The sequence below is a fragment of the Ruegeria alba genome (assembly GCF_022321465.1).
Taxonomy (GTDB): domain Bacteria; phylum Pseudomonadota; class Alphaproteobacteria; order Rhodobacterales; family Rhodobacteraceae; genus Ruegeria_B; species Ruegeria_B alba.
This window is the reverse complement of record NZ_JAKOEM010000008.1, coordinates 111,971-154,623: the sequence shown is the minus strand read 5'-3', so window position 1 is coordinate 154,623 and position 42,653 is coordinate 111,971. Positions and strand designations below refer to the sequence as shown.

45 protein-coding genes and 1 pseudogene (1 of these 46 cut by a window edge) are annotated in these 42,653 nt (G+C 62.9%); 18 read left to right on the top strand and 28 right to left on the bottom strand.

Annotation, left to right across the window (positions count from 1 at the left end; all coding sequences use genetic code 11):
* Positions 1-93: pseudogene (locus MB818_RS11470) on the top strand (bifunctional methylenetetrahydrofolate dehydrogenase/methenyltetrahydrofolate cyclohydrolase); the annotation flags it as partial.
* A gap of 325 nt (positions 94-418) precedes the next feature.
* A complete protein-coding gene (locus MB818_RS22065; RefSeq protein ID WP_238905151.1) occupies positions 419-1,096 on the top strand; it encodes a LytTR family DNA-binding domain-containing protein in 678 nt (225 codons plus the stop codon).
* Between the two features lie 8 nt (positions 1,097-1,104).
* Here the strand turns inward: MB818_RS22065 and pdeM are convergent, their stop codons facing one another.
* The 16 genes from pdeM to MB818_RS11385 all read right to left on the bottom strand — a co-directional run bounded on the left by pdeM (position 1,105) and on the right by MB818_RS11385 (position 17,176).
* On the bottom strand, positions 1,105-1,767 hold the full coding sequence (pdeM, locus tag MB818_RS11460; protein WP_238905149.1) for a ligase-associated DNA damage response endonuclease PdeM: 663 nt from the start codon (positions 1,765-1,767) through the stop codon (positions 1,105-1,107).
* 41 nt (positions 1,768-1,808) lie between these two features.
* The gene (locus MB818_RS11455; RefSeq protein WP_238905147.1) at positions 1,809-4,217 is read right to left on the bottom strand and encodes a ligase-associated DNA damage response DEXH box helicase; all 2,409 of its coding nucleotides are present in this window, start codon (positions 4,215-4,217) and stop codon (positions 1,809-1,811) included.
* An 81-nt stretch (positions 4,218-4,298) separates the two neighbouring features.
* On the bottom strand, positions 4,299-5,108 hold the full coding sequence (locus tag MB818_RS11450) for an NAD(P)-dependent oxidoreductase (RefSeq protein ID WP_255700095.1): 810 nt from the start codon (positions 5,106-5,108) through the stop codon (positions 4,299-4,301).
* Entirely contained in the window at positions 5,105-6,412 is a 1,308-nt protein-coding gene (locus tag MB818_RS11445; RefSeq protein WP_234165896.1) for a DUF8689 domain-containing protein, read from the bottom strand. The genes MB818_RS11450 and MB818_RS11445 overlap by 4 nt, the downstream gene beginning before the upstream one ends.
* Before the next feature lie 118 nt (positions 6,413-6,530).
* Positions 6,531-7,076, bottom strand: a complete 546-nt coding sequence (locus MB818_RS11440; RefSeq protein WP_234139603.1) for a prepilin peptidase — start codon at positions 7,074-7,076, stop codon at positions 6,531-6,533.
* A gap of 4 nt (positions 7,077-7,080) precedes the next feature.
* Positions 7,081-7,929 carry a tetratricopeptide repeat protein gene (locus MB818_RS11435; RefSeq protein ID WP_238905142.1) on the bottom strand — a complete coding sequence of 283 codons (849 nt, stop codon included), beginning with the start codon at positions 7,927-7,929 and terminating at the stop codon, positions 7,081-7,083.
* Between the two features lie 29 nt (positions 7,930-7,958).
* Positions 7,959-8,549, bottom strand: coding sequence for a tetratricopeptide repeat protein (locus MB818_RS11430; protein WP_234216877.1), 591 nt, complete (start codon positions 8,547-8,549; stop codon positions 7,959-7,961).
* Between the two features lie 4 nt (positions 8,550-8,553).
* On the bottom strand, positions 8,554-9,534 hold the full coding sequence (locus tag MB818_RS11425; protein WP_234139606.1) for a type II secretion system F family protein: 981 nt from the start codon (positions 9,532-9,534) through the stop codon (positions 8,554-8,556).
* A gap of 10 nt (positions 9,535-9,544) precedes the next feature.
* The gene (locus MB818_RS11420) at positions 9,545-10,513 is read right to left on the bottom strand and encodes a type II secretion system F family protein (protein WP_234139607.1); all 969 of its coding nucleotides are present in this window, start codon (positions 10,511-10,513) and stop codon (positions 9,545-9,547) included.
* Positions 10,514-10,524: 11 nt separating this feature from the next.
* Positions 10,525-11,964, bottom strand: a complete 1,440-nt coding sequence (locus MB818_RS11415; RefSeq protein WP_234139608.1) for a TadA family conjugal transfer-associated ATPase — start codon at positions 11,962-11,964, stop codon at positions 10,525-10,527.
* Positions 11,965-11,988: 24 nt separating this feature from the next.
* Positions 11,989-13,227, bottom strand: a complete 1,239-nt coding sequence (locus MB818_RS11410) for a CpaE/TadZ family protein (RefSeq protein WP_238905141.1) — start codon at positions 13,225-13,227, stop codon at positions 11,989-11,991.
* Between the two features lie 183 nt (positions 13,228-13,410).
* Positions 13,411-14,037 (bottom strand): OmpA family protein, encoded by a 627-nt coding sequence (locus MB818_RS11405; protein WP_234139610.1) that lies wholly within the window; start codon positions 14,035-14,037, stop codon positions 13,411-13,413.
* A 16-nt stretch (positions 14,038-14,053) separates the two neighbouring features.
* On the bottom strand, positions 14,054-15,460 hold the full coding sequence (locus tag MB818_RS11400; RefSeq protein ID WP_234139744.1) for a type II and III secretion system protein family protein: 1,407 nt from the start codon (positions 15,458-15,460) through the stop codon (positions 14,054-14,056).
* Positions 15,461-15,653: 193 nt separating this feature from the next.
* Positions 15,654-16,520: a Flp pilus assembly protein CpaB gene (gene cpaB / locus MB818_RS11395; RefSeq protein WP_234139611.1), complete on the bottom strand. Its 867-nt coding sequence runs from the start codon at positions 16,518-16,520 to the stop codon at positions 15,654-15,656.
* Between the two features lie 189 nt (positions 16,521-16,709).
* Entirely contained in the window at positions 16,710-16,898 is a 189-nt protein-coding gene (locus tag MB818_RS11390) for a hypothetical protein (protein ID WP_234139612.1), read from the bottom strand.
* A gap of 89 nt (positions 16,899-16,987) precedes the next feature.
* A complete protein-coding gene (locus MB818_RS11385) occupies positions 16,988-17,176 on the bottom strand; it encodes a hypothetical protein (RefSeq protein WP_234139613.1) in 189 nt (62 codons plus the stop codon).
* 70 nt (positions 17,177-17,246) lie between these two features.
* Between MB818_RS11385 and MB818_RS11380 the strand changes: the two genes are divergently transcribed.
* Together MB818_RS11380 and MB818_RS11375 are read left to right on the top strand one after the other, a co-directional pair.
* A complete protein-coding gene (locus tag MB818_RS11380; protein ID WP_234139614.1) occupies positions 17,247-17,498 on the top strand; it encodes a hypothetical protein in 252 nt (83 codons plus the stop codon).
* Between the two features lie 33 nt (positions 17,499-17,531).
* Positions 17,532-18,377 (top strand): lytic transglycosylase domain-containing protein, encoded by an 846-nt coding sequence (locus tag MB818_RS11375; RefSeq protein ID WP_234177806.1) that lies wholly within the window; start codon positions 17,532-17,534, stop codon positions 18,375-18,377.
* A gap of 52 nt (positions 18,378-18,429) precedes the next feature.
* On the opposite strand, the gene MB818_RS11370 is transcribed toward MB818_RS11375, so the two are convergent.
* From MB818_RS11370 to MB818_RS11360, 3 genes are all read right to left on the bottom strand, one after another.
* Entirely contained in the window at positions 18,430-19,056 is a 627-nt protein-coding gene (locus tag MB818_RS11370) for a 3-oxoacid CoA-transferase subunit B (protein WP_234139616.1), read from the bottom strand.
* Positions 19,057-19,059: 3 nt separating this feature from the next.
* Complete coding sequence (locus tag MB818_RS11365) at positions 19,060-19,764, bottom strand: CoA transferase subunit A (RefSeq protein WP_234139617.1); 705 nt, start codon at positions 19,762-19,764, stop codon at positions 19,060-19,062.
* 132 nt (positions 19,765-19,896) lie between these two features.
* Positions 19,897-20,322, bottom strand: coding sequence for a VOC family protein (locus MB818_RS11360; RefSeq protein WP_234139618.1), 426 nt, complete (start codon positions 20,320-20,322; stop codon positions 19,897-19,899).
* Positions 20,323-20,389: 67 nt separating this feature from the next.
* On the opposite strand from MB818_RS11360, the gene MB818_RS11355 reads away from it, so the two are divergent.
* Positions 20,390-20,971 (top strand): TetR/AcrR family transcriptional regulator, encoded by a 582-nt coding sequence (locus MB818_RS11355; protein WP_238905139.1) that lies wholly within the window; start codon positions 20,390-20,392, stop codon positions 20,969-20,971.
* Between the two features lie 20 nt (positions 20,972-20,991).
* Here MB818_RS11355 and topA read toward each other — a convergent pair whose 3' ends face one another.
* From topA to tldD, 3 genes are all read right to left on the bottom strand, one after another.
* The gene (gene topA / locus MB818_RS11350; protein WP_234139620.1) at positions 20,992-23,631 is read right to left on the bottom strand and encodes a type I DNA topoisomerase; all 2,640 of its coding nucleotides are present in this window, start codon (positions 23,629-23,631) and stop codon (positions 20,992-20,994) included.
* Positions 23,632-23,795: 164 nt separating this feature from the next.
* Complete coding sequence (gene dprA, locus MB818_RS11345) at positions 23,796-24,944, bottom strand: DNA-processing protein DprA (RefSeq protein WP_234163400.1); 1,149 nt, start codon at positions 24,942-24,944, stop codon at positions 23,796-23,798.
* 224 nt (positions 24,945-25,168) lie between these two features.
* The gene (tldD, locus tag MB818_RS11340) at positions 25,169-26,590 is read right to left on the bottom strand and encodes a metalloprotease TldD (protein WP_234184237.1); all 1,422 of its coding nucleotides are present in this window, start codon (positions 26,588-26,590) and stop codon (positions 25,169-25,171) included.
* A 177-nt stretch (positions 26,591-26,767) separates the two neighbouring features.
* Here tldD and coxB point away from each other — a divergent pair, with 177 nt between their 5' ends.
* The 11 genes from coxB to MB818_RS11285 all read left to right on the top strand — a co-directional run bounded on the left by coxB (position 26,768) and on the right by MB818_RS11285 (position 36,694).
* Positions 26,768-27,604: a cytochrome c oxidase subunit II gene (coxB, locus tag MB818_RS11335; RefSeq protein WP_234139623.1), complete on the top strand. Its 837-nt coding sequence runs from the start codon at positions 26,768-26,770 to the stop codon at positions 27,602-27,604.
* A gap of 87 nt (positions 27,605-27,691) precedes the next feature.
* Entirely contained in the window at positions 27,692-28,648 is a 957-nt protein-coding gene (gene cyoE, locus MB818_RS11330) for a heme o synthase (RefSeq protein ID WP_234177802.1), read from the top strand.
* Positions 28,645-28,812, top strand: a complete 168-nt coding sequence (locus tag MB818_RS11325; protein WP_234139625.1) for a cytochrome c oxidase system small membrane protein — start codon at positions 28,645-28,647, stop codon at positions 28,810-28,812. The genes cyoE and MB818_RS11325 overlap by 4 nt, the downstream gene beginning before the upstream one ends.
* Positions 28,812-29,387, top strand: coding sequence for a cytochrome c oxidase assembly protein (locus MB818_RS11320; RefSeq protein WP_234139626.1), 576 nt, complete (start codon positions 28,812-28,814; stop codon positions 29,385-29,387). Before MB818_RS11325 ends, MB818_RS11320 begins: the two co-directional genes overlap by 1 nt.
* A 22-nt stretch (positions 29,388-29,409) precedes the next feature.
* Positions 29,410-30,225: a cytochrome c oxidase subunit 3 gene (locus MB818_RS11315; RefSeq protein WP_234139627.1), complete on the top strand. Its 816-nt coding sequence runs from the start codon at positions 29,410-29,412 to the stop codon at positions 30,223-30,225.
* Positions 30,226-30,408: 183 nt separating this feature from the next.
* Positions 30,409-31,080, top strand: coding sequence for an SURF1 family protein (locus tag MB818_RS11310; RefSeq protein ID WP_238905137.1), 672 nt, complete (start codon positions 30,409-30,411; stop codon positions 31,078-31,080).
* Positions 31,081-31,085: 5 nt separating this feature from the next.
* Entirely contained in the window at positions 31,086-32,477 is a 1,392-nt protein-coding gene (gene thrC / locus MB818_RS11305) for a threonine synthase (RefSeq protein ID WP_238905135.1), read from the top strand.
* Complete coding sequence (locus MB818_RS11300) at positions 32,474-33,736, top strand: M16 family metallopeptidase (protein ID WP_238905133.1); 1,263 nt, start codon at positions 32,474-32,476, stop codon at positions 33,734-33,736. The genes thrC and MB818_RS11300 overlap by 4 nt, the downstream gene beginning before the upstream one ends.
* Entirely contained in the window at positions 33,736-34,320 is a 585-nt protein-coding gene (locus MB818_RS11295) for a GNAT family N-acetyltransferase (protein WP_234139631.1), read from the top strand. The genes MB818_RS11300 and MB818_RS11295 overlap by 1 nt, the downstream gene beginning before the upstream one ends.
* Positions 34,321-34,424: 104 nt before the next feature.
* On the top strand, positions 34,425-35,243 hold the full coding sequence (locus MB818_RS11290) for an MBL fold metallo-hydrolase (RefSeq protein ID WP_238905131.1): 819 nt from the start codon (positions 34,425-34,427) through the stop codon (positions 35,241-35,243).
* A gap of 38 nt (positions 35,244-35,281) precedes the next feature.
* Positions 35,282-36,694: an FAD-binding oxidoreductase gene (locus MB818_RS11285; RefSeq protein WP_238905130.1), complete on the top strand. Its 1,413-nt coding sequence runs from the start codon at positions 35,282-35,284 to the stop codon at positions 36,692-36,694.
* A 69-nt stretch (positions 36,695-36,763) separates the two neighbouring features.
* Here MB818_RS11285 and MB818_RS11280 read toward each other — a convergent pair whose 3' ends face one another.
* A complete protein-coding gene (locus tag MB818_RS11280) occupies positions 36,764-37,303 on the bottom strand; it encodes an adenine phosphoribosyltransferase (RefSeq protein ID WP_234139634.1) in 540 nt (179 codons plus the stop codon).
* 324 nt (positions 37,304-37,627) lie between these two features.
* Between MB818_RS11280 and MB818_RS11275 the strand changes: the two genes are divergently transcribed.
* Positions 37,628-37,801, top strand: coding sequence for a hypothetical protein (locus MB818_RS11275; RefSeq protein WP_234139635.1), 174 nt, complete (start codon positions 37,628-37,630; stop codon positions 37,799-37,801).
* On the opposite strand, the gene MB818_RS11270 is transcribed toward MB818_RS11275, so the two are convergent.
* The 3 genes from MB818_RS11270 to MB818_RS11260 form a co-directional block, all read right to left on the bottom strand.
* The gene (locus MB818_RS11270) at positions 37,798-38,427 is read right to left on the bottom strand and encodes a LysE family translocator (protein ID WP_238905129.1); all 630 of its coding nucleotides are present in this window, start codon (positions 38,425-38,427) and stop codon (positions 37,798-37,800) included. The genes MB818_RS11275 and MB818_RS11270 overlap by 4 nt on opposite strands.
* Before the next feature lie 73 nt (positions 38,428-38,500).
* On the bottom strand, positions 38,501-39,373 hold the full coding sequence (locus tag MB818_RS11265) for an S-methyl-5'-thioadenosine phosphorylase (protein WP_234216859.1): 873 nt from the start codon (positions 39,371-39,373) through the stop codon (positions 38,501-38,503).
* 76 nt (positions 39,374-39,449) lie between these two features.
* A complete protein-coding gene (locus MB818_RS11260) occupies positions 39,450-40,031 on the bottom strand; it encodes a hypothetical protein (protein WP_234165914.1) in 582 nt (193 codons plus the stop codon).
* A 160-nt stretch (positions 40,032-40,191) separates the two neighbouring features.
* Between MB818_RS11260 and MB818_RS11255 the strand changes: the two genes are divergently transcribed.
* Positions 40,192-41,826 (top strand): SulP family inorganic anion transporter, encoded by a 1,635-nt coding sequence (locus tag MB818_RS11255; protein ID WP_234139639.1) that lies wholly within the window; start codon positions 40,192-40,194, stop codon positions 41,824-41,826.
* A gap of 118 nt (positions 41,827-41,944) precedes the next feature.
* Here the strand turns inward: MB818_RS11255 and MB818_RS11250 are convergent, their stop codons facing one another.
* Both MB818_RS11250 and MB818_RS11245 read right to left on the bottom strand, forming a co-directional pair.
* A complete protein-coding gene (locus MB818_RS11250; protein ID WP_238905127.1) occupies positions 41,945-42,574 on the bottom strand; it encodes a CatB-related O-acetyltransferase in 630 nt (209 codons plus the stop codon).
* Positions 42,571-42,653 carry the end of a flavin reductase family protein gene (locus MB818_RS11245; protein ID WP_234177791.1) on the bottom strand. 526 nt of this gene lie beyond the right edge of the window, so the window shows 83 of its 609 coding nt (coding positions 527-609); its start codon lies beyond the right edge, outside the window — the gene reads right to left on this strand; the stop codon is at positions 42,571-42,573. Before MB818_RS11245 ends, MB818_RS11250 begins: the two co-directional genes overlap by 4 nt.

The window sequence follows — 42,653 nt, the reverse complement described above, 5'->3', positions numbered from 1 at the left end:
GGCCCCATGACCATCGCCTGCCTGCTCGCCAACACCCTCACAGCCTGCACACGCGCAAACAAACTCACAGAACCAAAGGGACTTACTCCGTGAGTATCCTCTGATCACGCGATGGGCCACCGGAGGCGCAAGCACCGGTGGCCCTGATGCTTCTGAGCGTCAAATGGATTTGGCGCGAAATGTGTTTTCTGCTGCACTGTTAACTTTACTGAACAACATTAAGGTGTTGCTTTCTTGCGCCGCCTGACGCCAAAGCGTCGCAGTTTGTCAAAATGGACCCTTCCCGGTATTTGTCGCAGGGGGCCAATTGCGGTATGACGGTGTTCCGCGTCAGATCAGTTCAAGCAAGTTCTTCATGATAGCCACACTGAGATCCTTTCTGAGTGCCGATAAACGGGGTCTGATCGGACCGGCCTTTGTGTTTCTATCGCTCCTGGCCAGCATCTCGGCTCCGTTCGGCGGGCACAGCATGTCCTTTGTCCAGCGGTTCCTGTTCTGGCTGCTGGTCATGGGGGTCGCGGGCGGCATCGCGCACCAGAGCCATCGTCTGGTCGAGCGGCATTTGCCCGACGCGGCGCTTTTGGGCAAGGACCTGATGATTGTCGCACTGGTCACGCTGCTCTTTACACCGGCGTTGTGGCTGTTGATCCGGCTTCTGGCGCTACCTTCTGCCGCCGCATCGCCCGACCTGTGGAGCATGGCGCGCTACGGGACTATTTTTGCCTCGGGCCTGATCATCCTGCGTCGGGGCGTCTTGTCGGGGAACGCGGTAGAGAAACCGCCGCAACCCCGGATTTACAAACGCTTGCCAGAAGGATTTTCCGAGCAGATCCTGCGGTTGACCGTCCGTGATCACAGTGTCGATGTGGTGACCGATCAGGGGGTTCACACGATCCGGTCGCGGTTCGGAGACGCCATTGACGAGATGTCTCCGATCGCTGGGCATTGTACCCACAGGTCCCATTGGGTGACCGAAGCGGCGATCGAGAGCGTCGAGCGCAGCAGGGGCAAGACCCATTTGCGCCTGACCAATGGCGATCTGATCCCGATCAGCCGCAAGTATCGCCCTGGACTGGAGGACGCGGGGATCATCTGAACCTCTGTTCAGCGTGGCATTGGCACGGCATGCGGGGTGGCGCCGGTGACAATCGCCAGCGCCTCGGGCCGCATCAGTTGGGCCAGAACCGGCGCATCGCTGCGCAACCCGCCGGTATAGGTTCCATAGGCGGGCAGCACGATCCGCGCGGTGTCGACCAGAAAGGCCGGGCGCGTCAGGTTGCGCCCGCGCAGGCGCAGCGCCGCCTTTGGGTGGTAATGGCCCGAGATCTCGCCCTGTGCGCCATCTTGCGCGATATGGCGAAACAGCAGCGGTCCATGTGTCAGTTCGCGCAGATGCGTGCCGCCAATGGCCACCGGGCCGGGGTCGTGGTTGCCCTCGATCCAGATCCAGCGCAGCCCGGCCTGGAGCGTGGCGATGCGCAGTCGCGCGGGTTCGGGCAGGGCGCGGGCGGCCTCGGCATCGTCGAAACTGTCGCCCAGGCAGATCACCGTCTCGGGCGCGGTGCGCGCCAGATCGGTGGACAGACGGTCCAGCGTATCGGTCACCTCATAGGGCGGCAACGGGGTGCCGCCGCGCCGGGCGATGCGCTCGGATTTCCCCAGATGCAAGTCCGAGACACACAAAAGCCGTCGCTCGCGCCACCAGAGCGCGCCCGAGCCAAGCGCGGTGAGCCGTTCCCCGGCAAAGGTGAATTCGTACCCGTTCATGATGTGTTCTTTGCGCGGGACGCCGGATTGCGCAAGCCCTTTCAGACGGTCAGTCCGGCATCGGCCAGCAGATGGGCACTTTCCTCGGCCAAGAGCCGCTCTTCGGCGGCGCCCTGCACCGGCACCCGGCCGACCTCCAGAAACAGCGGCGCGGCAAGTGGTGTTACCCGGTCCAGCCGCACCAGGTCGATCCGGTCGCCGACTCGGGCGATCATCTCTTCGATGCGGCCGAAATCGACCAGTCCGCGCATCGCCTCGGCCCGGGTGATCTGCATCATCAGGTGATGGGGGTCGTATTTCAGCAAGGTGTCATAGAGGATGTCCGAGCTGAAGGTCGCCTGCCGCCCGGTCTTGCGCTGGCCGCCTAGATTGCGCTCGATCAGCCCGGCGATGGTGGCCGAGGTGCGAAAGGTGCGTTTCATCACCGCGTTGCCGGCCAGCCACTGATCCAGCCCGGCGCGCAGGCTGTCGATCTCGAAGAGCGGCGCCGGGTCGGTCGTGGCCTCGAGCCCCCAGATCAGCACCGCGTAATCGGTGGCGACAAAGCCCAGCGGGTTCAGGCCCGTCTCCTCCATCCGTTTGGTCAGCAACAGGCCCAGCGTCTGCATCGCGTTGCGCCCGGCAAAGCCGTAGACGCAGAGATGCTCGCGCCCATCCTGCGGAAAGCTTTCGATCAGCAGCCGCCCGCGTTCGGGCAGACGCGAGACCTGGCGTTGCAGGGCCAGCCAGTCGGCGGTGTGGCGCGGAAGCTGCGGCCAGTCGGTCTGTGCAAAAAGGTCAAGGATACGGGCGCTGAGCTGGGTCGAGGTGGCGAATTTGGTGCCCATGAAGGTGGCGATCTTGGGCTTTTTATCGGCGCGGCGGCTGACCTCGACCACCATCTCGCGCAGGCCCTCGTAGCGCACGATCTGGCCGCCGATCAGAAAGGTGTCGCCGGGGGTGAGCGAGGCGGCGAACCCTTCCTCGATCTCACCCAGTGGCTTGCCGCCGCGATTGCGCCTAAGCCGGACCTTAAGCGTGTCGGTGTCCTGGATGGTGCCGATATTCTGGCGGATCCGCTGCGCGCTGCGCGGGTCGCGCAATTGCCATTGCCCGTCCGGGCGCTGTTGCAGGCGCTGCCAGCGGTCATAGGCGCGCAGCGCATAGCCGCCGGTGGCGCAGAACTCGAGACAGGCATCGAATTCGGATCGGGCAAGGTCGGCATAAGGCCCCGCCGAGGTCATCTCGGCAAAAAGTGCATTGGCGTCAAACGGGCCGGAGCAGGCGGCGATCAGGATATGCTGGCAGAGCACGTCGCGCGGGCCGGGGCCGCGCGGTTCGCCGTCGAGTTCATGGGCGCGCACCGCTTCGAGCGCGGCGATACATTCGACCACCTCGAACCGGTTGGCGGGCACCAGCAGCGCCTTGGAGGGCGCGTTATAGCGGTGATTGGCTCGCCCGATCCGCTGCACCAGCCGCTTGACGTTCTTGGGGGCGCCGATCTGGATCACCAGATCGACATCGCCCCAGTCGATGCCCAGATCGAGACTGCCGGTGCAGACGATTGCGCGCAGCTCGCCCCGCACCATCGCAGCCTCGACCCGCTCGCGCTGGGTCCGGTCGAGGCTGCCGTGGTGGATGCCGATGGGCAGCCCGTCGTCATTGGCCAGCCACAGGTTGTGAAAGAAGATCTCGGCCTGGGCGCGGGTGTTGTGAAAGATGAGCGTCGTCTTGTGCCGCCGGACCTGATCGAGCACGGCGGGGATGGCATAGGCCGCGCCACCGCCGGACCAGGGAGGCATTTCCTCGGTTTCCAGCATGGCGATATCGGGATCGGGGCCGGGATCGGCCAGCAGGATCTCGCAAGGGTCGGGGTGACGGGCAAGGAAGCGGGCAATGGCCTCCGGGTCCTCGACCGTGGCCGACAGCCCTACCCGGCGCAGGTCGGGGCAGAGCGTTTGCAGCCGCGCCAGCGCCAGCATCAGCTGGTCGCCGCGCTTGCTTTCGGCCAGAGCGTGGATCTCGTCGACCACCACGCGGCGCAGCCCGGCAAACATGCGCGGCGCATCCTCGTAGGAGGTCAGGAGCGCGAGGCTTTCCGGCGTGGTCAACAGGATATGGGGCGGGTCGGCGCGCTGTCGTTTCTTTTGTGTGGCGGAGGTATCACCGGTGCGATCCTCTATCCGGATGGCCAGGCCGATCTCGTCAACGGGGGTGCGCAGGTTGCGCTTGATATCGGCGGCCAGAGCCTTGAGCGGAGAGACATAGAGAGTGTGCAGGCCCTGATGCTGTCCAGTTGCCAGCTCGGCCAATGTGGGGAGAAACCCGGCCATGGTCTTGCCGCCACCGGTGGGGGCAATCAACAGGGTTGCGGGGCGGTCGGCGCGATCAAACATCGCTTGTTGATGGGGATGGACGGACCAGCCCTTGGCGGTGAACCAGTCGGTGAGGAGCGCGGGGAGCTGCGGCATGGGGTGACCTTATCACCAGCCTTGGGCAAGGGAAGGGGGCGCTGCCCCCGCCGCCCTATGGGCGACTCCCCCGAGGTATTTTCAAACAGAAGAAGGGCGCGGGCGCAGGGACCTGATCGCGGTCTGGACGCTGCGGGGCAGGGTGGTGTCGGCGCCCTGCGGCGCGGCGTCGAGAGCGCTTTCCACATCCTTGACCAGGATGCCGATCGTGTTGTCCTCGCTCAACCCGTCACGGGAGAATTCGATCTGGTCGAAATTGCTGGCAAACCAGTTCTGGCCCGAGCTGGTATGGATGAGGGCCAGCAGCGCGGCCTCGTCGAGGCCGGCGGCATCGCCCCAGTCCAGCACCAGCCGTGTCATCGCCGTATTGGCGGCGGCGAGCAGGTTGTTGAGCACCTTGGCCTGCATGCCCGAGCCATAGGGGCCCATACGGTGGAAATGGCTGCCCATCGCGTCGAAGAGCGGTTGTGCCGCATCCAGATCGGCGGGGGCGCCGCCCAGCATGAAAGAGAGCCGCGCCTCCTCGGCCGCGACCTGGGCCCCGGACATGGGGGCGTCGATCAGGGCGATATGGTCCGGCACCCTAGCCCGCAGCGCGCGCACATAGCGGGGCGACAGGGTGGAGCAGAGGATGACACAATCGAGGTGTTTTGCGTGAATGAGTTTCTGATCTGTGAACAATACCTGCTCAGTTTGCGCAATATCTCGGACGACAGAGATAAGTGTCTTCAAGCCTTGCGAAAATACTGCGATATCATCGGTAATCCCGTGATCTTTACCTGCAAAATCGCTGGGTGGTCGAATGTCGAAACCTTTCGCCGGGAACCCCGCGCGTCGCAGGGCGGCCAGCATCGGCGCACCCATGCGGCCACAGCCCGCGACCCCGATCATTTCACGATCTTCTCGTCCTTGACGAACATGTTGGCCCAGGCGCGGTCGATCAGGTCGGGGCTCATCTGATAGGGGATGCCTTCGAACTCGCAGATGGCGATCATCTGGTCGATCAGGAAGACCGGCTGATAATTGGCATAGATGTTGTCGATGGTCGGGTATTTCACCTTGAGCAGATGCACCAGCGCCTTTTCATCCAGCGGCACGCCCTTCTTGCGGGCGACCATGGCGAAGATTTTCAGGAAGTTTTCCTGGTTCGGGCCGTCGATCTTGATCTTGAAGAAGATCCGGCGCAGCGCCGCCTGGTCAAAGATCTCGTTGGGGTGAAAGTTGGTCGAGAAAATCACCAGGGTGTCAAAGGGGACTTCGAATTTCTCGCCCGATTGCAGGCCCAGAATGTCCTTGCCCTCTTCCAGCGGCACGATCCAGCGGTTGATGATCGCCTGCGGCGGTTCGGCCTGGCGGCCAAGGTCGTCGATGATGAAGATGCCGCCGGTGGATTTCAGCTGCAAGGGCGCCTGATAGGTGCGCGCAGTGGGGTTGTAGACCAGGTCGAGCATCGACAGCGACAGCTCGCCCCCGGTGATCACGGTAGGGCGTTCGCACATCACATAACGGCTGTCGAACCGGGCGCGGCGGCGCAGTTGGGTCGGGTCGTCGGGCTCCTGTTCCACGGCGGTGTGCACGATCGGGTCATAGACGGTGATGACCTGGCCGGAATACTCGATGGCGCGCGGCACATAGACATTGTCACCCAGGGCGTCGCGGATGCCGTTCGAGATCGAGGATTTGCCGTTGCCGGGCGGGCCATACATCAGGATCGAGCGGCCGGCGCTGACGGCGGGGCCGAGATGCCCCAGCAGGCTGTCGGGCAGCACCAGATGACCCATCGCGCGCACCAGTTGGTCGCGGGTGACCTGGATGTTGCGGATCGACTGGCGTTTCACCTGCTCGCGATAAACCTCGAGCGGGACCGGCATGGCGCCGAAATATTCAGACTGGCTGAGTGCGTCGAGCGCGCGCGACTTGCCCGCATCGGTCAGCTGATAGCCCATCTCGTTGCCGCTGTTGGCGTTGAGAGTCCCGGTCGCCTCGAGCAGTTTCTGGCCGCGGGACATGTCGATCAGTTCCTGCGTGACCGAAAGCGGCAGACAGATGGCCTCGGCAACTTCGCGGGCGGTTTCCACATTCTTGCGGAACACGGTCTTCAACAGAATGTCCCGCATCATGACGATGGGCAGTTGCATCTCGGCGATGCCCTTTGGTGCGGGCGGGGCGATCACGGCGGTGGGTTGCATATTCATCGGTGTGCCTGCAGTGGTTCTGGTGACATGTCTGCGGGTGTCCCGCTTGGTGCCGAAAGTGATGCAACAATGTGGCATCACAAGGGCGCCGGGGCGGTGATTGATGGGTCAGCCGCGCTTAGCTGCCCCGTGCGATACCAAGCGCCAAATAGGTGACCAGCCAGAGGCCCAGCGCCAGGCCCATGGGGAACTTCTTGCCGCTGTCCCAGCTTTTCCAGTCGGGTGCAAAGCGCCTTAGCCCGCTGTATTTGGCGATGCGGTGGGTGGCAAAGGCACCCAGTAGGCTGGCGGCGAGGATCGCCATGGCAAGGATCAGATCGGCGGTCCAGACAAAGGGCGCGGCCGCTGCCAGGAACTTGGCATCGCCCGCACCCATGGCGCCCGCTGCGTTAAACCCTATCCCGACCAGCAGGATCAGCGGCAGATGCAGCAATTGCCAGGCATAGGTGGGCAGGGCCATCGGTATCGGGCCGATACGGCCCGATGCCCATTCGCTGGTAAAGGGCGGATATGCGATCAGTCCCACCGCCACAAAAACCCCGGCCAGTGCCATGACCGCGTGGTTGCGGATCTTCAGTTCGGCCAAGTCGGTATAAGCGACATAGAGGCAGATCGGCAGCGCGAAGGGTAAAAACCACAGCGCGGCATAGGCAGGAAGGGCCATGAGATCAGCCGATCTCCAGCGCCCGGAGCGAGCGTACCGCGTCTTCGAAATGTTGCGGATGGGTGTCGATTGCCTCGCGCAGCAGTGCCTTGCCGGTAGTGACGTCGCCCTGTTTGACCGCCGACAGCGCCATGGTGTGCAGCAACTGAGCGCGCTCGATCTGGGTCATCGGGACCACGGGCAGCGTATAGTTGCGTTGGGCACTGCGGGCCAGAACCAAGTTGTTCTTGGCGGTAAAAAGGTTGTCGTCCTGACGGATAGCGTCGCCGAACAGGCGCTCAGCCTCGGCGAAATCGCCGCGGGTCAATTTGGAATAGCCCCAGTTATTCATCACGCCGGCAGGCCGGGTGGTGAGGCCAACGGCGATTTCGTAAAAGGTATCGGCGTTTTTCCATTCCTGATTGGAATCCGCCACCATCGCCTCGAGCCGGTAGCGTTTGAAGGTCTCGTGGGTGGGCGGCACTCCGTCCAGCACCTGCTCTGCCCGATCCCACTCGTTGTTGCGGATCAGCGCATCGGCCAGATCGACCGCGTCGTCCGGGATGGCGCCGTCCATCTTGACGACGCGGTTCCAGGCGGCGACGGCCTCGGTGTTGCGGTTGGCGCGGGTTAGCGACTTGGCCAGTCCACGTTGCAGGTCGACCCGGTCAGGATTGTCCTTTGCGGCACGCTGGAAGTAGTCAACCGCCTCGTTGGGGTCGGCCACGGTCAGCATCACGTCGTTCAGATTGGTTTCGTCGACGACATTCACGTCCTGAAACGCACGCTCGACGGTTTCATCCGCGTTGTCGGAACAAGCCGATAGGGTCAGGCCACCTGCCAGCATGACCGGAACCAGGATAAAGTGGCGCATTTTTGCGTCCTTCTTGCTGCTCTTGCCCTCTATGGTGTCTTGCGGATCAGGAAATCACCTTGTCCCCGCTGCACCAATTTGAATTCTTCTTTTTGTTCAATATCAATAGCAGGATTTTCAGATTTTGCGAGCGCAATCCGCAGATTGTTTCGGATTGAGTCACTTTCGCCATTGTCCAATGCATATGCCTTGCGGAACACGGCGGTCGCCTCGGCGATCTCGCCCTTTTCCATCAGTAGAACGCCCAGATTATTCCAGGCTTCGGGCCAGTCAGGGGCTTCTTCAACAGCGCGGCGCAGCATGGATTCAGACTGCCCCAGCCGCCCCAGGCCCAGATTTGCAGTGCCCAGGCCCGTAAGGATTTCCGTGGTCATTCCCTCGTCCAGCGCGGCGCGGGTAAAGGCGTCAAGCGCCAGTTCGTATTCGCCGGCGGCCATCAGGCGCTGGCCCACTTCGACACCGCTCACCGCCTGTTTGCGGTGATCCACACCGGGCGGGAAGGGGTTGTCGGGTAGTGTATTTTCGTCGCCTTTCGTGCAAGATGCCACCGTCACCGCGGTGACGATGGCCCATGCGAGCGCAGGCTTTGGCCGTCGGGCCGGCACAGCCGATGATGTCATGTCGTCATTTGCTCATGTTGCCAAGTTCCATGATACCCTTTGCCGATGGGCCAACAAGGATGATCAGCAATGGCGGAACCGTCAGCATCATTGTGGCAAGGGTCATTTTGGTTGGCAACTTGTTTGCGGCCTCTTCGGCGCGCATCACCCGCTTGTCGCGCATTTCTCCGGCGTAGACACGCAGCGCTTCGGCAATAGAGGTGCCGAATTGGGCGGACTGGATCATCACGGTGACGAAAGAGGACACATCGATCACACCGCAACGAGTACCCATATCGCGCAGTACCTTGTCCTTTTCCTTGCCCGCCTTCATTTCATGGGCGACGACTTCGAATTCGTCTGCCAGATCGGGATAAGATGCCCGTAATTCCTTGGCCACGCGGACGATGGATTGGTCCAGCGACTGGCCTGCTTCGACGCAGACAAGCAACATGTCCAGCGCATCCGGAAACGCGCGGGTGATGTTCTCCTTTCGGGTATCGACGCGACGGGTGATCCAGTAGCGCGGCAAGAAATAGGCTGCGGCACCGGGTCCGAGAACCCGCAGAAGCATCCCCTGGGCGTCCAGGTCCTTGTCCGCCTCGATGACGGTGACATAGAGCACACCCAGTAGAAGGCCCACCAGGCCCAACGCCATCTGGGCAAAGTGAAAGAAGCGAACCGCGTCCTTGGATTGATACCCGGCCTGGCGCAGCTTCAGCTGCATCGCCGACAGTTGGTCGGCATCCTGCGGTTCCAGGAAAGAGGCAAAGCGTTGCAGCTGTTCGTTGCGCCCGCTCTGACGCAGTTGATCTTTCTTCGGTTTTGCGACTGTCTTGGGGTTCATGTCCCGCTTGAGTTTTTTCAGCGGGTCCTCGGGTTGGTTCATCAGCAGTGGGACGGCCAACAGGACCATGAACAGGCCCAGCACGCCAACCACGATCAGGGGGCCGAACTCTCCCAGGTGACCTGTCAGAAAGTCGTTGATCTGGTTCAGAAATTCCATGATGTCCTCCTCAGACCTTGATATTGGTCAGCATGCGCATGACGAACAGGTTGGCGGTCAGCAACACGCCGACGACGAAACAGGCGGGGATGAACAGCGGGTGATCCATCACCCCGTCGTAATAGCCCGGGTCGTTCACCAGGATGACCATCAGCGCCACCAGCGGGAATGCTGACAGGAACTTGCCCGACCACTGCGCCTCGGCGGTGATCGCTTTGACGCGGCGGAATAGACGGAAGCGGGCGCGGATCACCTTGGCCAGGCCGGCAAGAACCTCTGCCAGGTTGCCACCCGATTGCTGCTGGATGGTCACCGCCACCGAGAGGAAGCGCAGATCCTGCATATCCAGCCGCTCGGCCATTTCCTTGAGTGCCTCGCCCACCTCGCGACCATAGGCGGCTTCGTCGGCGATGATGCCGAATTCGGTGGCGATCGGATCTTCGGATTCCTTGGCCACGATCTGGATGGCCGAGACCAGCGGATGCCCGACCCTGAGCGAGCGCACCATCAGTTCGACCGAGTCAGGGAGCTGCTCTTCGATCATGCTCAGCCGTTTCTTGGCCTTCTGGTTCACCCAGAGATAGACTGCGGCGATACCGATGGCGACCGAGATAGCGGCGCGCAGTTTGACCTCTGTCTGGGTGCCAATGCTGAGCCCGACAAAGGCGATGCCCGCCAACAGCGCCATGATCATGATCAGCTGTCGGGGGGTAAATGCGATGGCCGCTTTCTGCGCCTTTTCCGCCAGCAGCGAATAGAGCGGGATCGACTTCGACTTCATGTGCTGCTGCATCTCCTTGCGGAGCTGCTCCAGCACCTGTTCGCGGCCGGCGCCCTTGTCCAGCATCTCGAGCCGGCGGTTCACCCGGCTGTTGAGGCTGATGGATTTCCCGAAAGCGACGAGATAGAGCCCTTCGACCAGCACCAGGACCCCGACAAAGATCAGGCCGTAGATGATCGGTTCTGCACTGAGTTGCATGGTCTTGATCCTTACATCGTGGTCGGTTCATAGATCGACGGCGGCAGATCATAGCCCCACATCCGGAAGCGCTCCGAGAAATGGCTGCGCACGCCGGTGGCGGTGAAATGGCCAATGATCTTGTTGTCGGGGGTCAGGCCCACCCGCTGATAGCGGAAGATTTCCTGCATCGAGATGACGTCGCCCTCCATCCCCGTGATCTCGGTGATCGAGGTCATACGGCGGCTGCCGTCCTGAAGACGGCTGGCCTGCACGATCAGGTTGACGGCGCTGGCGATCTGGCTGCGCACGGCCTTGATCGGCATCTCGATCCCGGCCATGGCGATCATGTTCTCCAGACGGCTGACACCGTCACGGGCGCTGTTCGCGTGGATCGTGGTCATCGAACCGTCATGGCCGGTGTTCATGGCCTGGAGCATGTCGATGACTTCCTCGCCGCGGGTCTCGCCGACGATGATGCGGTCGGGGCGCATCCGAAGCGCGTTCTTCAGACAATCGCGGGGAGAAACCTCGCCCTTACCCTCGACGTTTGGCGGGCGGCTTTCCATTCGGCCCACATGGGTTTGTTGCAGCTGGAGTTCAGCAGTGTCTTCGATCGTCAGGATGCGTTCGGCATTGTCGATGAAGCTCGACAGCGCGTTCAGCGTCGTGGTTTTGCCCGAACCGGTGCCGCCCGAAACGATCACGTTCAGCCGGGTGGCGACAGCGGCCTGGAGATACGCGGCCATCTCTTCGGTAAATGCACCGAATTGAACCAGGTCGTCGATGCCCAGTTTGTCCTTCTTGAACTTCCGGATCGACACCAGCGAACCGTCAACCGCAATCGGCGGCACCATCGCGTTGAAACGCGAGCCGTCGGCCAGACGGGCGTCGACATAGGGGTTCGATTCATCGACGCGCCGGCCGACCGCGCTGACGATCTTGTCGATGATCCGAAGCAGGTGGCGTTCGTCTTTGAATGTGATGTCGGTCAGTTGCAGCTTGCCCGAACGTTCGACAAAAATCTGCTGCGGCCCGTTCACCAGGATATCGTTGACCGTATCGTCCTGAAGTAGGGTTTCCAACGGTCCCAGACCGGTGACCTCGTCATACAGCTCCTTATTGAGCTGCATGCGGTCCTCGCGGTTCAGTACCACGCCTTTGTTTTCTAGTATCTCGCTGGTGATGGCGGTAATCTCAGCGCGCAGTTCCGCCTCGGCGGCATGTTCCAGCGCCGCAAGATTAAGGTTTTCCAGAAGGTCGCGGTGCAGTTCAATCTTGAGCTCGCTCAACCGTTCCTTGCGCTTGCGGTCGCGGTCCTGCGGGGCCGCCTCTGCGGCCTGCTTCTGAGCCGGTTTGCGCAGGCTGGCCGAGGGTGCGGGCTCAGCCTTTGCGGCAGGCGCCTCGGCTTTCTTTGCGGCCAAGGCGGCCACTGGCATTGCCTTGTCGGTCTTTTTATATCTTGAAAACACGATCGACCCCCTCGTCTATGGTGTTCAGGCTGCCTTGGCGTCGCTGCGCCCCAATTCGTGCAGCGATTGTGCCAGTTTCGCGATTTCGCGGCGTAGTGGATTCTTGGGCGCCGAGGTTGCCAGCGGTAGACCGTGATCGGCGCCCTGAGTGACCTGTTTGCCACCATCGGGCAGTTGCAGGTCGATCGAGATACCAAGAGATTCCCCCATCCGTTTGACCCGGCTCTTGCCGCTGAGATCGGTGAATTTCGGCGCCTTATTCAGGGCAAAGCGCAATTTGTTGAAGGGCAGGTCCTCGGATTGCAGCGCGCGCTTCATCCGCAGAGCGTTCTGGGCCGAGCGCATGTCCAGCTCGATCATCGCGAAATAGACATGTGCGGCCTGCAGGATCGTCTCGGACCATTGCACCAGTGTCTTGGGCATGTCGACGATGACATAGTCGAAATGCGCACGGGCCATCTCGATCACCCGCTGGATGTCCTCGGGTGTCAGAATGTCAAGCGGCACCATGTCCGAGGGCGCGGTGAGCACCTGCAACTTGTCCTCGAAGCTGAGCAGGGCCTGACCGAATACCTCTTCGTCCATGCTTTCGGTTTCCGAAAGCATCTCGAACACCGCCTCGCGGCGGGGCAGATCCAAGTAGGTTGAGACCGAACCGTATTGCAGGTCGAGGTCCAGCAGGCAGACGCTGGGAGCATCCTCGCCGCCGATGCTGGCCAGTTCCCAAGCGAGGTTGACTGCCATGGTGGTAGACCCAGTACCCCCTGCCAGGCCGTGCACAACGATCAATGCCCCCTCGCGGGCAGCGCCCTTGTTCAGGCTCGCGGTGTTGTGATGGGTCTGGGCCTGCTCTGGCTCGGGCTTGTTCAGCCGGTCGATGGCTGATTGCAACTCGCGCTCGGGCAGAGGGTAGGGCACAAACTCGTCGGCCCCCTTTCGCAGCAGTTGATGCAGCGAAGCGGGGGTGACGTCCTCGGCGATCAGAATGATCTTGATGCCACGCGTCTTGGCCTGTGTGATGATTTCGCCCATCAGGACAAGGTTGTCCTCGTCATCCGAGTCAATCGCGAGGGCGATGAATTCGAGAGAGTCGGATTCCGGCTGGCTGAAGAAGGCCAGCGCCTCGGCAAAACCCAGGTCACCCCAGCTTTCGCCCATCGCGGCTTCCATGTCCTCAATCAGAAGGTCGAAGTTCTGCACGTCCCGGCTGACGGTACAGGCCAGGATCGGCGTCGTTTCGGGTTGTGGCATTGCGCTGCTCATTGCCTCTTTCCTCTTTACGGGGGCGAGGCAACGAGACGGTGTCCGGTCTGCCTTCGCCCGCGTGCGACCGGGAATCTGGTCGCACGTCACCTATTGGAAGCAATGTCGCGGGTAAGTTGGGCGAGATTTGGGCCGAAAAGAACCAATTGTAGGGAATCGGGCGACGATGCCGCCCGATTCCACTTATTGTTCGAAGGCGCTGGAAGAGGTTTCGATCTCGACCGTAGTCTTGGGCTCGGCACTCTTGATGTATTCGCGATAGACCACCTGGGCATATTTGCCGTCCAGCAGGTTCTGGTGGCCATCGACAAAGCCTGACACCTGGGTGACGGTGCGCCGGTTGCGGCGCTCGCGCTCGCTGGTGGGGACTAGAGGCTGGGTTTCACCGTAGGAGACAACCGCCTCGAGCCGCGAACGGCTGATGCCGCGGCTGGCAAAGAAGGACACGACCGCGCGCGCGCGACGCATGCCCAAGCTCTTGTTATAGCCCGAGGAACCGACCGCGTCGGTATGGCCATAAACCCGGAAGCGCACCTCGGGGAATTGCCGGATCCAATCGGCCTGCAATGTCAGCACCTGCTGAGCGGTTGCGTCCAGCTCAGCGCTGTCAAAGGCAAAATTGATCTGGGTCGGAACCTCGCGGGCAAACCGGTCCGCCAGGACCTGCGCATAGCTGCGCTCGCCGTTCATCATCTGGGTATTGTTCAGAGTCGCATTGCCGAACGTCCCAGAGTCGACCTGATAGCCGGCTTCAAGGCCGCAGGAGGCGAGTGTTCCGGTCAGCCCCAGGCATATCATCCAGTTCCGCATCGGTCCCATCCCCTGATCACTCCAAGACATAGCCATAAGAGCCGCTGAAATCCTGTCGCGCGACCTCGGAGGCAGCGCCGCTACGGGCACGCTCGGTCCGGGATGTCTTGCCGCGCAAGAACAGGTCGCTCTCGGTGGGCGGTTTGACCCGATCGGTCGGCAGCGCCAATGCCTCGCCACGAGTAGGCGAAACCAGATGGGCGGTGATGATGATCACCAGTTCCGTCTGCGAGCGCTGGTAGTTCGCACTGCGGAACAGGGCGCCAAGCACCGGTACGTCGCCGATCCAGGGTAATTGCGAGTTATTGTCAAGGAACTCGTCTTCGATCAAACCAGCAATGGCAAAGCTTTCGCCGTCCTTTAGTTCGACAGTTGTCGAGGTCTCGCGTCGCTGGAAGGCGGCAATCTCGAAGCCGTTAACCGTGATCGAGTTATTGGGGTCGAGCGACGAAACTGCTGCCAGAAGCTCCAGATTGATCAGATCGCCATCGACCACGCGGGGGATGAATGCCATCTCGACGCCGAATGGCTTGTATTCGACGGTAAAGAGCCCATCGCGCTGGGCCACCGGGATCGGATATTCGCCACCGGCAAGGAACTTGGCCTCTTGCCCGGAGAGTGCCGAAAGATTGGGCTCGGCCAGGGTGCGGACGACACCCTTGCGCTCCAGCGCCTCGAGAAGCAGTCGAACCTGTGTCGACCCCGCGCTGAAACCAAAGAGAATTGCGCCAGCATTATCGTTCAGAACCGGTATGTTGCCAGTGATGGCATTGGTCAAAGCGGGCTGGTTATTAAGTGTGTTCAGGCCGCCGATAGCGTTGCCACCGCTGACACCAAGCGAGGCGCTCAGAGATTTCGAGACCGAGCGTTGCATCTCTGCAAAGCGTACTTTCAGCATGACCTGCTGCACACCGGCGACACTCATCAGGTTCGACACTCGCTCGGGCGCGTAGCGTTCGGCTAGGTCCAGTGCTCTTTGCAGGCGTGCCGTGCTCGACGCGGTGCCCGATAGCACGATGCCGTCATTGGCGGTGCGAACCTCGATCTTTTCGTTGGGCAGGATCTGTTTCAGGCGTTCCTTGAACTCTGCTACATCGAACGAGACGCGCACATTCACGTTAGTGATCAGGCGCCCACCCGCATCAAACAGGCTGAGCGTGGTCAGGCCCGGCGATTTACCTAGGACATAAATGGTACGGTCGGAAAGTGATGAGATATCGGCGATGCCGGCATTGGCAATCGAAAGCTCGGCAAAGGGCGTTTCGCTTTCGACGACGATGGCCCGGTTCATCGGAACATCAAGGGTTTCTGCGGTCCCTTGTTTGACCACGCGCAGGTCCTGAGCCTGCGACAGGCCGGCAACTGGGCTGCACGCAATTGCGAGCCCCGTCAGGGCCGCTTTGATCAAACCTTCAATTTTCATGTGACCTGCCTTTCCGATCACGCCTCTGAGCCGGGTCTTTTTGCCCGATATTTTTATCAGTCTGCGCGACTTGGCTCTTTTTTGCAAGAATCATTGCTTTTCGGCCCCTCGTTAATGTGTGTATTGCGCAACAAGGCAAAAGGACCGCGCCCATTGGCGCGGTCCCGATTCTTGATCTGTTGAATCCGAAGCATCAATTCGTGCAGGGGATCGGGATGTCGACAACCTCGGCACCGCGGCGGGTACGGATAGTGCAAACCTTTTCCTCGGCCTTTTCCGGCACCGCCTCGAGGGCGCCGAGACCCAGCAGCATACGCTGGTCCACTTCGACCGCAGCCGCGATGGTGTCGTCGTCGGCGCCGACCAGGGCCAGGGTCAAGCGCCCTGTGGTCTGGGCCTGGGCCAGCGATGCCACCTGTTGGGGCAGGGCAGCGACAGTAACCGTGCGGGCGATATTGGCGCCGGTCACGTCACCGCCCGCGATCTGGTCGATCGCGACGATCTGGATATTGGTCTGGATCAGGCGGGTGATCTCGCCCTGCTTCCCTTCGAGCGGGCCGGTTGCGCCGGACAGGCCACCGGTCCAATAAACATCGACGCGGTCGCCCGGGCGCAGAAAGCCAGAGACGCCGCTGGTTACGTCGACCTTGATGGCAAAGGCCCGCATGCCACGCGCCAGTTGCGAAGTCAGCCCCGCATCCTCACCCGGCTTGGTGACCTTGACGGCCATGATGGCCTCATCTTTTTCCATCGCGCGCAGGACATAGCGGTTGTCCTCCTGACGCTCGGGGAACAGCATTGCGGCATCCATGAAGGTGCCTTCGGGAATGGCGTTTTCGGGCCAATTCACGGCACGCACGTCTTCTTTGGTCAGGCGTTCGCCGTAACGGAGCGGGCGCGAGGCTACATATACGGTCTTGGTGGGTACGACCTGTGCCCGCGCCTGCCGCTCGCGCGCCAATTCGTTTTGATATGCGGAGATATAGTTGCGGGCCATCATCACCGCCCCCCCGGCAAGTGCGATCCCCACGATCAGGACCAGTCCGAATACTGCTCGCATCTTGTCACCTCTCTTCCGTTTCGGTCGCCCGGCCGCGGCCTTTCTGGCCGGGCACAGGCTGTTCGAAACATATTCTGCGCTTCAAATGTGTCATTCTCTGGGTCAAAGAACGCCCCTACGGCGCCTCTAACAGACAAACTGAAACTTGTTTTACTTCGAATTTATTTCGAACCAGGCGGCGCAACCAGGTCAGAGCCCGGTATCCACGTTGACCGTGCCAATGGTGGTCGAAACTGCCGAAGATACATCGCCTGTCGGGCCATTAATCGCCGAATAAGCGATACCGGCCAGAGAGACCACAGCAGCAGTCAGAACCACCCAGTCGACCGTGACGGCGCCGTCTTCCTCTTTTGCAAAGAGCATCCAGCTATACAGCATGGCAGTGCCTCCGTCGCATTGATTTCAGATAGAAAGGGCCACGCCTTAGGTAAAGACGCGGCCCCGATCTGCTGTAATCAGCCAGGCTATTACAGGCCGGTATCCGGCGTCACGCTGCCCAGCTCGGTATTGATGGCGGTCGACAGAGTGCCGGTACCGGTCGAGATGCCGTTGTAAGCAACAGCGGCCAGAGCCACGACAGCTGCGGTCAGCACGACCCAGTCAACGGTCACTGCGCCATCTTCGTCTTTGCGGAAGTTTTTGAAGAATTTGATCATGGTTAGTCCCTCCTAAGGATCACAAGAGTTTGTCTCAACCTCGCCGTCCGTCTGAACCTGCTCTCTCTCGTTGGCTCATGTCCGTCGCGGTATGGGAGTATATTTGCCTGTGGGCCGTGGCAGGATTTGGGCCAAAACTCGGATTTCTTTGCCTGATTTTAATTTTTTTCCCGAAAACAAGCTAAGCATATGTTTTGGTTGGATAAAAAACTTAGGATTTTCTATTGCCCCGTCTGTTGGCGATGCAAAACCGCATCAAATATGGCAAAATCGCCCCAATCCGGCGGGTTTTCTGGTGTTGGTGACGGGTTTTGAGCAATAAACTCGGAAAAAAAACATATCTAGAGGCGAGCAGATGGTCCTCAGATACATAACCATGATTGCAAGCGCGGCTGTTTTTGCGGCTGCGGTCGAGTCGCGCGCGGAAAACCCCGCGCCTCTACCCGAAGTCAAGTTCAAGCGGGTGCGCGCACCCGCGCCGGGGACGCGTCCACGGGTCGATGTGCAGATCTCGGCCGAGGAGCACGCCCGTGCACCTGTTGCCGGGCGGCAGAAACCGGTCGAGGCGGAGGAGGTTGTCACCGCCGCAGCCACGCCCGTGCCCGATGCGGCGGCGCCCACCGGGCGCTATGCCTGGTTCTGGGACAAGATCTCTCCCGCGCTTGGCCCCGACCGGCCCCGCCAGTTGGAGGACATGCTGAGCGCGCTGTCCGCCGGCGGCGTGGATGCGCCGCGTCTTCAGGCCTTGCAGGACATCGCCAGGGCGCAAGGCATCACGATCCTGCGCTCGACCGTCGGAACCGAGGTATCGCCGGCGCTGGTGCTGGCGGTGATCGCGGTGGAATCGGCGGGGCGGGCCGATGCTGTCAGCGGTGCGGGCGCGCAGGGTCTCATGCAGCTGATGCCGGATACCGCGGCCCGGTTCGGGGTCATTGACAGCCTTTCGCCGGATGAGAATATCGCGGGCGGCGTGCGCTATCTGAACTGGCTGATGGAGGAGTTCGGGCGCGACCCGGTCCTGGTACTCGCCGGATACAACGCGGGCGAGGGCGCGGTGCGCAAACATGAAGGTGTGCCGCCCTATGCCGAGACCCGCGATTACGTGCCCAAGGTACTGGCCGCCTATCAGGTTGCGCGCGGGCTCTGCGCCACGCCGCCCGAACTGATCACCGACGGTTGCGTGTTCACCGCCATGCAATAGAAAAACCCGCCCCGGTTGTGGGGCGGGTTGGTGATCCCAAGAAGAGACCCGGTCAGTCGACCAGCGTCGCCTCGGTCGCGGCGCGCATTTCGGCCTCGGTCACGCCATCGGCCAGTTCGACAATCCGCAGCCCGCCCTCGACCACGTCCAGCACGCCCAGGTTGGTGATGATGCGGTCGACCACGCCCTTGCCGGTCAGCGGCAGGGTGCATTCCTTGAGCACTTTCGATTCGCCGTGCTTGTTGGTGTGATCCATCACAACCACCACGCGACCGACGCCCGCCACCAGGTCCATGGCGCCGCCCATGCCCTTGACCAGCTTGCCGGGGATCATCCAGTTGGCCAGATCGCCCTTTTCGTCCACTTCCATCGCGCCCAGGATCGCGGCGGCGATCTTGCCGCCCCGGATCATCGCAAACGAGGTGGCACTGTCGAAATAGGCGGTGCGGGCCAGTTCGGTGATGGTCTGCTTGCCGGCATTGATCAGGTCCGGGTCTTCGTCGCCCTCATAGGGAAAGGGACCCATGCCCAGCATGCCGTTTTCCGATTGCAGGGTGATGTCCTTGTCGCCCACATAGTTGGCCACCAGCGTCGGGATCCCGATGCCGAGGTTCACATACATGCCGTCTTCAAGCTCTTCTGCCGCGCGCGCGGCCATCTGATTGCGGTCCCAGGGCATGGCTCAAGCCTCCTCACGTTTGCGGGTGGTGCGCTGTTCGATGCGCTTTTCATGCTCGCCCTGAATGATGCGATGCACATAGATGCCGGGCAGGTGGATGCAATCGGGGTCCAGCTCGCCGCGCGGAACGATTTCTTCGACCTCGGCGATGCAGATCTTGCCGCAGGTGGCCGCGGGCACGTTGAAATTGCGCGCGGTCTTGCGGAACACCAGGTTGCCGGTGTCATCGGCCTTCCAGGCCTTGATGATCGACAGGTCGGCAAAGATACCCTCTTCGAGGATATAGGTCTCGCCGTTGAACTCCTTGTGCTCCTTGCCATCGGCGATGACGGTGCCGACGCCGGTCTTGGTATAGAAGCCGGGGATGCCCGCGCCACCGGCGCGCATGCGCTCGGCGAGCGTACCCTGGGGATTGAATTCCAGCTCCAGCTCGCCGCTCAGGTATTGCCGCATGAATTCGGCGTTTTCGCCCACATACGAGCTGATCATCTTCTTGACCTGCTTGGTCTGCAGCAGGATGCCGATGCCGAAATCGTCGACACCCGCGTTGTTCGAGGCAAAGGTCAGATCCTTGGCACCCGAGTCCTTGATTGCCTGCAACAGCAGTTCGGGAATGCCGCACAGGCCGAAGCCGCCCGCCGCGATCAGCATGCCGTCCCGCAGCAGACCGTCGAGCGCCTCGGTGGCGTTGGCATAGACTTTTTTCATGGAAACTCCCCCAATGACTTGGTGATTGCGCCGGTTTTGCCGCCGCGTCAGCGCGGAGTCAATGACGGGTTCCGGGGGATGGTATTTCTACGGAATGGCGCGGGCCGGGGCGGCGGAACCGCCCCGGCCGGGTCACTGGGGCAGGGCCTCAGCGCTGTATTGCGCGGCAAATTCGGCGCTGGGCGGGATCGGGGTGATGACGTCGATCAGCACGCCATTTGGGTCGGCGGTGATGAAATGGCGCTGGCCGAACGCCTCGTCCTTGAGCGGTTTCAACATCGGCAGGCCAGCCGCTGTCAGCCGGTCATATTCCGCCGCCGCGTCTGCCACCTCGAAGTTCAGGATCACGCCGCGCACCGGGCCACGGGCCTGGGCCGGGATGGTTTCGTGCTGCCCGTCCAGGATCGCCAGATTGACCGAGGGGTCGGCGCTGGATTGCAGGTGAGCGTACCAATCGGCCTCGAACGCGGTGTGGAACCCGAAATGGCTGCGATAGAAATCGGCGGTGCCCCGCACGTCGCCGGTCTGGATGACGGGGTAATACTGGGTCGTTTTCATATTGCCTTTCTCCTCAACATGCATACAGTTTGTATGTGAGTTGGAACTAAACATACAGGCTGTATGTATGCAAGATAAAAATGCACCCGTCCCCAATGCCGACCGCCGCGCCGCGATGCGGGCACGCCTGATTGCCGCTGCGCGGGCGCTGTTCGTGGACAAGGGATATGCCGAGACCTCGACACCCGAGATCGTGCGCGCCGCCGAGGTGACGCGCGGCGCGCTCTATCACCACTTCGCCGACAAGGCCGATCTGTTTCGCGCCGTGGTCGAGGCCGAGGCCGAGGCGCTGGTGCACCGGATCGACGCCGAGGCGGTCAGCGCCGGGGCAGAGGGCATGGAAGCGGGCAGCGCCGCCTTTTTCCGCGCCATGGCCGAGCCGGGTCGCGCCCGGCTGCTGCTGATCGACGGGCCGGCGGTGTTGGGGCCGGAGGAGATGAGCCAGATCGACGCCGGCGGCGGGCGCGCCTCGCTGCGCGCCGGACTCGAACTGGTGGTCAGCGGTATCGGCGAGGACGAGATGCAGGCATTGACCGAGGTGCTGTCCGCCGCCTTCGACCGCGCCGCGCTTGCGATTGCGCAAGGGGCCGACCCCGCGCCCTTTGAACGGGCGATGACACGGCTGGTAGTGGGGTTGCGCGGGCGCTGACGCCCGCGTCCGTGTCGTGGTCAGCTCTCGGTTTTCTTGGTGGTCTTCTTGCGCGGGGCGGCCTTTTTCTTGGTGCCCTTCTTGGCTGATTTCTCGGCAATCAGCGCGACCGCCATCTCCATCGTCACATCTGCCGCCTCGACATCCTTGGGCAGGGTCGCGTTGACCTTGTCCCATTTGACATAGGCGCCATAGCGGCCGTCCAGCACGTTGACCGCGCCGCCGTGTTCGGGATGTTCGCCCAACTCCTTGAGCGGTTTGGCCGCCGCCCGGCCCCGACCGCGCGGGTTGGCGCGTTTCTCGGCCAGCAGTTCGACCGCGCGGTTCATGCCGATCTCGAACACGTCGTTCGGGTCCTTGAGATTGGCATAGACCGGTTTGGCCTCATCCGGCAGCTGATGCATCAGATAGGGGCCGAACCGCCCGAAATTCGAGCTGATCATGCCACCTTCGGGGTGTTGCCCGATCTGGCGCGGCAGGCTGAGCAGCACCAGCGCTTTTTCCAGGTCCAGGTCTTCGGCCGACCAGCCGCGCGGCAGGCTGGCGCGCGGGGGTTTCTTGTTTTCTTCGCTGATCTCGCCGCGCTGGACATAGGGGCCGAACCGGCCCGCCTTGAGCCAGATCTCGTCGCCGCCATCCTCGCCCAGCAGCCGCTCGGCGCTGTCATCCGCGTCGCCGCTGATCGGGCGGGTATAGCGGCATTCGGGATAATTGCCGCAGCCAACGAACCCGCCGGTGCGCGAGGTTTTCAGATGCAGCTGGCCGGTGCCGCATTTGGGGCAGATCCGCGGGTCGGATCCATCCTCGCGCGGCGGATAGAGCTGAGGCGCCAGCGCCTCGTCCAGCTTGTCGAGCACTTCGGAGATGCGCAGCTCGGATGTTTCACTGATAGCTGCCGAGAAATCGCGCCAGAACCGGCCCAGCAGGTCCTTGTAATCGCGCGAACCCGCGCTGACGTCATCCAGCTGCTCTTCCAGATTGGCGGTGAACTCGTATCCCACATACTGGCGAAAGAAGTTCAGCAGGAAGATGGTGACGATCCGCCCCTTCTCCTCGGGGATCAGGCGGTTCTTGTCCTTGCGGACATATTCGCGGTCCTGAATCGTGGTGATGACCGAGGCATAGGTCGAGGGGCGGCCGATGCCCAGCTCTTCCATCCGCTTGACCAGCGTCGCCTCGGTATAGCGCGGCGGCGGCTGGGTGTGATGCTGCAGCGCCAGCACGGCCTCGTTCTCGGACAGAATCGCTTCCTTGGCGATCTTGGCACCCTCGGTCAGCGGGGTATCCCCCGTTGCCTTGGCGAACTGATCGGCCAGCGAGGTCTTGGCAAAGACCGCCTTTTCCCCCATCGAGATCTGCGGCAGGCGCTTGTCCTCGTCATTCTCGACATCGTCGCGCCCCTCTTCGTAGACGCGCAGGAACCCGTCGAACAAAACCACCTGGCCGGTGGCGCGCAGGCCGACCTGACCATCGGCGCTGCCGATCTCGACCGTGGTCCGCTCCAGCCGGGCGGCGGCCATCTGACAGGCGATGGTGCGTTTCCAGATCAGGTCATAGAGACGGCGCTGATCCTCGTCTTTCAGTTTCAGCGCGGCGGCATCCTTGCGCATGTCGGTGGGGCGGATGCATTCATGCGCTTCTTGTGCGTTCTTGGCCTTGTTCTTGTACATGCGCGGGCTGTCGGGCACGTATTCGGCCCCGAACCGCTCGGCAATGGCGTCGCGGGTGGCCATCACCGCCTCGGGCGCCATGTCGATGCCGTCGGTCCGCATATAGGTGATGTGCCCGGCCTCGTAGAGGCGCTGCGCCGCGCTCATGCAGTGGCGCGCGCCCATGCCGAACTTGCGGCTGGCCTCTTGTTGCAGGGTCGATGTCATGAAGGGGGCAGAGGGGTTGCGTGCCGCCGGTTTCGCCTCGACCGACTGGATGCTCAGCGCGCGGCTGGTGATCGCCTGCACCGCCAGTTCGGCCTGGGTGGCGTTGGACAGGTCCATCTTGTCGAGCTTGTTGCCCGCCAGCGTGACCAGCCGCGCCTCATAGGCCTGACCGCGCGGGGTTTCCAGCAGCGCCTTGACCGACCAGTATTCCACCGGCTTGAAAGCCTCGATCTCCATCTCGCGCTCGACGATCAGGCGCAGGCAGACCGATTGCACCCGGCCCGCGCTGCGCGCGCCGGGAAGCTTGCGCCACAGCACCGGGGACAGGTTGAAGCCCACCAGATAATCCAGCGCGCGACGGGCCAGATAGGCCTCGACCAGCGGCATGTCGACCTGGCGCGGGTTCTGCATCGCCTTGGTCACCGCGTCCTTGGTGATGGCGTTGAAGGTGACGCGGCTGACGGCGGTGCCCTTCTTGATCGAACGGCGCTTGGTCAGAGCCTCCTGCAGGTGCCAGCTGATCGCCTCGCCCTCGCGATCGGGGTCGGTGGCGAGGATCAGTTCGTTGTCCTCGGCCAGCGCGTCGGCGATCGCCTTGACATGCTTGCGGCTGTCGGCGGCAACCTCCCAGGTCATGTCGAAATCATGCTCGGGATCGACCGATCCGTCCTTGGCAGGCAGGTCGCGCACATGCCCATAAGATGCCAGAACCGTGTAGTCCGAGCCGAGATATTTGTTGATCGTTTTTGCCTTGGCAGGGGATTCTACAACAACAACAGGCATTTAAGTGGCAACCTCATTCATCGGACACGGCGCGTTCTATGGCGGGGCAACATGTGGGGTGCAAGCCCCGATTGTCAATCGGTGCTGTTTGGGCGCAGATATTCCGAGTGTCAGAGGCACATGTGGCCGGTCCGTTGCGGCCTTGGGCACATGTCGCGCAGGGGTCAGCTGACGCGCGACAGAAGCCCGCCAGCCTGACGGTTGATCCGGCCCTCAAGCTCCAGATCGACCAGCACCGGGGCGACCTCGCCCGGGCTGGCAGCCAGATCGCGGATCAGTTGATCCTCGGCCACCGGCGAGGGGCCGAGACGGTCGAGGATCTGGCTGTGCAGCGCCGCGGTCTCGCGCAGGCTGCGTTTGGGGGGCGGTGCCGGCTGTTGCATCAGGTCGCACAGATCGGGTTGCGGTTGCGGCGCTGTCAGGGCGGGCAGGGCAGCGATCACATCCTCGGCATTGCGCACCAGATGGGCGCCGTCGCGGATCAGCATGTTGCAACCGGCGGCGCGGGCGTCGAACGGGTGACCGGGCACTGCCAGCACCTCTCGCCCCTGATCCAGGGCGTCGCGCGCGGTGATCAGGCTGCCCGATTTGGCGGCGGCCTCGACCACCACCACCGCCTGGGCCAGACCCGAGATGATGCGGTTGCGGCGCGGGAAATGGCGGGCCTGCGGGGTCAGGCGCATCGGTTGTTCCGACAGGCGCAATCCCTGACGCGCGATATCACCCGCCAGATGGGTGTTCTCGGCGGGATAGATCGTGTCGACGCCACCGGCCATCACCGCGATGGTGCCGGTGGGCAGCGCGGCCAGATGCGCGGCGGTGTCGATACCGCGCGCCAGCCCCGAGACCACCACGAATCCAGCAGCACCCAGATCCTGCGCCAAAGCCCGCGCCATGCGGGTGCCCAGCGACGAGGCATTGCGGGCGCCCACCAGCGCGATCATCGGGCGGCGCAACAGGGCCGGGTCACCGAGCAGCCACAAGAGCGGCGGCGCATCCGAGATCCCGGCCAGATGAGCGGGGTAATCGGCATCGCCCAGGCACAAAAGCCGCGCTTGCGCGGCTTTTGCGGCCTTGAGCTCTGCTTCGACAACACCGGGCGGGCATATTTCATAGCCCTCGACCCCGGCGGCACGTGCCACTTCAGGCAACGCGGCCAGCGCGTTCTGCGCCGTGCCATGCTCGTGCATCAGTCGGCGAAACGTTGTCGGGCCAACTCTGCGCGAGCGCAAAAGGCGGAGCCAGGAAAACCGGTCCTCTTCCGTGGTGGGTGGGAGTGGGGGGTGATAGGAAGAAAACTGTTCCTCGGTCATCCGTTGCTCCGCCTGTTTGCAGAAACAGGTTTACGGTCCGGCCCGTTAACAGGTGGTGAATCAAGCTAAATTTTTCGCAGTTTTTTGCGGTCGGGACAGAAATCTACGCTCAACCATCTGAAATAAAAGAACTTTGATGAATGTTCCTTGGGCGAACCCGTGGGTTGCTCAGACGCAGGGAGGCGAATCGGCGGCAAAGCTGTTTACCTTGCCGCCGTCCGGTTTCACGCCGCCGAGCCGCCCACCGTCAGCCCGTCCATCAGCACCGTGGGCTGGCCCACGCCCACCGGTACCCATTGGCCGTCCTTGCCGCAGGTGCCCATGCCGGGGTCGAGTGCCATGTCATTGCCAAGCCCCCGGATGCGTTTCAGCGCAGATGGGCCGTCGCCGATCAGCGTGGCCCCCTTGACCGGGGCACCGATACGACCATTGCGCACCCGGTACGCCTCGGTGCAGGAGAACACGAACTTGCCATTGGTGATGTCGACCTGACCGCCGCCGAAGCCCACCGCCCAGATGCCGTCCTTGATCTCGGCCACCAGATCGGCCGGGTCTGCATCGCCACCCAGCATCACCGTATTGGTCATCCGTGGCATCGGCTTGTGGGCATAGCTTTGCCGCCGCCCGTTGCCGGTCGGCTCCACCCCCATCAGGCGGGCGTTCTGGCGGTCTTGCATGTACCCGGTCAGAATGCCGTCCTCGATCAGCACGGTCCGGCGCGAGGGCGTACCCTCGTCATCGACGGTGATCGAGCCGCGCCGGTCGGGCAGGGTGCCGTCATCGACCACGGTGACCCCGCGCGCGGCCACCTGCTGACCCATCAGCCCGGCAAAGGCCGAACTGCCCTTGCGGTTGAAATCGCCCTCCAGCCCATGCCCGATCGCTTCGTGCAGCAGGATACCGGGCCAGCCGGGGCCAAGCGCCACCTCCATCACCCCGGCAGGCGCCGGTTCGGCATCCAGATTGACCAAAGCGATCCTCAGCGCCTCACGCGCCTGCGCCTGCCAGGCCTCGGGCGCGATCAGCCCGTCCAGCCCGACCCGGCCACCGCCACCGGCGCTGCCACTTTCGCGCCGCCCGTCCCGCTCGACGATGACCGAGACATTCACGCGTGTCATCGGCCGCACATCGCGCAGATGCACCCCGTCGGGCCGCAGTATCTCGACCTCTTGCAGCGAGGCCATGATCGAGGCCGAGACCTGCACCACACGTGGATCCAGATCGCGGGCATAGGCGTCGATCTCGCGCAGGGTCTCGACCTTGACCGGAAAGGCGGCCGACGCGATGGGATCGTCCTCGGTATAGAGCTTGCGATTGGTGCGGGCCGGGGCACCCGCCAGGGTGCCGCCGCCATCGCCCACCGCCAGCCGCGCGGTTTCCGCCGCTCGTCTCAACGAGGGAATCGAGACATCGGTGGAATGCGCATATCCCGCCACCTCGCCCTTGACCGCCCGCAACCCGAACCCCTCGGACGCGTCGTAGGAGGCCGAGCGCAAGCGCCCGTCGTCAAAGCTGAGCGCCTCGGATTTGCGGCGCTCGACGAACAGTTCGCCATCCTCCGCCCCATCGGTGGCCGCCCGGAGAACGGCCAGTGCCTCGTCCTGCGGAAGGGCTGTTTCAAAAGGGCGAAAAGGGTCATGCGCCATGATTTGCGGCCTCGTTGTTTGATCCAGATCAAAAATAGCGTCTGTTTGACGCAAGCATTTTGCTTTATCTGCCTCCGGGAATATGATTTTTAACGCGACCAAAGACAACGGGCGGGGTGTGTTTGATTCACGAACCCCCCGGTCAGGGACGCAAAGATCAAACGATCAGGACAGAACATGAAGAACGCTTTGACGCTTTCGGCGCTTCTCGCCACCCTTTCGAGCCTGCCCGCCGCGGCGCAGGAGCTGGAGATCATCGGCAAACCGGTCGACGGCGGGATGGGCTTTCAGCCCGCCGCAACCGAGCTGGCGCGCGAGTTGCAATCGCTGGACGGCATGATTCTGGTGATCATCACCGCCATCTGCCTGTTGGTGGCGGCATTGCTGGTCTGGTGCATCGTGCGGTTCAACAGCCGCGCCAACCCGACCCCGGCGAAGTTTTCGCATTACACCCCTGTGGAAATCCTCTGGACCGTCGGGCCGATCCTGATTCTGGTTTTCATTGGCGCCTTCTCGCTGCCGGTGCTGTTCAATCAGCAGGAAATTCCCGAGGGTGAGATCAACATCAAGGTCACCGGCTACCAGTGGTACTGGGGCTATGACTACACCGACGAAGGCTTCGGCTTCGAAAGCTTCATGCTGGGCCGCGACGATCTGGAAGATCATGGCTACAGCCAGGACGAGTACCTGCTGGCGACCGATACCGCCGTTGTCGTGCCCGTGGGCAAGGTCGTCGTGATGAGCGTGACCGGCGCAGACGTGATCCATTCCTGGACCATCCCCGCATTCGGCGTGAAGCAGGACGCAGTGCCGGGCCGTCTGGCGCAGCTGTGGTTCAAGGCTGAAAAGGAAGGCATCTATTTCGGCCAGTGCTCCGAGCTTTGTGGCAAGGACCACGCCTATATGCCGATCACCGTCAAGGTGGTCAGCGAGGCGGAATACGCCAAGTGGCTGGCAAGCGCCAAGGAAGAATATGCCGGTCTGCCGACCAGCTATCAGGTCGCCTCGAACTGAACCTTTCGGGCGGGGCCTGACCCCGCCTGCCAAGACTGACCCGGGCTGCGCGCATGTCGCGCGGCTTTTGCCCCAAGGGACCACCGCATGAGCGACGCAAGCTTCAACGCCAGCACTGCCCGGGCCGCACATCGCCCGGACGAGGCCGGTTTTGGCGACTATTTCGCCCTGCTGAAACCGCGGGTCATGTCGCTTGTTGTTTTTACCGCGCTGGTCGGCCTCTTGGCCGCGCCGGTTCCGGTGCATCCCTTCATCGGGTTTTGCGCCATCCTGTTCATCGCCATCGGTGGTGGCGCCTCGGGTGCGCTGAACATGTGGTGGGATGCCGATATCGACCAGGTGATGAAGCGCACCAAAAAGCGTCCGATCCCCGCCGGCAAGGTCGAAGCGGGCGAGGCGCTGGCCGTGGGTCTGGGCCTGTCGGGCCTGTCGGTGATGATGCTGGCGCTGGCCACCAATGTGTTTGCCGGTGCCTTTCTTGCCTTCACCATCTTCTTTTATGTCGTCGTCTATACCATGTGGCTGAAGCGGACGACGCCGCAGAACATCGTGATCGGTGGTGCGGCGGGGGCCTTTCCGCCGGTGATCGGCTGGATCGCGGCCACCGGCGACATGTCGGTCGAGCCCTGGCTGATGTTCGCACTGACCTTCATGTGGACGCCGCCGCATTTCTGGGCGCTGGCCTTGTTCATGCGGTCCGACTATGACGACGCCGGGGTGCCGATGCTGACCGTGACCCATGGTCGCCGCGCGACGCGTGTTCACATCCTCGTGTATACGGTCCTGCTGGCACTTCTGGCGTTGGGCACCGCGTTCTCCGATATCGGCGGACCGATCTATCTGGCCGTCGCTCTGGTGCTGAACGCGCTGTTCCTGCTGGGGGCCATCCGTATCTGGCGCCGGGACGAGGCCGATAGCGAGGCCGACAACTTCAAGACCGAGCGGAACTTCTTCAAACTGTCGTTGCTCTACCTCTTCCTGCATTTCGGCGCCATTCTGGCCGAAGCGCTGCTGCGCCCCTATGGGCTGGGAGGCTGGGGATGAGCCTGCGTCAGACACATGAGCTGCATCAGCGCCGCTTTGGTCGCAACCTCGGCGTTGCGCTGACGCTTGCGGCGTTCATCGTCATCATTTTCGGCCTGACCGTGGTCAAGGTGACCCGTGGTGATTTCGAGCCGCCGCAGGCCAGTACCGGAGGGCAGGGCTGATGGCTTTGAAGGGACCTCAGAAAACCGTTGTGCAACTGGTCAGCGTGGTCGTGGTCATGGGCGGGCTCGCCTGGGCCTCGGTGCCGTTCTATGACTGGTTCTGCCGGGTCACCGGGTTTGGCGGCGCCACCGGCGTGGCCGAGGCCGGGTCGGACACCATCCTCGACAAGACAATCAAGGTGCGCTTCGACGCCTCGAAAGAGCGCGGCATGCCGTGGGAGTTCCGCCCCGTTCAAACCGAGATGGAGCTGCGCATCGGCGAGACCGGGCTGGCCTTTTACGAGGCCTACAACCCGACAGACCGGCCGGTGGCGGGGCAGGCGTCCTACAACGTCGCGCCCTATTCGGCGGGTGGCTATTTCGACAAGATCGCCTGTTTCTGCTTTGAAGAGCAGGTGCTGCAACCCGGCGAACGGGTGCAGATGCCGGTCAGCTTCTTTGTCGACCCCGAGATCGTCAACGACCGGGACGCGAAATATGTGCATACGATCACGCTGTCGTATACATTCTACGAAATCGATCTGCCCGAGGGCTATGCCGCTCTTGATGCAGCTACAACAACGAACACGAACTAACGCCGCAAGGTGAGGGACACTGATGGCACACGCTAAGAACCACGATTATCACATTCTGCCCCCGTCGATCTGGCCGCTGGTTGGCGCGATCGGCGGCTTTGTCATGCTCTTCGGCGCCGTTCTCTGGATGCACGGAATCACTTCCTACATGTTCTGGGCCGGCTTCATCGCCGTGCTCTATGTCATGTTCGCCTGGTGGTCCGAGGTCGTGGCCGAAAGCCGTGTTGGCGACCATACGCCCGTCGTCCGCATCGGCCTGCGCTATGGCATGATCCTGTTCATCACCTCGGAGGTGATGTTCTTCTTTGCCTGGTTCTGGTCCTTCTTCAAACACCGCATGTATCCGATGCAGGACTATGTCGGCACCGAGTATGTGGCGCCGAACATCCACGCGGTCGACCCGTTCCACCTGCCGCTGATCAACACGCTGATCCTGCTGCTCTCGGGCTGTGCCGTGACCTGGGCGCACCATGCGCTGGTGCACAACAACGACCGCAAGGCGCTGATTCAGGGCCTGTCGATCGGCATCGTGCTGGGCATGATCTTTACCTTCCTGCAAGGCTATGAATATGCCGAGCTGCTGCTGCACGAAGACTGGACGTTTGGTGGCGACCAGTTCTACTCGAACTTCTTCATGGCAACCGGTTTCCACGGCATGCACGTGATCATCGGCACCATCTTCCTGGCGGTGTGTCTGCTGCGCGCGCTCAAGGGCGATTTCACCCCTGAGAAGCATATCGGTTTCGAGGCCGCCGCCTGGTACTGGCACTTCGTCGATGTGGTCTGGCTGTTCCTCTTCTTCGCCGTCTACATCTGGGGTCAGTGGCCGCTGCTCTGATCGCATGGGCCCTGCGCCGGAAAGACAGACAAGGCCGCCCCTCGGGGCGGCTTTTTCATTGGTGTTCCGGCGGCGCGATCCCTGAATTGCACCCGATACAATTGACCGGTTGCAAATGCGGCCCGTCTCGCCATACCAAGGCACCGGCCCGCGCCGGGCCGTTTCACCTGTTCCGGAGCCGTCATGCGCCGCGTTCTCTTTCTGCTACTCGTAGGTCTCGCGGGCCTCGCCGTGCTGATCGCGCTGGGCAGTTGGCAGTTGCGGCGGCTGGACTGGAAACAGACGATGCTGGCAGATATCGACAGCCGCATCGCCGGCGCGCCGCAGGCGCTGCCCGCCGAACCCGATCCCGAACGCGACCGCTATCTGCCGGTTGCGGTCAGTGGCGCGATGGCCGGCGAGGAGTTGCACGTGCTGGTCTCGGTCAAGATGGTCGGGCCGGGCTACCGCGTCATCGCCCCCTTCGTGACAGACGAGGGCAGACGCATCCTGGTCGACCGCGGATTCATCCCGACGACCGCCAAGCAGGACCGCCGCGAAACCGGCCCGATGCGGGTCGAGGGCAACCTGCACTGGCCCGACGAGATCGACGGCTATACCCCCGCGCCCGATCGGAACGGCAATATCTGGTTCGCTCGCGACGTACCCGCGATGGCAGCGGAGTTGGGCACCGAACCGGTGCTGCTGATCGCCCGCGCGCCGACCGGCCCCGGTATCACGCCCTTGCCGGTCGACAGCGCCGGCATCCCCAACGATCACCTGCAATATGCAATCACCTGGTTTGGCCTGGCCCTGGTCTGGGCCGCGATGACCTCCCTGTTTTTGTGGCGCGGCCGCGCCCGCAAGAAAGGCTGACAGCAATGAAATACATCTCGACCCGCGGGCAGGCGCCCGAGCTTACCTTCGAAGAGGCGATGCTGACCGGTCTGGCCCGTGACGGGGGCCTTTACCTGCCCGCCGAAATCCCAGTGATGGGCCAGGACGAGATCGCCGCGCTGGCGGGCCAGCCTTATGAAGAGATCGCCTTTCGTGTAATGTGGCCCTATGTGAGCGGATCGTTTGCTGAGGACGAATTCCGGGGCATCATCGCCCGCGCATACGAAGGCTTTGGCCATGCCGCCCGGGCGCCGCTGAAACAGCTCAACGAGAACCACTTCCTGCTGGAGCTGTTCCACGGGCCGACGCTGGCCTTCAAGGATTTCGCGATGCAGCTGATCGGCCAGCTGTTCCAGGCGGCGCTGGCGCGGCGCGGCGAGACGGTGACCATTGTCGGCGCCACTTCGGGCGATACCGGTTCGGCCGCGATCGAGGCGTTCCGGGGTCTGGATGCGGTCAATGTCTTTATCCTCTTCCCGCATGGCCGGGTCAGCGAGGTGCAGCGTCGCCAGATGACCACGCCCGCCGACAGCAACGTGCACGCGCTGGCAGTGGATGGCGATTTCGACGACTGTCAGGCGCGGGTCAAGGACATGTTCAACGACTTTGCCTTCCGCGACGGGGTGCGGCTGGCTGGTGTGAACTCGATCAATTTCGCGCGGGTTCTGGCGCAGGTGGTCTATTACTTCTCGGCGGCCACCAGCCTGGGCGCACCGCACCGCAAGATCAGCTTCACCGTACCCACCGGCAATTTCGGCGATATTTTCGCGGGCTATATCGCCAAGCGGATGGGGTTGCCGATCGAACGGCTGGTGGTGGCCACCAACCAGAACGACATCCTGCACCGCTGCCTGTCGGGCGAGGGCTATTTCAAGGGCGAAACCATCCCCTCGATCAGCCCGTCGATGGATATCCAGGTCAGCTCCAACTTCGAACGCGCGCTTTATTACGCCTATGGCCAGGATGGCACGGCGGTGTCGCAGCTGATGGACGAGCTGCAACAAGGCGGGTTCCATGTCAGCCAGGGGGCGATGCAGGCCCTGCGCGAAAGCTTCTCCTCGGGTCGCGCTTCGGAAGAGGAAACACTGGCCACCATCAAGGCCACGCTGGCCGCCAGTGGCGAGCTGTTGTGCCCGCATTCGGCGGTGGGGGTAAAGGTCGCCGAAGAGGCCCGCAGGGCCGACGCGGCGCCGATGATCACGCTGGCCACCGCGCATCCGGCGAAATTCCCCGCTGCGGTGGAACAGGCCAGCGGTGTGTTTCCGCCTCTTCCCCCGCGCATGTCGGATCTGTATGAACGTCCGGAACGGGTGACCCGGATCGCCAACGATCTGGCCGCCCTCCAGGATCATATCAGAAGGCATATCCCTGCGTGACAGTAAGACAGGACCAACTGGCCAACGGCTTTCGCATCGTCAGCGAGAACATGCCGGGCCTGCAATCGGCGGCCATCGGCATCTGGGTGACCGCGGGCGGGCGGCATGAGCGGATCGACCAGAACGGCATCGCCCATTTCCTGGAACACATGGCGTTCAAGGGAACCGAGCGCCGTTCGGCGCTGCAGATTGCCGAGGCGATTGAGGATGTGGGCGGCTATATCAACGCCTATACCTCGCGCGAGGTGACCGCCTATTATGCCCGCGTCTTGAAAGAGGACGTGGCGCTGGCGCTCGACGTGATCGGCGATATCGTCCTCAACCCGGTCTTTGACCCGCGCGAGATCGAGGTCGAACGTGGCGTGATCCTGCAAGAGATCGGTCAGGCCCATGACACGCCCGACGACGTGATCTTTGACTGGTTGCAGGAAGAAAGCTATCGCGACCAGCCGCTGGGCCGCACCATCCTTGGCCCGGCCGAGCGGGTCAGCAGCTTTTCCCGCGCCGATCTGTCGGCCTTCGTGGCCGAGAATTACGGGCCCGAGCAGATGATTCTTTCGGCAACCGGCGCGGTCGATCACGACCTGCTGGTCCGGCTGGCAGAAGAGATGTTCGGCCATCTTACCCAGCGCAAGGGTACGCTGGCGGAACCTGCGCTGTTTACCGGAGGCGAAGCACGGCGGGAAAAGGCGTTGGAGCAGGCCCATTTCGCGCTGGCGCTCGAGGGGCCCGGCTATCGCGACGACGCCATCTATACCGCTCAGATCTATTCCTCGGCGCTGGGGGGCGGCATGTCCTCGCGCCTGTTCCAGGAAGTGCGCGAAATGCGTGGCCTGTGCTATACGATCTTTGCCCAGACCGGCGCCTATGCCGATACCGGCACCACCACCATCTATGCCGGGACCAGCGCGGGGCAGGTAGCCGAACTGGCGGGTATCACCATCGACGAGATGAAGCGCGCCGCGGACGACATGACCGAGGCCGAAGTGGCCCGTGCCCGCGCCCAGATGAAGGCCGGGATGCTGATGGGGCTGGAAAGCCCGTCGAACCGGGCCGAACGGCTGGCGCGGCTCGTGCAGATCTGGGGCAAGGTGCCCTCGCTCGAGGATACCGTGGCCCGGATCGACGCGGTCACCACCGCCGATGTGCGCGCCTTTGCCGAGCGGATGGCGGTCGAGGCGCCGGCGGCGCTGGCGCTTTATGGCCCGGTCTCGGCCGCCCCCAACCTGGCGGAGCTGCAAGAGAGGCGCGCTGCCTGATGCTGCTGGGCCGCCGCAAGCTGACACTCGAAACCGAGCGGCTCAGCCTGCGTTTGCCGGCGCATTCCGACTATGCCGACTGGGCAGCGCTGCGGCGGGCGTCGCGTGACTATCTGATCCCGTGGGAGCCCAGCTGGGCCAGCGATCATCTCAGCCGCAAGAGTTTCACAAACCGGGTTTATTGGGCGCAACGCTCGGTTTCCAGTGGCTCGGCGGTGCCCCTGTTCGTGTTCCGGCGCTCGGACGATGTGCTGGTTGGGGCGATCACGCTGGACAATATCCGCCGCGGTCCCGCCCAGGCGGGAACGCTGGGATACTGGACCGGGCAATGCTATGCCCGGCAGGGATATATGCGCGAGGCGATCGGCGCGGTGGTGCACCACGCCTTCTCCCGTCTCGACCTCAGCCGTCTCGAAGCCGCCTGCCTGCCCGAGAACATGGCTTCGCGCGGACTGCTGGAAAGCTCGGGGTTCAAGTATGAAGGCGTGGCGCAGTCCTATCTTCAGATCAACGGGCGCTGGCGGACCCATGTCCTCTATGCCTGCCTGCGTTCGGACCGGCGCGGCAAGACGGATGCGGGCTAGATGGGCGGTATCGCGGCGTCGGGACCGTTCCGGAGCCGGTGCGCTTTCTAACGAACAGGGATCAGGGGCGTGACTTGCCGCGATGATGCGCTACTATTCATGGAATGTGGCGGTTTCTACTGGCATTGACTTTACTTGCTGGGGGCGCGGCGGCTCAGGAGCGTCGCCCAAGCCATTGCATTGCCATCGCCGATGCCGCGCCCGGCATCGAGTATCTGCACAAGGCGGGCTGGCAGGATCCGGTGCCGGATTATTCGGTGCGGATCAGCTATATCGCGCATGCCTCGTTTCTGATCCAGACGCCCGGCGGGCTGAACGCGGTCACCGATTTCACCGGCTTCATCGGCAGCGCCGACATGATCCCCGATATCGTGACCATGAACCACGCGCACGAGACCCATTGGACGCAATTCCCCGACCCGGCGATCCCGCATGTTCTGCAAGGCTGGGGCCCGTTTGGCAAGGGAATAGAACACCATCTCGATCTGGGTGAAATGCTGATCCGGAATGTCTCGACCGATATCCGTTCGGTCTATGGTGGGGTCGAGGAGCGCGGCAATTCGATCTTCGTGTTCGAGGTCGAGGGAATGTGCATTGGGCATCTGGGACACCTGCACCATGTTCCCGACGATGCGCAATTCGCTGCCCTTGGCCGGCTTGATGTGGTGATGGCCGCTGTTGATGGTGGCACGACCATGTCGCTTCCCGAGATGATCGCGGTGCTACGGCGCCTGAAAAGCTCGGTCATCATCCCGATGCACTGGTTCTCGGGGCATTCGCTGGACCGGTTTCTTGCAGGCATTCGAAACGATTTCGACATTCGCCGCGATGGCGTGTCCGAGATCGACATATCGCTGCGCACGCTGCCCGACCGGCCCACGGTGGTGGTGCTTGAACCGCGCTACCTCGTCGATCTCGATTAGGGCTTGCCCGACCCGCGCACCTTGGGCATGGAAAGGGTATGATCCTGAATCCCGCCGATGAAAGCTTTGCCACCCACCTGCGCGGCCTGTTGCCCGCTGAGGTGTTGCGCCCGGTCGAGCCCCGCTATCTGGCCGAGCCGCGCGGGCGCTGGACCGGGCAGGCGGGCGTTCTGGCCTTGCCGCGTTCGACCGAGGAAGTGGCAACACTGATCCGGGCTGCATCGGCGCGGCGGGTGGCGGTGTTGCCTTATGGCGGCGGAACCGGGCTGGTGGGCGGACAGGTAATGCCCGACGGGCCCGCACCGCTGGTCATCTCGCTGGAACGCATGAACCGGATACGCGGCGTCTATCCGCAAGAGAACGTTGTGGTGGCCGAGGCGGGCTGTATCCTGGCCGACATTCAAGATGCGGCCGGCGATGTGAACCGCCTGTTCCCGCTGTCGCTGGCATCCGAAGGGTCCTGTCGGATCGGTGGCAATCTGGCCACCAATGCCGGCGGGGTGGGAGTGCTGCGCTATGGCAATGCCCGTGACCTGTGCCTGGGGCTTGAGGTGGTTCTGCCGAGCGGAGAGATCTGGAACGGGCTGACCCGTCTGAGAAAGGACAATACCGGCTATGACTTGCGGAACCTGCTGATCGGTTCCGAGGGCACGCTGGGCATCATCACTGCCGCCGCGCTGAAGCTTTTTCCGATGCCGAGCTCGCTGGGCACCGCATTGCTTGCGGTGCGCGATCCGCAGGCCGCGCTGGACATTCTGGCATTGGCGCGTGGCCAGATCGGCGAGTGTATCAGCGCCTTTGAACTGATCCACCGTCAGAGCTTCGACTTTCTGGCGGAGACCCTCCCGTATCTGCGCCAACCGCTGGACCCGGTTCCGGAATGGAGCGTTCTGGTGGAGTTGGGCCTGTCGGGCGGTCTGGACGCGGTCACGGCGCTTGAGTCGCTGTTCGAGGCGGCGGTGGAGGCCGAATTGGCCAGCGATGGCGTAGTGGCACAGAGCGAGGCGCAGCGTGCCGCGCTCTGGAGCCTGCGTGAACATATCCCCGAGGCCAATCGCCGGATCGGCTCGATCTCCAGCCATGACGTGTCGCTGCCGCTGTCGGAACTGCCCGCGTTCATCCGGCGCGGACAGGAGGTGGTTGCCGCGGCGGGATCATACCGCATCAACTGCTTCGGTCACCTTGGGGACGGCAATCTGCACTACAACCTGTTTCCACCAAAGGGACGGAACCGGTCGGATTATGCGGATCAGGCCACTGGCCTCAAGAGACTGGTGCATGACCTCGTGCACGAGTACGGCGGTTCTGTCAGCGCCGAGCACGGCATCGGACGGTTCAAGACCGGAGATCTACAGCGCTATGGCGATCCGGCGAAACTGGCCGCGATGCGTGCGATCAAAACTGCACTTGACCCTTTCGGTATCATGAATCCGGGTGCAGTGCTTGCGTGAGAGGCAAGAGCAAGAAAATTCTGCGAATTTTCTAGTGAACAAAATTCGCAGAATTTTGTTCTGCGCCGGTCAGAGACCTTCGAAGGCGCAGAGCGCGTGCACATCCATGCCCATCGCTTCCAGCACCTTGCGGCCGCCCAGGTCAGGCAGGTCAATGATGAAGGCGCAAGAGACGATCTCACCACCCAACCGTTCTATCAACCGGATCCCGGCGGCGGCGGTGCCGCCGGTGGCCAGCAGGTCATCTACCAGCAGCACCTTCTCGCCTGGTTGGATCGCATCGTCGTGGATCTCGACAATCGCCTCGCCGTATTCCAGTTTATAGTCCTGGCTGATCGTGGTTCCGGGCAGCTTGCCTTTCTTGCGGATCGGTACGAAACCAACGCTCAGCTGGTGCGCGATCGCACCGCCCAGGATGAAACCGCGCGCTTCCAGCCCCACCACCTTGTCGATCCGCTCGCCGGCATAAGGATGCAGCATCTGATCGATCGCCATGCGAAAACCGCGTGGATCGGCAAACAGCGTGGTCACATCCCGAAACAGGATCCCTTCATGGGGAAAATCGACGATGGTACGGATGTAATCCTGAACCGATTTCGTTCTGGACATGTGGCCCCCCGGAAAACAGCGTTTCCTGCGGTTTGGCGCATGACGCGCGCAGACGCAAGGGGGAGGGGCGACTTGTATCGCCCCGAAACGGGGGCGTCGTCAGGTCTTGGTCCTGAGGCTGCCAAAAGACCGGTAGAGCGTTGCGGGCAGTCAGGAGAGATGCGGTTTCACCCAGTCGCGGCGATCCCGGATCAGCAGCGATTGTGCGGTGTGCAGGTTCATTGCATTTGCCTTCGTCATGTTGCTACGGTTGAAGTGCATCGACATGATATATGCTTTGTATATACAAAGCATATGCAGATTTTTCAACCACCGGGTAGGTTTGTGGGCAAGAAAGACGGAAAAAACGCCTCCAGAAAGGATGCGCAGCTGGTTTTGAGGCTCGACAAGAACGAGCGGGACGCGTTTGTGGAAAAGTGCAAGGCGCTCGACACCAGTGCCGCGCGCGAGATACGCCGCTTCATCCGCGAGTTCATGAAGGCGCATCCGGACGATTAGGTGGGGCGCCTCAGAAGGGCAGTGGCAATACCCATGCCCATCAGGGTTATCCCTCCGGTTCGGGTCAACCCGGCAATGACCGAAGGCCGGTCGATCCAGCGGCGCAGATGGTCGGCGAGCAGCGCATAGGCAAGCGCGTTCAGCCCTGCCAGACCGACAAAGGTTGCGATCAGGATGGCGAATTGCGGGACCAAGGGGGCTTCGGGGCGCAGAAACTGCGGCACGAAAGCGATGAAGAAGGCGATTGATTTCGGATTCAGCGCTGTGACAGCGGCGGCATGGGCAAAGACCGACCGTGCGCTCACATCCGGCGAGACGCGCATCTGCGCCAGACCCGCGCTGCCCGCGCTGCGGAACAGGCGATAGCCCAGCCACAGAAGATAGGCGGCGCCGACCCATTTGAGCACCGCAAACAGCGTGGCCGAGGCCAGCACCAATGCGCCAAGCCCGGCGAGAGAGGCGCTCATCGCGATGAGATCTCCCAGAGCCACTCCCGTGGCCGAGGCAACGGCCACACCACGCCCCTTGGACAGGGCATAGCTCAAGACCAGCAGCACTGTGGGGCCCGGGATCAGCAGAAGGGCAGTCGAAGCGGCAACAAAGGCAAGCCAGAGATCGAGGGGCATTGGGGTCTCCGCAGGGTAAGGGCAGGCGGCAGTCAGCCTGCTTATCCGTTCACGGTCAAGCGTTCGTTTGTGCTCAGAACACCCGGCTTGCGACAGCGTCGAGCTTGGCAAGTAAGGCCGGGTCACGCGCTTCAGGTGCGGTCAGGATGGCATGGTCCAGCGCCCGGTCGCAGCCATGCGCGCAGGGTGTGCGCTCGGCACCCAGGAGGGCGGGCAGGCCCTTGACCATGGCGCGCGCCTTGTCGGCATTGCCCATCAGAGTGGCAATGATCCGGGTCACGTCCACCTCGCCATGATCGGGGTGCCAGCTGTCATAATCGGTGACCATCGCGACGGAGGCATAACAAAGCTCGGCCTCGCGGGCGAGCTTCGCCTCGGGCATGTTGGTCATGCCGATCACATCCGCGCCCCAGTGCTCGCGGTACATCTTCGATTCCGCGAGAGTCGAGAATTGCGGCCCCTCCATCGCCAGATAGGTGCCGCCGCGATGCACCGTGATGCCGGCGGCGCGGGCAGAGGTTTCGCAGGCATCCGACAGGCGTCGGCAGGTGGGATGGGCGACGCTGACATGGGCGACGCAGCCGGTGCCAAAGAAGCTCTTCTCACGCGCAAAAGTGCGGTCGATGAACTGGTCGACGATCACGAAATGCCCCGGCGCCATCGCCTCGCGGAACGATCCGCAGGCGGAAACCGAGATCACATCGGTGACACCCAGCCGTTTCAGCGCATCGATATTGGCACGATAGGGGACCTCGGTCGGGGAATGCACATGGCCGCGCCCGTGTCGGGGCAGAAAGGCCATGTCGACGCCACCCAGCCGCCCGGTCAGGATCTGGTCCGAGGGCGCCCCCCATGGGGTGTCGACAGTGACCCATTCCGCCGCGTCCAACCCGTCGATGTCATAGATGCCCGAGCCGCCGATCACGGCGATCTTGGTGTTGCGCATGTTGCTGGCCTTTTCCTGTTGCGGGCGTTTCGCGTCCGAGTTGTGCGGATTCCGGCGCGCATTTCAAGGGTGGGGCTCATTCTTGCCTCGGGCTGCTGCCGCCGATAAGTCCGCGCGTCCGCGATTGCGCCAGAAAATCCTGCCAGGCTGCCTCGAACTGGCCAAGCGGCCAGTCGCGGTCCTGCGCCCGTCCGTGGCGATCTCGGAAAGTGAAGCGAAAGCGGTTTCCCTGCCGCATTGCGGTAATCAATGTCTCTGCGCCGTTGTCCGAGAAGTTACACCCCAGCCCGGTCAGGCAGCCGGGCCAATTGCTGTGCCAGATCCGCCCCTGTTCACCCTCGACCCGAAGGCCGCCGGGGGCGAAAAGCGAGCCGGGCTCGATCCCGATCTCGACCGCAAAGCCCTCGACCTCGGGCGTGACAAAGAGATATTGCGCGGCAAATTCGGGATGTGGCGAGAACACGTCCACGTGCCGCAGATAGCAGCGTTTCACCAATTTCCCTTGCTCGAACCGTTCATCGCACATGGAATCCCAGATGCCGATCAGTCGGTGATGGGTGACCCGCCAGTTGCCGGCGGTATCGTTGCCCTGCATGTCCTGGGCATGGGCGGGCAGGGCGATCAGGGCGGAAAGCAGCAAGGGGATCAGGGAACGCATGCAAGACAGGTGAGCAGCGGTCGGGTCGCGTGCAAGTCACGTTGCCGCGAGCGAAAGTCATGCATGCGACGCATAGCCGCTATCCGTGCTGCGCCATGGCCGTATGGGTAGCGATTCGTTACAAGGCGCGGAACGCGAACTCCCCATCAGGACCTGACCCATGCCCCGTGCCTTCCTGGCAAGTGTTGCCAATCGTCTCGCCATTCCCGACCTGCGCTGGATGCCGGACGAGCCGCTGACCGCCTCGCGCCTCAGGATCGAGCTGTTGTCGGGACTGACCGTGGCGCTGGCGCTGGTGCCCGAGGCGGTGGCCTTTGCCTTTGTCGCCGGGGTGCACCCGCTGGTGGGGCTTTACGCGGCCTTTCTGGTCGGGCTGATCACCGCGCTGATCGGCGGGCGGCCGGGCATGATCTCGGGCGCAACCGGGGCGCTGGCGGTGGTGATGGTGGCGCTGGTGGCGCAGCACGGGGTCGAGTACCTCTTTGCCACCGTGGTGCTGATGGGCCTGTTGCAACTGGTCGCCGGGGTCATGCAATGGGGCAAGTTCATCCGGCTGGTGCCGCATCCGGTCATGCTGGGCTTTGTCAACGGGCTGGCCATCGTGATCTTTCTGGCCCAGATGGGCCAGTTCAAGGTGCCGGGCAGCATGGAAAATACCGGCCACGGGATGGGCGGCGGCGAATGGCTGTCCGGTGGCCCGCTGATGCTGATGCTGGCGCTGGTGGCGCTGACCATGGTGGTGATCTGGATCATGCCGCGGGTGACGCGGGTGATCCCTGCACCACTCGCGGGCATCGCCGTGGTCGCCGCGCTGGTGATCGGCGCCGGGCTGGATGTGCCGCGGGTGGGCGACATGGCCTCTATCGAGGGCGGGTTGCCGCAGTTCCACATCCCGATGGTGCCGCTGAATTGGGAAACGCTGGAAATCATCCTGCCCTACTCCGTCATCCTCGCGGCGATCGGGTTGATCGAGTCGCTGCTGACCCTGAACCTGGTGGGCGACATCACCGGCAAGCGGGGCGGGGCCAGCCAGGAATGCATCGCCCAGGGCGCGGCCAATGTGGTGACCGGCTTCTTTGGCGGCATGGGCGGCTGCGCGATGATCGGCCAGTCCATGATCAACGTGAAATCCGGCGGCCGGACCCGTGTGGCAGGTATCGCGGCGGCGCTGTTCCTGCTGGTGTTCATTCTGGTCGGCGCGCCGCTGATCGAGCAGATCCCGCTGGCCGCGCTGGTCGGCGTGATGTTCATGGTGGTGATCGGGACCTTTGCCTGGAACTCGCTGATGATCCTGCGCAAGGTGCCGCTGACCGATGCCTTTGTCACCGTTCTGGTCACCGTGGTGACCGTGATGGAGGACCTCGCGGTTGCCGTTGTGGTGGGGGTCATCGTCTCGGCGCTGGCCTATGCCTGGAACAACGCCAAGCGCATCCATGCGGTGACGCGCGAGTCGCATACCGCAAAGGGCGCCAAGGTCTATGAGATTCAGGGGCCGCTGTTCTTTGGCTCGACCGACGGGTTCGTGGAACTGTTCGAGGTCGAACAGGACCCCGCAACCGTGATCGTCGATTTCAAGGAGAGCCGGGTTGTCGATCAGTCGGCGTTGCAGGCGATCGAGGCGGTAGCGCTGAAATACGAGGCGGCGGGCAAGCAGGTGATGCTGCGGCATCTGAGCCGCGACTGCCACCAGCTGTTGACCAAGGCCGGGCATCTGATGGTCGACAGCGACGATGACCCCGATTACGGGCTGGCGGTGGATTACTCGGTCCGGACCGGCATCCTGGGTGGTCACTGACCCTTTGCCAAGCGGTGCGCGCCTGACGGCGCGCGCTTTCTTGTTGCCGCACCTTTCGGTGCGGGATGCGAGGCGCTGCCTCGCGCTCCGGGATATTTGGGGCAAGAGGAAAGAGGTATCAGGGGGCGAGGGCGGCAAGATCGCCTGAGAGCAGCGCCGGTTCGGCGCGGGCGATGAGATCGGGCGGCCAGTCCCACCAGGCGAGAGATTGCAGCCGGGCAATGGTGTCGGGACCGAAACGGAAGCGGATCACCTGGCCGGGATTGCCGGTGACCACCGCGTAAGCGGGCACCGTGCCACGCACCACCGCGCCGGCGCCGATGATGGCGCCGTTGCCGATCCGCGCGCCGGGCAGGATCATCGCCCCATATCCGATCCAGACATCGTGGCCGATCACCGTATCGCGGCGGTCCGGCTGATAGGAGGTCATTTGCGCCGGGTCGAAGACCGGGAAGGGAAAGCAGGTGATCCCGTTCTGGGCGTGATTGGCCGAGGCGGTGATGAAGCGGACCCCGTGAGCGATCTGGCAGAAGCGGCCTAGTGTCAGCGTTTCGGCCGAAGTGGGAAACAGATAGGGCGCTAGCCGCGCCGCCCAATCCTTCGGCGGATCGAAATCAGAGGCATAGCTGTAGTCCCCGGCGCGGAACCGGGGATGGTCTATCACCCGGTTCAGGAACACGGTGCCAGCATGGTCGGACCCGTCAGGCAACGTGATCGGGTAGCGACGACCTGGGTCCGGAAGGGTCATCTGTCGTCCGGGCGCGCAAGCGTAAAGAGGTCGCGCACGACGGTATAGTCACGATAGCCAAGCCGGGCCAGCGGTTGAT

Coding starts and splice junctions, on each gene's coding strand:
- pdeM (WP_238905149.1), bottom strand. CDS start 1,767: ATGAACGGGTACGAATTCACCTTTGCCGGGGAACGGCTCACCGCGCTT.
- MB818_RS11455 (WP_238905147.1), bottom strand. CDS start 4,217: ATGCCGCAGCTCCCCGCGCTCCTCACCGACTGGTTCACCGCCAAGGGC.
- MB818_RS11450 (WP_255700095.1), bottom strand. CDS start 5,108: ATGATCGGGGTCGCGGGCTGTGGCCGCATGGGTGCGCCGATGCTGGCC.
- MB818_RS11445 (WP_234165896.1), bottom strand. CDS start 6,412: ATGAATATGCAACCCACCGCCGTGATCGCCCCGCCCGCACCAAAGGGC.
- MB818_RS11440 (WP_234139603.1), bottom strand. CDS start 7,076: ATGGCCCTTCCTGCCTATGCCGCGCTGTGGTTTTTACCCTTCGCGCTG.
- MB818_RS11435 (WP_238905142.1), bottom strand. CDS start 7,929: ATGCGCCACTTTATCCTGGTTCCGGTCATGCTGGCAGGTGGCCTGACC.
- MB818_RS11430 (WP_234216877.1), bottom strand. CDS start 8,549: ATGACATCATCGGCTGTGCCGGCCCGACGGCCAAAGCCTGCGCTCGCA.
- MB818_RS11425 (WP_234139606.1), bottom strand. CDS start 9,534: ATGGAATTTCTGAACCAGATCAACGACTTTCTGACAGGTCACCTGGGA.
- MB818_RS11420 (WP_234139607.1), bottom strand. CDS start 10,513: ATGCAACTCAGTGCAGAACCGATCATCTACGGCCTGATCTTTGTCGGG.
- MB818_RS11410 (WP_238905141.1), bottom strand. CDS start 13,227: ATGAGCAGCGCAATGCCACAACCCGAAACGACGCCGATCCTGGCCTGT.
- MB818_RS11405 (WP_234139610.1), bottom strand. CDS start 14,037: ATGCGGAACTGGATGATATGCCTGGGGCTGACCGGAACACTCGCCTCC.
- MB818_RS11400 (WP_234139744.1), bottom strand. CDS start 15,460: ATGAAAATTGAAGGTTTGATCAAAGCGGCCCTGACGGGGCTCGCAATT.
- cpaB (WP_234139611.1), bottom strand. CDS start 16,520: ATGCGAGCAGTATTCGGACTGGTCCTGATCGTGGGGATCGCACTTGCC.
- MB818_RS11390 (WP_234139612.1), bottom strand. CDS start 16,898: ATGCTGTATAGCTGGATGCTCTTTGCAAAAGAGGAAGACGGCGCCGTC.
- MB818_RS11385 (WP_234139613.1), bottom strand. CDS start 17,176: ATGATCAAATTCTTCAAAAACTTCCGCAAAGACGAAGATGGCGCAGTG.
- MB818_RS11375 (WP_234177806.1), top strand. CDS start 17,532: ATGGTCCTCAGATACATAACCATGATTGCAAGCGCGGCTGTTTTTGCG.
- MB818_RS11370 (WP_234139616.1), bottom strand. CDS start 19,056: ATGCCCTGGGACCGCAATCAGATGGCCGCGCGCGCGGCAGAAGAGCTT.
- MB818_RS11365 (WP_234139617.1), bottom strand. CDS start 19,764: ATGAAAAAAGTCTATGCCAACGCCACCGAGGCGCTCGACGGTCTGCTG.
- MB818_RS11360 (WP_234139618.1), bottom strand. CDS start 20,322: ATGAAAACGACCCAGTATTACCCCGTCATCCAGACCGGCGACGTGCGG.
- MB818_RS11355 (WP_238905139.1), top strand. CDS start 20,390: ATGCAAGATAAAAATGCACCCGTCCCCAATGCCGACCGCCGCGCCGCG.
- topA (WP_234139620.1), bottom strand. CDS start 23,631: ATGCCTGTTGTTGTTGTAGAATCCCCTGCCAAGGCAAAAACGATCAAC.
- dprA (WP_234163400.1), bottom strand. CDS start 24,944: ATGACCGAGGAACAGTTTTCTTCCTATCACCCCCCACTCCCACCCACC.
- tldD (WP_234184237.1), bottom strand. CDS start 26,590: ATGGCGCATGACCCTTTTCGCCCTTTTGAAACAGCCCTTCCGCAGGAC.
- coxB (WP_234139623.1), top strand. CDS start 26,768: ATGAAGAACGCTTTGACGCTTTCGGCGCTTCTCGCCACCCTTTCGAGC.
- cyoE (WP_234177802.1), top strand. CDS start 27,692: ATGAGCGACGCAAGCTTCAACGCCAGCACTGCCCGGGCCGCACATCGC.
- MB818_RS11325 (WP_234139625.1), top strand. CDS start 28,645: ATGAGCCTGCGTCAGACACATGAGCTGCATCAGCGCCGCTTTGGTCGC.
- MB818_RS11320 (WP_234139626.1), top strand. CDS start 28,812: ATGGCTTTGAAGGGACCTCAGAAAACCGTTGTGCAACTGGTCAGCGTG.
- MB818_RS11315 (WP_234139627.1), top strand. CDS start 29,410: ATGGCACACGCTAAGAACCACGATTATCACATTCTGCCCCCGTCGATC.
- MB818_RS11310 (WP_238905137.1), top strand. CDS start 30,409: ATGCGCCGCGTTCTCTTTCTGCTACTCGTAGGTCTCGCGGGCCTCGCC.
- thrC (WP_238905135.1), top strand. CDS start 31,086: ATGAAATACATCTCGACCCGCGGGCAGGCGCCCGAGCTTACCTTCGAA.
- MB818_RS11295 (WP_234139631.1), top strand. CDS start 33,736: ATGCTGCTGGGCCGCCGCAAGCTGACACTCGAAACCGAGCGGCTCAGC.
- MB818_RS11290 (WP_238905131.1), top strand. CDS start 34,425: ATGTGGCGGTTTCTACTGGCATTGACTTTACTTGCTGGGGGCGCGGCG.
- MB818_RS11285 (WP_238905130.1), top strand. CDS start 35,282: ATGATCCTGAATCCCGCCGATGAAAGCTTTGCCACCCACCTGCGCGGC.
- MB818_RS11280 (WP_234139634.1), bottom strand. CDS start 37,303: ATGTCCAGAACGAAATCGGTTCAGGATTACATCCGTACCATCGTCGAT.
- MB818_RS11270 (WP_238905129.1), bottom strand. CDS start 38,427: ATGCCCCTCGATCTCTGGCTTGCCTTTGTTGCCGCTTCGACTGCCCTT.
- MB818_RS11265 (WP_234216859.1), bottom strand. CDS start 39,373: ATGCGCAACACCAAGATCGCCGTGATCGGCGGCTCGGGCATCTATGAC.
- MB818_RS11260 (WP_234165914.1), bottom strand. CDS start 40,031: ATGCGTTCCCTGATCCCCTTGCTGCTTTCCGCCCTGATCGCCCTGCCC.
- MB818_RS11255 (WP_234139639.1), top strand. CDS start 40,192: ATGCCCCGTGCCTTCCTGGCAAGTGTTGCCAATCGTCTCGCCATTCCC.
- MB818_RS11250 (WP_238905127.1), bottom strand. CDS start 42,574: ATGACCCTTCCGGACCCAGGTCGTCGCTACCCGATCACGTTGCCTGAC.